The following is a 53,000-nucleotide window of genomic DNA, read 5'->3' as shown; positions in this document are numbered from 1 at the left end:
CTCCCGCCCGGCCCCCGGATCGGCACGGCGATGCCGGTCGCCCGCTCGTCGATGAACCCGGGGCAGAACGCGACCCCGCTCCGGCGCAACTCCGCGACCAGGGCGCGCAGCCGTTGCGGTTCCACCACGGTGCCGGCCGTGTAGGCGATGAGGTCACCGGACAGGACGTCCTCCAGCAGTTTGGGCGAGGCATGGGCGAGCATGACGAGCCCGCTGGACGAGGCGTGCAGCGGCAGCCGCCCCGCGATCCGCGTCACGTTGATCACGGAGTTCGGCATCGAGAGCCGCTCGACGAACAGCACCTCCCGCCCGTCCAGGACGCCGAGCTGCGTGTGGTGGCCGATGACCGCGTGCAGGTCCTCCATGAACGGCATCGCCGCCTCGCGCAACCCGAGCGTCGGTGCGGCCCGCGACGCCAGCTCCCATAGGCGCATCCCGACCCGCACCCGCCGCTGCTCGTCCCGCGCGAGCAGCCCGTGCTCCACGAGCTCTCCGACCAGCCGCGACACGGTGGCCACGTGCAAGCCGGTCCGCCGCGCGATCTCCGAGACCGACAGCACCGGATGATCCGGTTCGAACGCCGCAAGGATCAGCACGGCCCGCGTCAGAACGGACTCACGCCCCATCCGCCCAGTATCACGCCGGCCGTCCCCTCTACGCCGTGAAGAACTCGCCGAGGGCCTGTGCGATCTGGCGAGGAGCGGCCTCCGTGGGGATGTGGTCCGCGCCCGGGACGCGTATGAGCGTGGTTCGCGGGATCTCCGAGGCGAACTTCTCGGCGTACTCCACCTTTTCGAAGCCGTCGTCCTCGCCCCAGATCAGCAGCTTGGGCACCGTGGACCGGCGCAGCGCGGGAACGAGATCAAGGGTGTGGCGATTGTCGGCCGCGCCCGCCATGGCCAGCCAGGAGCGCCGGACCCGCGGATCACGCCACGGATCGGTGTAGTCGGAGACCAGTTGCTCGGTGGCGGCGCCGGCCAGCGCCGCCGTCACAGCCTGCTGGCGGGCGGCGAGAAGTTCGTCCGCGGCCTCCGGGTCCCGGAAGCGGGCCACGTGAGGCGCGGGCCAGGAGTCGTAGAGGACCGAGTTGACCAGGGCCAGCCGGGGCACCTCCAGCGGGCCGCGGGCGAGGAGATGCTGGGCGACGGCGCCGCCGATGTCATGACCTGCCACGGCGATCGGCCCGGAGATCTTCAGCGCGGCCGCGAACCGCGCCACCCAGTCGGCGAGGGCCGGGACCGTGGCCGTCTCCAGAGTGAGTTCGCCTCCCGAGCGTCCCAGCCCGGGGAGATCGACCGCGATCGGCCGCAGCCCCGCGTCCGCGAGCCGGCCCAGCACCGGAAGCCACACCCGGCTCCAGTACGTTCCGTGCAGCAGCAGCACGGCCGGGCCGTCCTGCTCCACGGTCAGGTAACTGGCCTTCTCCCCGTCGACCTCGACTTCGGTCCTCAGCGTTCCAGCGGTCTCACTCATGGGTCCACTGTGACCGCGCTCCACATCTCCGGCGGAGAGTCCAGAAAGACATCCTTAGGTATATTCGTGCCATGGACCGTCATCGAGTGGTGGCCCTGCTCAACCCGCCCCAGTCGCCCTTCGAACTCGCCTGTGCCGCCGAGGTCTTCGGCACCGGCCGGCAGGACGTGCCCGGCCGCTACACCTTCCGGATCTGTGCCGAGAGCACCGGCCCTCTGGCGACCACCGCGGGCTACGCGATGCACGTCGACGCGGGGCTGGCGGTCCTGCAAGAGGCGGACACCGTGGTCATCCCCGGCTGGCAGCCCGCCGGGGCGCCGGCGCCGCCGGCCGTCATCGAGGCGCTGCGGGACGCCCACCGGCGCGGGGCGAGGATCGCCGCCATCTGCACGGGGGCGTTCGTCCTCGCTCAGGCCGGGTTGCTCGACGGCCGCCGCGCCACCACCCACTGGCGCCACGCCGCCATGCTCGCCGCCGCCTTCCCCGAGGTGCGGGTGGACCCGGACGTGCTCTACATGGATCACGGCGACGTGGCGACCAGCGCCGGAACCGGTGCGGGCATCGACCTCTGCCTGCACCTGGTCCGTTCCGATCACGGCGCCGCCTACGCGGCCGAGATCGCCCGCAACATGGTGCTGCCGCCGCACCGGGAGGGCAGCCAGCTCCAGTACGCGACCCGGCCGTCCCCCACCTGGGCAGACGAGTCGCTGGCGCCGACGCTGGATTGGGCCGCCTCCAGGCTCGGCACCCGGCTGACCATCGCCCGGCTCGCCGAGCGCGCCGGCCTGTCGACCAGAACTCTGGCCCGGCGGTTCAACGAGCAACTCGGCACGAGCCCGGGACAGTGGCTGCTCGGCCGGCGCCTCGACGAGGCGCGGGTCCTGCTGGAGCAGACCGACCTTCCGGTGGAGAGCATCGCCGCCCGGGTCGGACTCGCCTCCGCGGTCAACCTGCGACGACACTTCCGGGCGCATCTCGGCACTACGCCCGGCACCTACCGGCGGGTCTTCGGCGAGACCCGGTAGGCGGGAACCGTCAGGGGAGGAGGTGTTTCTCGTAGGCGGTGGCGACCGCCGCGGCTCGGTCTTTGACGTCGAGTTTCGCGTAGATGTGGGTGAGGTGGGTCTTGACCGTCGCCTCGCTGATGAAGAGCTCGGTGGCGATCTCGCGGTTGCTCGTGCCGCGGGCCACCAGGCGCAGGACCTCCAGTTCGCGGGTGCTCAGCGAGTCGCCGCGGGGCTCGCGCACGCGGGACACGAGGCGTGAGGCGATGGCCGGGGACAGGACGGTGCGGCCTTCGGCGGCGGCGCGGACGGCGTCGAAGAGGTCGTCGCGGGGGGCGTCCTTGAGGAGGTAGCCGGTGGCGCCGGCCTCGATCGCCGGGATCGTGTCGGTGTCGGTGTCGTAGGTGGTGAGGACGAGGACCTTGCAGGGGAGGCCGCGGCGGGCGAGTTCGGTGATGGCCTCCACGCCGCCTCCGCCGGGCATCCGCAGGTCCATGAGGACGACGTCGGGGCGGAGCTCGGCGGCGAGCGCGACGGCTTCGCGGCCGTCGGCCGCCTCGGCCAGGACCTCGAACCCGCTGGTCGCGGCGAACATGCCGCGCAGGCCGTCCCGGACGACGGGGTGGTCGTCGACGATGAGCAGCGTGATGTCGGCGGTGCCGTCAGCGGTGCCGTCAGGCATGGCGGATCAACGGTACGCGGGCGGAGACGGCCGTGCCCCGGCCGGGTTCGGACTCGATGGTCAGGGTGCCGGCGACGCGCTCGGCGCGCTCGCGCATGGCGGTCAGCCCGAAGCCGCCGGTGGATCCGGTGAAGCCGCGGCCGTCGTCGCGGACGTCGAGGGTCACCTCGTCGTCCATGTAGGAGAGGGTCACGCCGACCCGGTCGGCGTGCGCGTGTCGGGCCGCGTTGGCGAGGGCTTCCTGCGCGATGCGCAGCAGCGCGGCCTCCAGTTCGTCGTGCAGGGGTTCCGCCGTCCCGGTGACGGTGAGGCGGGCCCGGCCTTCGGTGATCTTCTTGAGGGCTTCGGGGAGCGCGTCGTGCTCCAGGTGGGTGGGCGCGAGGTCCCGTACGGAGCGGCGGGCCTCGCGCAGGCTCGTCCGGGCGAGGGCGGTGGCGCGGCGGACGTGCTCGCTGTCCTGCGCGGCCTGGAGCTGGGTGATGATGCCCGCCAGGCCCTGGGCGATGGTGTCGTGGATCTCGGCGGCCAGGCGGCGGCGCTCGTCGCTGACCCCGGCCTCCCGGGCCTGGACGAGGAGCTGGGCCTGGAGGCCCGCGTTCTCGGCCATGGCCTGCTCCAGCCGGGCGTTGGCCCGTTCGAGCTCGGCGATGGTCTCGGCCTGGACGCGGGTCCGCTCGGCCTCCCTGTCGGTGAGCCGGCCGAAGATGGCGATGAGCCCGGCGTTCAGGGCGAGGAGGCCGGCGAACACGGCCGCCTGGGCGAGGCCGTCCGGCGGCAGCCCGCCCGACTGGGCGCCCGCCATGGTGACCGCCGTGATGAAGGCTCCGGCCAGGGCCCAGCGGCGGGTCAGGTAGTGCGCGGCGTCGAAATACCCGAGGACGGCGTAGACGCAGAAGAACGGGTTCAGCCAGGAGAGGACGAAGGAGAGGACCGTCCGGGGCCAGAAGTAGACGGGCCCCGGGATCTTCCCGCCGGCGTGCACGATCTGGAGGGCCAGCGCCGTGACCAGGAGGGGCGCGGCGGCCCGCTGCTCCGCCGCCGACATGACCTGCTCCCGGATGGGCAGGGCGAGCAGGGTCGCGAGGGCGAGCAGGCCGAACGGCCCCCAGCGGTAGAACCGCTCCCACTGCTCCTGGATCGTCGCCATCGAGACGGTTTCTCCTACTCCCACCGGAACCAGCGTACGGCGGCGGCGACCAGGACGGCCGCCCAGGCCGCGGTGACGCCGAGGTAGGTCCAGTCGGGCCAGTTTCCGCCGGCCGCCTGGTTGAGGGCCTGGGACGCGGCGCCGAAAGGAAAGTACTCGACGATGTGCCGCAGCAGGCCCGGCATGGACTGGACGGGGGCCCAGACTCCAGCGACGAACATCATCGGGAAGAAGACGATCGAGCCGACCACGGTGGTGGCCTTGGTGGTGGGCGTGACCGCGGAGACCACGGCACCCAGGGCGAGCGCGCTGAGGGCGCCGAGGAGCAGTGCCAGCAGGTAGCCCGGAAGGTCGCCGGGCAGCGCCACGTCGAAGGCGAGCCTGCCGACGGCGATGACCAGCAGCGCCGACCCCAGGGCGGCCGCGAAGTGCAGGACGATCTGCGCGGCCAGCAGCGAGCCGGGCCGCACGGGGGTGGTCGACATGCGGCGCAGGATGCCGCGCTCCCGGTAGCCGGACAGGACGGGCGGCAGCGCCTGGATCCCCGCCATGATCATGGCGAGCAGCACGGTGACCGGGACGTACAGGTCGATGACCCGGTCGCCGCCGAGCCCGGGGTCGGGGTCCCGGAACGACGGGATCAGGCCGAGGATCGTCAGCAGGATGGTCGGGAAGGCGATGATCCAGAACAGGGTGAACGGCTCCCGGAGGAAGAGCCGGAGCTCGGCCTTGAGGACGGCGGTGGACGCGGGCACGTCAGTTCTCCTGCTCTGCGGTGAGTTCGAGGAAGGCGTCGTCCAGCGTGGAGTCGGTGATCCGCAGCTGGTGGGCGGTGACCCGGTGGCGGGCGAGCAGCGAGATGACCGCGTTGACGGTCGCGTCGGTGCCGTGGATGGTGAGCCGGCCGTCCCTGCGCTCGAAGGTCGTGGCCTCGGGCAGGCCGGTCAGGTCGCCGTCGTCGAGGGGCCGGGACGGGGTGAAGGCGAGCACGGTGCCGCCGGCGCTGCGGCGGATCAGGCCGGCGGGGGAGTCGAGGGCGGCGACGCGGCCCTGCTTGAACACCGCGATCCGGTCGCAGAGCTGCTGGGCCTCCTCCATGAAGTGGGTGACGAGCAGGACGGTGACGCCGGAGTCGCGGACCTCCTCGATCAGCTTCCAGGTGTCGCGGCGGGCGCGGGGGTCCAGGCCGGTGGTCAGCTCGTCCAGGACGACGACCCGGGGGCGGCCGATGAGGGCGAGGGCGATGAACAGGCGCTGCTTCTGCCCGCCGGACAGCCTGCCGAAGCGGGTGGTGAGCTTGCCGGTGATGCCGAGGCGCTCGGCGAGTTCGCGCCAGTCCGCCGGCCTCGGGTAGAAGGCGCTGTAGAGCTCCAGGGCCTCCCGCACGGTCAGCTTCTCCTGGAGTTCGCTCTCCTGGAGCTGGACGCCGAGGATCGCGGTCAGCTCGCCGCGGTCGGCACGCGGGTCGAGCCCGGCGACGCGGACGACTCCCGCGTCGGGCGCGCGCAGGCCCTCCACGCACTCGACCGTCGTGGTCTTGCCCGCGCCGTTCGGGCCGAGGATCCCGAAGATCTCCCCCTCGTCGACGGCGAACCCGATGCCGTCCACCGCGGGACGGCCGCCATAGGCCTTGCGCAGGCCGTTGACCTCAATGATCGACATGCTTCGAGGATCGCCGCGGGCGGTGCCCGCCCGCATCGCCCGAGCCGCTCGTCCGGGCATCAGCCGATCGGTTGAGGCCGCCCTACGACCCCGGGCCCCTAGCGGGCCAGGTGGCGGGAGATGACCAGGCGCTGGATCTGGTTGGTGCCTTCGAAGATCTGCATGACCTTGGCCTCGCGCATGAAGCGTTCCGCGGGGAAGTCGCGGGTGTAGCCGGCGCCGCCCAGGACCTGGACGGCGTCGGTGGTGACCTTCATGGCGCCGTCGGTGGCGATGAGCTTGGCGATGGACGCCTCGCGGCCGTACGGGCGGCCGGCGTCCCTCAGCCGGGCGGCGGAGAGGTAGGTGGCGCGGGACGACTCGACGGCGGCGGCCATGTCGGCCAGGACGAAGGCCAGGCCCTGGTGGTCGATGATCGGCTTGCCGAAGGCCTCGCGGTCCTTGGCGTAGGCGACCGCCGTGTCGAGGGCGCCCTGGGCGAGGCCGGTGGCCACGGCGGCGATGCCGAGGCGGCCGGAGTCCAGGCCGGCGAGGGCGATGGACAGGCCCTGGCCCTCGGAGCCGATCAGGTTGGCGGCGGGGACGCGGGCGTCGACCAGGCGGACCGTCGCCGTGGTCGAGCCCATCAGGCCCATCTTGTCCTCGGGCTCGTCGAACTCCAGGCCCGGGGTGCCGGCGGGGACGTGGAAGCAGGAGATGCCGCGGGTCTTCTCGCCGGAGGTGCGGGCCATCACCGTGTAGAAGTCGGCCTTGCCGCCGTGGGTCGTCCAGGCCTTGGCGCCGTTGAGGACGTAGGAGCCGCCGTCGCGGACGGCCTTGGCGCGCATCGCGGCCGGGTCGGAGCCCGCGTGCGCCTCGGAGAGGCAGTAGGCGCCGAGCTTCTCGCCGGACAGCATGCCGGGAAGCCACTCGGCGCGCTGCTCGTCGCTGCCGTAGGCGAAGAGCGGGAAGCAGGAGAGGGCGTGCACGCTGACGCCGACGCCGACGCTCGCCCAGGCGGCGCCGATCTCCTCCAGGACCTGGAGGTAGATCTCGTAGGGCTGGCCGCCGCCGCCGAACTCCTCCGGATAGGGGAGCGTCAGGAGCCCCGCCCGCCCGAGGGTGGCGAACACCTCGCGCGGGAACGTGCCGGTGCGCTCGGCGTCGGTGACGTGCGGCGCCAGTTCCTTGGACGCGATCTCGCGGGTGAGCGCGATCAGGTCCTCGGACTCGGGGTTCGGAAGGTGCCGGGTGGCGGGCATGGCGGGCTCCTTTCGGCCCGCTCAGAGTACCAAAGGCAGTACTGAAGAACTTATTTTGGTACTGTCGCCACCATGACCTCGGTGGACGAGCGGGCCACGCGGGCCTCACGGCGGCGGGAGGTCCTCGTCGACCGGCTCATGGGCGTCTTCCTGGAGCGCGGCTTCGCCGAGCTGGGCGTCGCGGATCTGGCCGCCGTGCTGCGCTGCTCGAAGAGCACCCTGTACTCGGTGGCGGCGAGCCGGGAGCAGATCATCGTCGCGGTGGTGCGGGCGTTCTTCCGCCGCGCCACCGAGCGCGTCGAGGCCGTCCTCGACGGGAGCGCCGATCCGCGGGAGCGGGTCGGCGCCTATCTGCGCGCCATCTCCGGCGAGCTGGCGCCCGCGTCGGCCGCTTTCTTCGCCGACCTGGACGCGTTCGCTCCCGCACGCGAGATCTACAAGCGGAACACGCGGTTCGCGGTCCGGCGGGTGCAGGGGCTCGTTCGGGAGGCGTCCTCCGGCGCCGGCACCGACGCCGCGTTCGTCGGTGCCGTCGCCGGGCAGGTGATGGAGTCCATCCACCGCGGCGAGATCAAGGCGCAGACCGGCCTGGACGACTCGGCCGCCTACGCCGCGCTCGCCTCCCTCATCGTCGCCCGGATGGCCGGCTAGCGAGCCCCGGCGGCCGCCGCGCGGCTCAGTGCCGGGCCGTGCGGAGTCACTGCCGGGCCGTGTGGAGGGCGTGCTCGACGAGCGCGACCAGCACGCCCCGCGCCACCTCCCGGCTCCGCACGTCGCACATCATCACCGGGACGTCCGGGTCGACGTCGAGGGCGTCGCGGATCTCCCTGGCGGTGTAGCGGCGGGCGCCGTCGAACTGGTTCGCGGCGATGACGAACGGGATCTCCCGCTGCTCGAAGAAGTCGATGGACGCGAAACTCGTCGTGAGCCGCCGCGTGTCGACCAGCACGATCGCGCCGACGGCGCCGTAGGCGATCTGGTCCCACATGAACCAGAAGCGCTCCTGGCCCGGCGTCCCGAACAGGTAGAGCCGGACGCCGCCGGAGAACGTCAGCCGGCCGAAGTCCATCGCCACGGTCGTGGTGGACTTGCCCTCGACGCCGCCGAGGTCGTCCACTCCCACCGACGCGTCGGTGAGGGTCTCCTCGGTGCGCAGCGGGCGGATCTCGCTCACCGCGCCGACCAGGGTCGTCTTGCCGACGCCGAAGCCGCCGGCCACCAGCACCTTCAGCGTGTGCAGGGGGACGTCCTCGTCCTGCCGGTGCGAGGCCGGCGGGTAGGACGCGGACTGCTCAGAGGCGGCGAAGTTCATCGAGCACTCTCATCAGGATGCGGGGGTCGGGACGGTCGGTCGGTTCGGCTGCCTGCGGGACCTCCTCGATCAGGCCGTACTGGTGCAGGTCCTCCAGCAGGATCTGCACCACCCGGAACGGGAGGTCGGTCTCCGAGGCGAGGTCGGCGGGCGTCGACGGACGCCGGCACAGTTCGAGCAGCCGGCGCTGCTCGCGGGACAGCCACACGCGGTCGCCCGGGGTGCGGCCGGTCGTGACGAGGATCGTCACGAGGTCGACGACGAGCCCGCGGGGGCGGGTGCGCCCGCGGGTCATCGCGTACGGCCGCACGACCGGGCCGGCGTCCCGCCCGATCCAGCGCTCTCTCGGAGTCTCCACGGCCGCTCAGCCCGACGCACCCGGCCGCAGCGACGCGTCCTCGGACCCGGTGCGCGGGGACGCCGCCAGCGCCCGCCGCACCCGCTTGATCAGCATGGTCGTCTCGTAGGCGACGAGTCCGGCGTTGCCGCCGGCGTCGCTCAGCACCGACAGGCAGCTTCCGTTGCCGGCCGGCATGACGAAGAAGAGCGTGTCGTCCAGCTCCACGACGGTCTGCCGGACCTGCTTGGCCGAGAAGTGCTCGCGGGCGCCGTTGGCCAGGCTGTGGAAGCCCGACGACAGGGCGGCGAGGAACTCCGCGTCCTTGCGGGTGACGTCCCCCGAAGCGCCCATGACCAGTCCGTCCCTGGACAGCAGGACGGCCTGGCGGACCTCGCCCACCCGTTGCACCAGATCGTCGAGCAGCCAGTCGAGCTCGCCGGTGGCGTGGCCCTGCCGCGTCATATGTCCCCCCGTTCGTCGCGTGGATCCAGATCGCCTTGCTCGTCGTCGGCGACCCTGCCGCGCAGCCATCCTGACTGTAGCGAGGCCATCAGGTCGCGGCTGAGCTCCGGACTCGGCTCCTCGAAGTCGTCGTCCGCCGGCTCGGCCGGTTCCGGGTGCCTGGCCACCGGGCGCCTGCGCAGCTGAGGAGCCAGGTTGCGCTGCCGCACCCGGCGCGGGAGCCGGCCGGTGACCTCGCTGTCCTGCGCCTCGGCCGGTTCCGGCTCTTCGGCCGCCGGCCGGGCCCGGCCGTTGGTGCGGCCGGGCGTGTTGAAGGAGACCGGCGGATCGGCCGCGGCGGGCGGGACCGGTATGTCCGGCGGGCCCGCCTGCGCCGGCCCGGCCGGACCTGGCAGTGCGGGACGGGCCGGGCGGCCGAGCCGCGCCGCGCCGCCGCCGTTGGCCCCGGCGGTGACCGCCTGCGCGGCCCCGGCGCCGGGTGTCCGCAACTGGTCGTCCGGGACCACCAGGGCGTGCGGGACGAGGACGATCGCGGTCGTGCCCCCGTACGGGGAGGGCTGCAGGGAGACCATGATCTCGTGCCGGGCGGCGAGCCGCGCGACGACGAACAGGCCGAGCCGCTCGGTGTCGACCAGGTCGAACTCGCCGGCGTGGGCGAGGCGCCGGTTCAGCGCGTGCAGCTCGTCGGGCTGGAGGCCGATGCCGCGGTCGATGACCTCGACCGCGAGGCCGTTGGCGACGCTCTCGATCTTGACGGTGACCTCGGTGGTCGGCGGGGAGTAGGCGGTGGCGTTCTCGATCAGCTCGGCGAGCAGGTGGATGACGTCGGCGACCACGTCCCCGGTGACGGCGGCCGCCGACGCGCCGGTCACCTCGATCCGGGTGTAGTCCTCGATCTCGGCGACCGCGGCGCGCACGACGTCCTCGGCGGCGACCGGGTGGTCCCAGGCCCGCACGGTCGGCGAGCCGGACAGGATGACCAGACCCTCGGCGTGCCGCCGCATGCGGGTGGTCAGGTGGTCGAGGCGGAACAGGTCGTCCAGCTCCTCGGGGCTGGAGGCGCGCCGCTCCATCTGGTCCAGCAGCCGCAGCTGCCGGTGCAGCAGGGACTGGCTGCGCCACGACAGGTTGACGAAGACCCGGTTGATGCTCGCGCGCAGCTCCGCCTCGCCGATCGCGGTGCTGATGGCCGTCCGCTGGACCGTCTCGAACGCCTCGCCGACCAGGGCCACCTCGCGGGTCCGGCCGCCCGGCGGGCGGGGCGTCTCGGCGTCCAGGTCGACCCGGTCGCCGCGCCGCAGCCGGGCGACGACGCGGGGCAGCCGCTCGTTCGCCAGCTCCTGCGCCGACCGCTGGAGCCGCCGGAGCTCGCCGGCATGCCGGCGGGCGAACAGCAGGGACAGCACGATGGAGGCGATCACGGCGGCCAGCCCGACGCCGCCCGCCAGGTAGACCCGCAGCATGATCCGCTGGCCGGCGGGGTCCACCTCGTCGTGCTGGAGCAGCTCGCCGGCCTTGAAGGTGGTGCCGAGCCACACCTGGCCCGCCGCCTTGGTGGCGGCCTGCCACCGCTGCGGGTCGGGGGCCCGGCCCTGCTGCACGACGGCTTCCTCAAGGGCGACGTAGTCGGCATAGGCGGGCGAGTCCACCAGCCCGCTCATGGTCTGCGCGATCTGGCCGTCCAGGCCGATCTGCCCGAGGCCGAGCAGCTCCGCGCGGGCGCCCGCCCAGCGGGCGAACGCGGCCCGCGCGCCGGCCTTCAGCCGGTGCCCGCGCAGGCTGGTCAGCAGCAGGTCCTCGCGCAGCATGAAGTCGCGCGCCCAGTACATGTACAGGACGCCGTTGGTCTGCTGGTAGACCCCGATGTCGTTGATGGTCACCAGCGTGGTGAGCAGCCGGACCGTGTTGTCGAAGACCTGGCTGTAGGCGTTGACGGCCTCCAGTACGCCGACGTTCCGCGCGGTGATCTGCGACCGGACGCTGGCCAGCTGGTCGAACTGGTTGGCGACGTTGCGGGTGCGCTGCAGCACGTCGTCGGGCATCTGGTCGGTGGCCGCGGGGGAGAGCGCCGCCTTGCGGAAGACGTCCACCGCGCGGTCGGTCTTGCCGATCAGGTCCTTGAACCGCTGCATGTTCGCGGTGGTCGGCGACGTCAGCGCGGTGATGCCGGCGTCGCGCTCCTCCTGCACCGCCTGCATGGCGAGGTTGGACGGCTGGCCGACCCGGTCGTGGTTGTCGGCGTAGCGGAAGCGCGTGAGGGCGTCGTCCACCGCCGGAACGGCCGAGAACGCCCACAGGGCCACGAGCGAGACCAGCGGGATCGCCAGCAGCAGGACGATCCTCCGCCCGATCGGATGTGTTCGCGGACGCCCGTGCGATCCGTGCACCTGTTCGGGACTCGACAACGGCCCACTCCTGATCGTCGGCGGCCACCTGCGAAAGTTCCCGCAGCATACTCACGCCGTTTTGTCCGCGGCCAGTGGCCTCACCTGCTGGAACACGCGAACGGCGGAAATGTGCCGCCCGTGGTGAGGCGCGGGCCCGCGGAGACCGTGGTTTCCCGGACCTTTCCCCCGTACTCGCAGGTCACGATGTGCGCGAAGGCGGCCATTCCGGCCCTGACCTTGGAATCGACTTCCGTCATGAGTGCCGTGAGCGATACCAACGGTGGAGGCGGCGGAGACGGACGGTAATCGTGGGGCAGGACGTCGATCTTGTTGGCCGGGTTCGGCGATAGGCCAATATTGGCCGTTCTGATGCAGAGTCGTGTCTTGTTGCACGAAATGACGCATGTCAGGCTCTGGGGTACTTTGTCCCCCCCATCAAACGGAGACCGAGTCATGCGCAGAGCCGCGCTAGCCGTTCTCGCCGGGCTGTCGCTCACCGCCGCCACCGCGGCCGCGACGCCCGCCCAGGCCGCCGGGCCGGCCCAGTCGAAACTGGCCGGGCTCGTCACGCTGAAGAACGTCCGCCACCACCAGCTGAACCTGCAGAAGATCGCGGACGCCAACGGCGGGAACCGGGCCGCCGGGCTCCCCGGCAACAAGATCACCATCAAGTACATCGCGGACCAGCTCAAGCGGGCCGGATACAGCCCCACGATCCAGGACTTCGAGTTCGACTTCTGGCAGGAGCTGTCCGAGCCGGTCTTCGCCCAGACCGCGCCCGAGTCCAAGACGTTCGCGCCGCACACCGACTACGAGACGCTGCAGTACTCCGGTACGGGCGACGTCACCGCTCCCGCCAGCCCCGTCGACCCGGGCGCCACCGGCACCGGCAGCGGCTGCGAGGCCGCCGACTTCACCGGCTTCCCCAAGGGCCACATCGCGCTGATCCAGCGCGGCGGCTGCTTCTTCTCCGTGAAGGCCGACAACGCCATCGCCGCCGGCGCGACCGCCGTCGTCATCTACCAGCTCCCCACCGAGCCCGGACCGGTCGGCGGGACGCTGACCACGCCGTACGACATCCCGGTGGTCGGCCCGACGAACGCGGTCGGCGCGGCCCTCGTCCAGCAGGCGCAGAACGGCGGCGTGACGCTGCGGGTGAAGACCGACACCCTCAACGACAAGCGCACGGCGACCAACGTCATCGCCGACACCCCGCGCGGCAGGGCCGACAACGTCGTGGTCGTCGGCGCCCACAACGACAGCGTCACCGCCGGGCCCGGCATCAACGACGACGGCTCGGGCACCGCGACGCTGCTGGAGATGGCCAAGCAGATCCACAAGCTCGGCGGCAAGGTGCGCAACCAGGTCCGGTTCGCGTTCTGGGGCGCCGAGGAGGAGGGCCTGCTCGGCTCGCAGCACTACGTCGACAGCCTCCCGCAGGCCGAGCGCGACAAGATCGCGCTGATGCTCGACTTCGACATGCTCGCCTCGCCCAACTACGTGAACTTCGTCTACGACGGGGATGACAGCGCCGGCGAGAACAACGTCGAGCCGCCCGCCGGGTCCGGTGCGATCGAGAAGGCGTTCAACGACTACTTCGCGAAGCGGAAGCTGGCCACCGACCCGACGCCGTTCAACGGACGATCGGACTACAACGCCTTCATCACCGCGGGCATCCCCGCCGGCGGCATCTTCACCGGCGCCGAGGGCATCAAGACCCCCGAGCAGGCGAAGGTCTACGGCGGCGAGGCCGGGGTGGCCTACGACCCCTGCTACCACGCGGTCTGCGACCGCTACGACAACGTCGACCTCAAGGGCTTCGACCACATGATCGACGCCACGGCCGCGGTCACGCAGCTGTTCGCGCACAGCACCCTGACGGTCAACGGCAACGAACTCGCCCGCAAGCAGGCGCAGGCTCGGCCGAACGAGCGCACGGTGCCGGACGAGATCGGCCTGTACGCGACCCGGTAACGACCCGCTCTCCGAGGGACGCGCCCCGCGCCGGGCGCGTCCCTCGCCATGCCGGCCGGTCTAGCGCAGCGCCTCGGCGACCGCCCGCAGGCCGGGGCGCGGGTCGGCGTCCCGCTCGGTCAGCACCTGGACGGCCACGTGGTCGGCGCCCGCGTCCAGATGCGCGGACACCCGCGCCGCCACCGCCGCCGCGTCGCCGTGCGCGATCAGCGCGTCCACGAGGGCGTCGCTTCCGCCGCCCGCGACGTCGTCGGTGAAGCCCAGCCGCTTGAAGCTGGCGACGTAGTTGCCGAGCGCGAGGTAGCGGCCGAGCATGTCCCGTCCCAGCGCGCGGGCCCGGCCGGGATCGGGGTCGAGCACGAACTTCTGCTCCGGGGCGAGGAGCGGGCCGTCGCCCAGCGCCTCCCGCGCCTGCCGGGTGTGCTCGGGCGTGGTCAGGTACGGATGGGCGCCGGCGGTGCGCTCCGCGGCCAGCCGCAGCACCTTCGGGCCGAGGGCGGCCAGCGCCCGCCCGCCGGCCGGGACCTTCGCCGCGTCCAGGTCGTCGAGGTACCGGACGATCGTCTCGTAGGGGCTGCGGTACTCCTGCGTCGCCTCCGGATGGCCGATGCCGACGCCGAGCAGGAACCGCCCGCCGTGCGCCTCGTTGAGCCGGTGGTAGGACGCGGCGACCTCCGCGGCCGGCGTGTTCCACATGTTCACGATGCCGGTCGCGATCACGATGCGGTCGGTGGCGGCGAGGAGGCGGTCGGCGATGCCGAGGTCGCCGGTGGGCGAGCCGCCGATCCAGACCGCCCCGTAGCCGAGGTCCTCGACGTCCTTCGCCAGCCCCGGGTCGAGCAGGCTCCACGGCCGCCATATCCCCAGCCGGCCCACGTTGATCTTCGTCATGTTCGCTCCCAACAGATCGTCCGCCCGTTTCATGCCCCGTTCCCGGGTGCCAGGATGTGACGCATGACCGACCGGCCCCGCCTGCTGCTGCTCGACGGCCACTCGCTGGCCTACCGGGCGTTCTACGCGCTGCCGGTCGAGAACTTCAGCACCACGTCCGGGCAGCCGACGAACGTCGTGTACGGGTTCGCGAACATGCTGGCCAACGTGCTGCGGGACGAGCGCCCGACGCACGCGGCCGTGGCGTTCGACGTGTCGCGGCAGACGTTCCGCGCCGAGGCGTTCCCGGACTACAAGGCCACCCGGTCGAGGTCGCCGGAGGAGTTCGGCAGCCAGCTGCCGGTCCTGGACCGGCTGCTCGCCGCGATGAGCCTCCCGGCGCTGCGGGCGCCCGGCTACGAGGCCGACGACATCATCGCCACCCTCACGACCGCCGCCGAGGCCGACGGCATGGACGTGCTGATCGTCACCGGCGACCGGGACGTGCTCCAGCTCGTCAGCGACGGCGTCACCGTCCTGTACTTCTACCGGACGGCCTCGGAGATGGTCCGCTACACGCCCGCCGCGGTCCAGGAGAAGTACGGCCTGACCCCGGCGCAGTACCCGGACTTCGCGGCGCTGCGCGGCGACCCGTCCGACAACCTGCCGAGCATCCCCGGCATCGGCGAGAAGACGGCCGCGAAGTGGGTCCGCGAGTTCGGCTCCCTGGACGCCCTGCTGGACCGGGCGGACGAGGTCAAGGGCAAGGCGGGGGAGAAGCTGCGCGCCGCGCTCGGCTCGGTGCGGCTGAACCGGCGGCTGACCGAGCTCGTCCGCGACCTGGACCTGCGGGTGACGCCGGACGACCTGCGGCGGCGCCCCTACGACCTGGCGGCCTTCACGACGCTGCTGGACGAGCTGGAGTTCCGCAACGCGAGCCTCCGCCAGCGCCTCTTCGCCGCCGAACCGGGCGGCGGCCGTCCTGCGGAGGCGGCCCGGCGGGAGCCCATGGAGGGACGCGAGCTGGGCCCGGACGAGCTGGCCGGCTGGCTCCGGTCCCGCGCGACCGGCCTGACCGGGCTGGCCGCCGACCACACCTGGGTGCGCGGCGCCGGCGACATCGCCCGCATCGCGCTCGCGACCGGCGACGACCACGCGGCGTCGTTCGAGCCGGCCGGCCTCACCGAGACGGACGAGCGGGCCTTCGCCGGCTGGCTGGCCGACCCCGAACGGCCCAAGGCGCTGCACGACGTGAAGTCGCTGATGCGCGTCTTCGGCGAGCGCGGCTGGCGCCTCGACGGCATCGCCACCGACACCGCGCTGGCCGCCTACCTGCTGCTGCCCGGCCTCGCCGCCTACGGGATCGCCGATCTCGCGGGCCGCCACCTCGGGCGGCGCCCGTCCGCCGAGGGTGCGGCGGGGCTGATGCTGCACGCCCGCGCCGTCCTCGACCTGGCCGGCAGGTTCGCCGCCGACCTGGCGTCCACGGGCATGGACGAGATCCTCCGGGACGTCGAGCTGCCGCTGTCGCATCTGCTCGCCCGTGCCGAATGCACCGGCGTCCACGTCGACGCCGGCCTCCTCCGCGAGCTGGAGGCCCACTTCGCGGACGCGATGGAACGCGCCGCCGACGACGCCGCCGGCATCGCCGGGCGCCGCTTCAACCCGGGCTCCACGAAGCAGCTCCAGGAGGTCCTGTTCGGCGACCTCGACCTGCCCAGGACCAAGAAGATCAAGTCCGGCCACTCCACCGACCTGGACGCGCTGACCTGGCTCGCCACGCAGACCGACAACGGCCTGCCGGAGGTCCTGCTGCACCACCGCGACCAGGCCCGGCTGCGCACCACGGTCGCCGGGCTGATCCGGGAGATCGGCGCGGACGGCCGCATCCACACCACCTTCCAGCAGACGGTCGCCGCGACCGGGCGGCTCACGTCCACGGAACCGAACCTTCAGGTCATCCCCGTCCGCACCGAGGAGGGGCGGCGGATCCGCCGCGCGTTCCTGCCGGGCGGCGGCTACGAGTCGCTGCTGACGGCCGACTACGGCCAGCTCGAACTGCGCGTCATGGCGCACCTCTCCGAGGACCCGACGCTGCTGGCCGCGTTCGCGTCCGGCGAGGACCTGCACGCGACGATGGCCGCGCGGGTCTTCCAGGTCGCGCCGGACGCCGTCACCCCCGACATGCGCCGCAAGATCAAGGCGATGTCGTACGGGCTCGCCTACGGGCTGTCGGCGTTCGGCCTGGCCAGGCAGCTCGGCATCCCGATGGCGGAGGCGCGCCCGCTGATGGACGCCTACTTCGAGCGGCTCGGCGGCGTCCGCGACTACCTCGGCGAGGTCGTCGCCGAGGCCCGCGCCACCGGCTACACCCGCACGATCCTCGGCCGCCGCCGCTACCTGCCGCACCTGACCAGCGACAACCGGCAGCGCCGCGAGACCGCCGAGCGGATGGCGCTGAACGCCCCGATCCAGGGCTCCGCCGCCGACATCGTCAAGATCGCGATGCTGCGGGTGGACGGGGCGCTCACCGCGGCCGGGCTCGCCAGCCGCCTGCTCCTCCAGGTGCACGACGAGATCGTCCTGGAGGTCGCACCGGGCGAGCGGGACGCGGTGGAGCAGATCGTCCGCACCGGCATGACGACCGCCTACCCCCTCATGGTCGGCCTGGAGGTCGCCGTCGGCACCGGCGCCGACTGGAACGACGCGGCCCACTGAGCTACGCGGCCGCGTCCCGTAGCCGCGTCAGCCGCTCGTGGTCGGCCGTGCCGGGCGCGGCCTGGTACACGGTCAGCCGCCGCCCGGAGGTGTCGAGGCGCAGCACCTCGTATCCCAGCGTGAGGTCGCCGGCCACCGGATGGTGGAACGCCTTCCGCTCGCTGCGCCGGTGCCGGACGTCATAGCGCGGCCACAGCTCGGCGAACTCGGCGCTCCCCGCGGTCAGCTCGTCCACCAGGCCGCTCAGCCCGGGCGACCGCGGGTCGTCGGCGAGGACGCCGCGCAGGCTGGCGACGCAGCCGACCGCCGAACGATCCCAGTCCGCTAGGAGGCTCCGCGCCGCCGGATGCAGGAACACGTACCGGATGGTGTTGCGGCGCTCCTCGGGCCATCCGTCCATCCCGGCGTAGAGCGCGAGGGCCTCGGGATTGGCCGCGAGGACGTCGCTGATCGGGCTGAGCAGGTACGCCGGACAGGGCCGGAGGTTCTCCAGCAGCAGCCGCATTCCGGGACGCACCGTCCGGTCGGGGCTGTGCCGGGCCGGCAGCGTCCGGCGCGACGCGTGGTTCGCGAGGGCGTACAGGTGCGCGTGCTCGTCCCCGCCCAGCCGCAGCGCCTTGGCCAGGGCGTCCAGGACGGAGCTGCTCGGGTTGAGCTCCTTGCCCTGTTCGAGCCGGATGTAGTAGTCGATGCTGACCCCGGAGAGCGCGGCCAGCTCCTCGCGGCGCAGGCCGGGGGTGCGGCGCAGCCCGGTGCCCGCCGGGAGGCCCGCGTCGGACGGCAGCACGCGGGCGCGGCGGGCCCGCAGGAAGTCGCCCAGCTCGTTCGACGTGACCACCGGCCAAGTCTCCCAGCCCGGCCGCGGGCGTGCCTAGCCGTGTCACTGCCAGGAACGCGGCGGCCTCGCGGCCGTGTCCGGGCGGGGGCAGCATGGGTCCCGGCAGAACCCGGAAGGAGAACGACATGGCATTCGACGCGACCTCGACGGCGGCCGAGGTGGTCTCCGGTCACGACCTGACCGGGAAGGAGGCGATGGTCACCGGCGGCGCGTCCGGCCTCGGGCTGGAGACCGCGCGGGCGCTGGCCGGCGCGGGCGCGCGGGTCGTCGTGGCCGGGCGGGACGCGGCCAAGGGCGAGGCGGCCGCCGCCCGGCTGCGCGCGGAGACCGGCAGCGACCTGGTCGTCTTCCGCTCCCTGGACCTCGGCTCGCTGAAGTCGATCGAGAACTGGACGCACGGCCACGTCGCCGCCGGCAGGCCGCTGCACATCCTGGTCGCCAACGCCGGGGTGATGGCGCCGCCGCTGACCCGGACGGCCGACGGTTTCGAGTCGCAGTTCGGCACCAACCACCTCGGCCACTTCGCGCTCGCGACCGGCCTGCTGCCGTCGCTCCGCGCGGCGGACGGCGCCCGCGTGGTGTCGCTGTCGTCCCGTGCGCACCGGCGCGGCGACGTCGACTTCGACGACCCCAACTACCTGCGCAGCCCGTACGACCCGTGGGAGGCGTACGGCCGGTCCAAGACGGCAAACGCGCTGTTCGCCGTGGCCCTGACCGATCGATTCGCCGATGACGGCATCACCTGCAACGCGGTCATGCCGGGCGCGATCAGGACCGGCCTGCAGCGCCATATCGGCCCCGAGCGGCTCCGGGAGATGGGCTGGGCGGACGCGGACGGCGGCCTCGCGGACCTGCCCGGCTGGAAGACGCCCGCGCAGGGCGCGGCCACCTCGGTCTGGGCGGCCGTCGCGCGCGAACTGGACGGCGTCGGCGGCAAGTACCTGGACGACTGCGCGATCGCCGAGCCCTGGACGAAGGACGATGACCCGCCCACCGGCCACTATCTGCCGTACGCGCTGGACCCCGTCCACGCCGCGCGGCTCTGGGATCTTTCGGAGGGACTCGTGTCGCGGCCGGGTCGTGGGTAGTCCTTCCCTGGGAGGGATTCATGGAGATCGACATGATCGTCGAGATCCCCCGGGGATCGCGCAACAAGTACGAGATGGACCACCGGCTCGGCCGCATCCGGCTCGACCGGATGCTGTTCACCTCGACCCAGTATCCGCTGGACTACGGGTACATCCCGGAGACCTGCGCGGAGGACGGCGACCCGCTGGACGCCATGGTGCTGCTGGAGGAGCCCACGTTCCCCGGCTGCCTGGTGGCCGTCCGCAGCGTCGGGGTGTTCTGGATGCACGACGAGGGCGGACCGGACGCCAAGGTCCTCACCGTGCCGGCCCGGGACGTCCGCTACCAGGGGATCCGCGACCTGCGGGACGTCCATGAGCATCTTCTCGACGAGATCGCGCACTTCTTCGACATCTACAAGAGCCTGGAGCCCGGCAAGTCCACGGACGTGCGCGGCTGGCAGGACCGCCAGGTCGCCGACCGGACGATCGAGCAGGCCGCCGCCGCGCACAAGCGGGACAAGGCGGGTCACCCGGCCTGAGCCCGTCAGCGGCGCGCGGAGTACGTCAGCCGGTACGCGCCGACCAGGGCGCCCAGGCCGGCGACGACCGCGAGCACGCTGGACGCGGGCGGCAGCAGCAGCGCGGCGGCGGTCAGGGCCGTGCACACGGCACCGGCGATAAAGGCGGGCAGGTGGCGCTGCACGCCCGTGGCCGCGTCCACCACCAGCAGGAACGCGAGAAGGAGTAGCCCCGCCGCCGCGGCGGCGGGGACGCCGGGGTCCCAGAAGGCGCACAGGACGACCATCGCGGTCGCGGCGGCCGTCACGGCGGCGGACCGGAGCCGGGCGCTCATGAATGCCTCCCCGGCACCGGCCGCCTGAAGGCCGCGGCGACCGCGTCCAGCGAGCCGTCGGGCGCCCAGGCCACGACGGGGATGCCGAGGTCGGCGAGCCCGGCGAGCAGCGCCCGCCGGTCCAGCCGCCACAGCCGCAGCGACAGGGCGGCGGCGGCCGGACGCCCCCCGGGCGGCGGCTCCCGGTCGAGGGTGTCGATCACGACGACGGGCCGGCCGCGCCGGCGCAGGTCCTGGACGGTCCGCACCGCCCGGTCGTCCAGCAGCGGCGAGAACACGATCACCAGCGCACCGGGCGGCAGCGCCGTGCGCAGGACGCGGCCGATGCCGGTACCGGTGCCCTGCAGGCTCCGGGCGTCCATGACGGCCTCGGCGAGCCGGTGGAAGTGGTGGCCGCCCTGCCCCGGCGCCAGCCACCGGGTGGTGCCGCCGAACGCGACGATGCCGACCCGGTCGCCGCCGCGCAGGTAGGCGGTGGCGAGGGCGGCCGCCCCGCGCATCGCGCGGTCGAGGCCGCTGTCACCCGGCCCGCCGAGGTCGGTGCAGGCGTCCACCGCGAGGACGATCTCCGCCTGCCGCTGGTCGGCGCGCGTCGTCACGTGCAGGCGGCCGCGCAGCCCGCTGGCCTTCCAGTTCACGTCCCGCGCCCGGTCGCCGGGCTGGTAGGGGCGGATCCCGGCGAACTCCACCCCGGAGCCGGCGGCGCGGGCGGCGTGCTCGCCGAGCCGGCGCGGCAGGTCCAGCGGCACGATCCGGGGCCGGACGGGCGGCCCGGCGGGGAACACGCTGATCTCGCCGAGCGGCAGCGCCACCCGGGCCCTGCCCGTCCGGTACCGGCTCCGGCAGTCGACGACCAGGTGCGGCAGGGGGCGGCGGCCCCAGCGTCCCGGCCGGACGACGAACGTGGCCTCCGCCTTCCCGGCCGCCGGGTCCTCGGCGTACGAGGCGATCTCGACGCCGAACCCCCGCACCGGGGCCAGCGAGAGCGCGATCCCGTCCAGCGGCCCGCCGGCGTCGGCGGTGACGGTGATCTCGACGGGCTCGCCCTCGAAGCAGCGCCGGGGACGCTCGGTGGCCAGCACCGCGACCGCGTCCGGGCGCCGCGCGGCGAGCCCGGCGGCCAGCACCCCGACCGGCGGCGCGGCGACGAGCAGCAGGTTCGGGCGGGACAGCAGCAGCGCGGCGGCCCCCGCCAGGACGGCGACCGTGGCCAGCCGGTGCGCGAGCGGAGCCGGCCGCCAGCCGAGCCGGTGCCCGCTCACGTGGCCCGGCCCGCCGCCGTGCTCCCGTTCGCCGCCGTGCTCCCGTTCGCCGCCGTGCTCCCGTTCGCCGCCGTGCTCCCGTTCGGCGCCGCGATCCCGCGCGGCACCGGCACCTCGTCCAGGACCTCGGCGACCAGGTCCTCGCCGGTGACCTGCCGCACCCACATCTCCGGCTGCAGGACGAGCCGGTGCGCGAGCGCCGGGACCGCGACGGCCTTCACGTCCTCGGGCAGTACGTAGTCGCGGTCGGCGAGCAGCGCGCGCGCCCGCGCGAGCTGGACGACGCCGAGCGTCGCCCGCGAACTGGCCCCGACCGTGATCTTCGCGTGCGCGCGGGTCGCCGCGGAGACCGCCACCGCGTACCGCACGATCCCCTCGTCCACGTGGACCTTCTCCACGCAGTCGCGCATCGCCAGGACCTCGCGGGGGCCGGCCAGGGCGCGCAGCTCCGGCGGCGCGGCGCCCCGGGACAGCCGCCGGCCGATCATCTCGCCCTCCAGTTCGGCGCTGAGGTAGCCGAGCCGCATCCGCAGTGCGAACCGGTCGAGCTGCGCCTCCGGCAGCGGGTAGGTGCCCTCGTACTCGATCGGGTTGTCGGTGGCCAGGACGATGAAGGGGCGCGGCAGCGGGCGGCTCTCCCCGTCCGCGCTGACCTGCTGCTCCTCCATGGCCTCCAGCAGCGCGGCCTGCGTCTTCGGCGGCGTCCGGTTGATCTCGTCGGCGAGCAGCAGCTGGGTGAACACCGGGCCGGGCCGGAACACCACCTCCGAGGTTCGCGGGTCGTAGACGGCGGCGCCGGTCAGGTCGGCGGGCAGCATGTCCGGGGTGAACTGGACGCGGGCGAAGTCCAGGCCGAGGACGGCGGCGAACGTCCGCGCCAGAAGCGTCTTGCCCAGGCCGGGGAGGTCTTCGAGCAGCACGTGCCCGGACGCGAGGATGCCCGTCAGCACCAGTTCGAGCGCCTCGCGCTTGCCGACCACGGCCTTCCCGGCCTCGTCCAGGACGTCCCGGCACAGTGCCGCCGCGTCGGCGGGCGTCTCGATGTTCAGTGGCGCGGCCACAGTTCCTCCAGTCGGGTCACGACGGCGTGCAGGTCGGCGAGGGGCGGCCCCGGGGCGAAGGTGTCGGCGGAGCCGGGCCGGCCGGGGTCGAGCAGCGGCCACAGGTCCTCGCCGACCAGGGCCCTGGCCCGGTCCGGCTCCCGGGCGAGGTCGATGCCGTGCCCGTCGGCCAGGGCGGCGGCGAGGAGCCGGACGAGCATCGGCCGTGTCACCGAGTCGTAGTGCCGGGCGGACGCCTGCGACCACGACATGGCGTCGCCGATCCGCCGGTAGGACGGGAACTGGTGAAGGTCGTCCGGCTCGTCCGGCCTCGGTGTTCTCCCCGGGAGGGGCAGCGCGGCCGGGATCGCGGCGCGGGCGGCGAGCAAGCCCAGGACGGCCAGGCCCGCCGCCAGCACGAGCACGGCGGGCGTGCCCGCGGCGAGGTAGGCGGCGGCCAGCGCGCATCCGGCGGCCAGGACCAGTGCGGCGGCCCTCATACCCGGCTCCCGGCGCGCAGCGATTCGAGTGCGGCCAGGGCCTCCGCCCGGTGCCGCTCGGTGACCGGGTGGGCGCTGTAGCGCGCTTCCCGGAACAGCCGGGTGAGCGTGGCCGCCGCGTCCAGCCCTTCGAGCCCGGCGCCGGACGCGCGGGCCAGCACCTCGGCGGGCGTGTCGCTGCGCCGCGGCCCGGCGCCCGCCTCCGTCAGGACGTCCTCCATCGCCGTGTAGCAGGCGATCACGGCTCCGCGCGGGTCACCGGTGGTGCGCAACGCGCGGCCGCCCGCTTCCGCCGCCTCCTGGAAGCCGGCCGGCGGGGGCGGGACCGGGACGTCGGGTCCGGGCGGGCCCGCCCACGGGCGGCGCCGCACGACCAGCCAGGCCGCCACCGCGGCGACCAGCAGGAGGAGGACGAGCGGAATCAGCGTCCAGGTGTCCGAACCGGGCGATTCGTCGTGCCAGGGCGGAGGGGGGAGGGACGGCAGCATGGTCGGGTCCGTCTCGGACGGCGGCGCCCCCGACGGGCCCGATGACGGCGTCGGCAGGGGCGCCGATTCCGCGCTTCCCGCCACCTTGACGGCCGCGACCAGCAGCATCGCGAGCGGCGACCCGAGCACGAGGACCACGAACCCGGCGGCCAGGGGCCTCGTCCACCGTCCGAACCTGCGCGGGCCGGCCCGGCGGCGCCGCAGGGCCGCGACGGCCAGCCCGAGCGCGACCGCCTCCAGCACCGCGAACGCGGCCAGCGACGCGCCCGGCGGCCGGTCGGCGGACGGCGACGTCCAGAGCCCGGCGAGCGCCCGCACCCCGGCCGCACCGCCGGCGAGCAGCAGGGCGGCGGCGCACACCCTGCCGAGTTCCCGCGCGGTGGGGGAGGGGCCTCGGGACATGCGGGCATTGTGCCCATGCCCGCGTCTCATCTTGATCAACAGTGGCCGCCCCTGGCCACCGCGCGCTTTACGCGGGGCGGCCGAGCGGCGCACCATCGCAAGGGTGAGCCCTGTGACGGACACCGAACCGGTCGTCATCGTCGGCGCCGGGCCGGTCGGCCTGGTCACGGCGCTGCTACTGGCGCGGCACGGCGTGCCGAGCGTGGTGCTGGAGGCCGCCGCCGCGCGCGACCCGTCCGGGTCCCGGGCCATCTGCTTCCAGCGGGACGTCCTCGACGTGCTCGACCGGGTCGGGTGCGCCGCGCCCATGATCGCCCGCGGCGTGACCTGGACGACCGGCCGCACCTACTACCGCGGTGACGAGCTGTTCTCCGTCACGTTCCCGGACGCCGGGTGCGGCGGCGTCCCGCCCTGGATCAACATCTCCCAGGCGGAGGTCGAGGCGCGGCTCCGGGATCTGGCCGCCGCCGAACCGCTGGTGGACGTCCGGTACGGGCATCCCGTCAGCGGCCTCCGGCAGGACGCGGCCGGGATCGAGGCCGACGCCGGGGAGACCGTGCGCGGCAGCCATCTGGTCGGCGCGGACGGCGGGCACAGCGCCGTCCGGGACCTGCTCGGCATCGGCTTCCCCGGACGCACCTTCGCCGACAAGTTCCTCATCTGCGACATCCGGGCCGACCTGCCGTTCCCGAACGAGCGCCGGTTCTTCTTCGACCCCGAGTGGAACCCGGGGCGGCAGGTCCTCGTCCACCAGTGCCCGGACGGGACGTGGCGCATCGACTGGCAGGTCCCCGCCGACCACGACCTCGACGGGGAGCGGAGGTCGGGCGCGCTCGACGCCCGCATCCGCGAGATCGCCGGGGACGTCCCGTACGAGATCGTGTGGGCCACCGTGTACCGGTTCCACGAGCGGTGCGCGGCGGTGTTCGCGTCCGGCCGCGCCTTCCTGGCCGGGGACGCCGCCCACCTGTACGCGCCGTTCGGTGCCCGCGGGCTGAACTCCGGCCTCCAGGACGCGGAGAACCTCGCCTGGAAGCTCGCCTACGTCCGCCGCGGCCGGGCCTCGCCGCGCCTGCTCGGCAGCTACGACATCGAGCGGCGGGCCGCCGCCGAGGAGAACCTGCGCGTCACCACGCGCACGATGGAGTTCCTCGTCCCGCAGACGCCGGAGCAGCGGGCGCGCCGCGTCGCGTCCCTGGAGCGGGCCCGGACGCATCCGGACGCCCGCGCGATCATCGACTCCGGCCGGCTCGCCGAGCCGTTCTGGTACCTGGAGTCGCCGCTGACCACGCCGTCCGGGCCGGTGGACGGCTTCCCGCTCGAACCCGGTGCCGTCCGCCCGCCGCTGCCGGGCGTCATCTGCCCGGACGCTCCGTGCGTCGTCGGCGGTGCACCGACGCGGCTGCGCAGCCTGTTCGGCACGCGGTTCGTCGTCCTCACGCAGGACGAGCGCGGGGCCGATCTGGCGACCGACGTCCCGTACGACGTCCACGCCCTGGCCGACATCGACGCGGACGGTGTGCTCCGGACGGCTCTGCACGCCGGCCCGGACACCGTCCACATCGTCCGCCCGGACGGTCATTTGGCCGCCGTCCTGCCGTCCTACGACCCCGAAGGAGTGGTCGCCGCCCTGCACAGGGCCTGCGGACGCGCCTAACCGGCGTCCAGGACGGCGCGGGCCGCGTTGTGCCCCGGAATCCCGCTGACGCCTCCGCCCCGCCGGGCGCCCGCCCCGCACAGCAGCACGCGCGGATGCTCGGTCTCGACGCCCCAGCGTCCGCGTTCGCCGGGCGACTCGGCGAACGGCCACGACAGGTCGCGATGGAAGATGTGGCCGCCGGGAAGCCCCACCTCGTTCTCCAGGTCGACGGGCGTCTTGACCTCAAGGCACAGAGAGCCGTCCGGGCCGCGCAGCAGGCAGTCCTCGATCGGCTCGGCCAATACCGAGTCGAAGGACGCCAAGGTCGCCCGCAATGCCCCGGCCCGCGAACCCTCGGGATCGGAACGGAACAGCCGTGCGGGCATATGCAGTCCGAACAGCGTCAGAGTGTGCGCCCCGGACGCCCGCAATTCCGCTCCGAGAATGGACGGATCGGTCAGCGAATGGCAGTACACCTCGGCGGGGGGCAATGACGGAATACAGCCGCCGGCGGCCTCCCGATAGGCCTTGTCGAGTTGCTCCCGGCTCTCGTTGATATGGAAGGTCCCGGCGAACGCCTCTTCCGGCCGGACGGACGCGTCCCGCAATCGCGGCAGCCGTGAAAGCACCATGTTCACCTTCAGTTGCGCCCCCTCGGCGGACGTGTCGCCGGGCATGTTGACCAGTACCCACCGGCCCGAAACGGTGTGCTCGGCGCCTCCGGCTTCCCGGAACGTCACCTCCCCGGACGGGTCGACGTGCAGCACCTCCGTCCCCGTCCGCAGTTCGGCCCCGGCGGCTCGCGCGGCATCGGCCAGCGGCTCGGTCACGGCGCCCATTCCGCCGACGGGCACGTTCCAGTCGCCGGTCCCGTCGCCGACGACGTGGTAGAGGAGGCACCGGTTGGCCAGGAGCGCCGGGCCGGACGTGTCCGCGAACGTCCCGATCAGCGAATCGGTGAGGACGACGCCGCGCACGACGTCGTCGGTGAACCGCTCGTTCACCACGTCGCCGATGGGCCGCTCGAACAGGTCGCGCCACGCCTCCTCGTCGTCCACCGCCTGCCGCAGTCCGGCTCGGTCGCGCAGTGGCTCCAGCAGCGTTGGCGCGACACGTTCCGCGACCCGTCCCGCCATCGCGTAGAACCGCCGCCACGCCTCCGCGTCACCGCGCAGGGACGTCGCCGTCCGGGCCGGGTCCTCGTTGTCGATCAGCAGTCCGCCGTCGCCCGCCGGCGTGTACGAGGCGAACCGCCGTCCGCGCAGATCCAGGTCCAGCCCCAGGTCGCGGACGATCTTCGAGGGCAGCAGGCTCACCAGGTAGGAGTACCGCGAGACCCGCGCGTCCACCCCGGGGAACACTCGCGCCGACACCGCGAGCCCACCGAGGTGATCGAGCCGCTCCAGCACCAGCACCCGGCGTCCGGCACGGGCCAGATAGGCGGCGGCGACCAGGCCGTTATGCCCGCCCCCGGCGATGACCACGTCATACATCCCCCCAGAAAACCACACATGCCCGACCTCATCGGGCGCCGCACATGCGCTTTGTGTAACGTCGGCGGCGTTTCGACCCACCTTTCCCGTGGAGGCGGTCCGTGGCGCACATCGAACTGGACGACACCGTTCCCGGCCTTCCGTCGCTGCTCCGGTTCCGGCCGGAGACGGCGGGGCCGCTCACCGCGCTGGCGGAGGCGCTGCTGCGCGGCCCGAGCCCGCTGGAGCGCGGTGAACGCGAGCTGATCGCGGCCTACGTGTCGGAGCTGAACGGCTGCCGGTTCTGTGCCTCGTCGCACGGCGCATGCGCCGCCGTGCAGCTGCCCGGCGGCATGTCGCTCGTCGAGGCGGTCCACGCGGACCTCGCCGCGGCGCCGGTCTCCGGCAGGCTCAGGACGCTCCTCGGCATCGCCGCCGCCGTCCAGCGCGGTGGCCGCGAGGTCGGCGACCCGCACATCGCCGCGGCGCGCGGCGCCGGCGCCACCGACGTGGAGATCCACGACACCGTGCTCATCGCCGCCGCGTTCTGCATGTACAACCGGTACGTGGACGGGCTCGCCACCGGCGTCCCGTCCGACCCGGCCGCGTACGCGCGGATGGCCGAGCGGATCACCGCGCACGGCTACGGCGCCGCTCGCTGAAACCCGTTGGCCGCGGCGGGCGCGGCGAGGATGATGGGCGGGGTGAAGATCCGGCTCGCTCATGGTGTGGTGGCTTCCGGACGTGCCGCGTGGACCGCCCGGCCGTCGGGCCCGGTCCGGCTGCGCGACGAGTCGGACGCGCACCCTGGGACGGCCGTCGCACTCGGGCCGGAGGACGCGTCCGCGGACGACGTCGCGGAGGCCGTCCGGGCACTGTCCCTCCTCGTCGCGGACGGGGGAGCCGTCGCGGCGGGCGCGGGCGTCGACCTCGGCGCCGGCTTCCGGTCCGCGCGCCTGGACGGGGCGCGCGGTGACCAGCGCGACGCCGCCCTGGCCGCGCTCCGCGCGGTCGGGCCCGGGGGCGCGCACCGGCTGGGGGAGCGGGCCGGGTTCCTGGTCGCGCTGTTCGGGCCGGCGGTCACCAGGCGGGTGGGCGCCGCCGCCGGCCGCGCCGCGCAGGACGGACGGTGGGCGGCGCTGCACCTGGCGTCCGCGGCCAGCGACGTGCTCGGCCCCGAGCAGCTCGAACAGGTCCTCGCCCTGGAGGCGCCCGAGGACGTCGACCTCACCCCCGGCGGCCCGCCCTCGGTGCTCGCGCAGTACTTCCGGCAGGTGTTCGACCAGGTGCCCGGGCCCCGCAGGCTCGCCCTGGTGCTGGACCTGTGGGCGCGGGTCCTGGAGCACCGCGCCGGCCTCGCCCGCCGGGAGCGCCGCCTCGCCACGCAGAGCCGCCGCGACCGGGTCGCCGACCTTCGCAAACGCCGCCTCCACGACGAGGACGAACGGATCCTGTGGCGGTTGCGGAGGGACCTGGCGCCCGAGGAGCCCTCGCTCGCGGACGCCGCGCGCTGGATTCCCGACGATGCGTACTGGCGCGAACGGCTCGACCGCGCCTTCCAGGACGCGCTCGCCGTCACCGCCCTGCTCCGCGCCGCCGTCGCCGTCTCCGACCACGGCCTGGAAGACGGACTGAAGCGGGCGATCCCGGTCCTGACCGCTGCGCAGGCCCAGGTGCCCACCTGGCAGGCCACCCGGACGGCGCGGCGCGTGCCGGGGCTGACCGGCCTCCCGGTGCGGCCCGGCACCTACGTGCGCGACCTCGTGCGCAAGATGGCGAGCGACAGGCCGCGGGACGCCAAGTTCGCCGGCTACGTCAGGCCGCGCCTCGCCTGCGCCCGCGACTTCGCCCTCGTGGTCATCGACGACATCGGGCGGGTGGTTCGCGAGGCGCTCGTGGACAACACCGACCTCGTACGCGGCTGGGCGGCGTCCGGCCTGGCGGGCTGGCGCGAGGGGGCCGGGTACGGCCGTCCGCCCGCAGAGTGGGCCGGCATCCCGCCGTGGACCGGGCCGATGCTGGGGGACACCGAGCCGCTCCGCGTCCGGCTCCCGCCGTCGCAGGACCCGGCGTCCGTGGAGACCGCCGGGGACCTGCTCTGGTACGCGGACCTGATCGACGCCCTGGCCCGGCTGTACGGGCACGAGCGGGCGCAGCCGACCCCGGGCACCGGCGATCCGTGGTTCGACCACGACCCGCCCCCGGCCGCCGAACCGCTGGCCCCGCGCCTCGACTCGATCATGGTGGCGGTCTCCGGCGCGGCGCAGCTCGCCGCGCTCGGCGGCGTCCCGCCCCGCGCGCCCCGCGGCTGGACGGCCCTCACCGGCGGCCTGATGTCGGGCGCCGCGATCACCGAGGCGCTCACCGGCGACTTCGCCGTCCCGGCGCCGCTCGCCGCGCTGGACGGTGCGGCCGTGCCCGGCGCCGCCGTCCGCTTCCAGGTCGCGCACAGCGCCCGGGACGTCGCCGGCTGGGCGGACTACATGGGCAACTGCATCGCGGGCCCGGCCTACGTCGAGGACGCCAGGAAGGGCCGCAGCGCCCTCGCGGGCCTCTACGACAAGCACGGCGTGCTGGTCGTCAACGCCGAGCTGCTCCCGCTGCGGCCCGCGTCCCGCGGCTGGCGGGTCAGCGAGATCGCGGCCCGGTTCAACGACACACCGGACGAGAGACTGGAGCAGCGCTTCCGCGACTGGGTCGCCACGATCTCCCCGGCCGTCAAGGAGGAGGCCGCCCCGGTGCCGGACGAGCTGCCGCCCGTCCGGGCGGCACGCCGGCGCCCGGCGCCGCGCCTGGTCGAGGACGTGGGCCCGGCACTGGGAGCGCTCGTCCGCCGCGACGCCGATCCGGCGGTCCTCGGCGCCTTCGCCGCGGTGGCGACGACCGCGCCGGACGCCGCCCTCGCCCGGCTGCGCCGCCTCGGCGGCGCCCAGCTGGCCGGGGCCGTCCGCCGGGCCCTGGACGACGGCGCGATCGACCTCGTCCGGCTGTGGACGGCCACCGCGCACCGCCCCCTCGCCGCCGCGCTCGACGCCCTCGACCCCGGCCTGCGGGACCGGTTCGACCGGCTCCCGCTGCTTCTCGGCGAGCCGCCGCTGCCGAAGACGCTGCGCAGGCTCGTCAAGCCGCCCGCCATCGCCGACGCCTATTCCGTCGACCTGATCGCGCGCCGCCTCCGCCGCGCGATCGGACGGCTCACCGTCCAGGACGATCCCGCCATCGCCGCCGCCCTCGCCAAGCCCACGACCGAGCCGCTGCTCTGCGCGCTCGCCGTCACGGCGGCGTGCGGTGCCTCCGAGACCGGCCTCGCCGCGGTGACGCGGCCGCGCTCGACCACCGTCCCCGGCTACCCGGTCACCACGCTGGAGGACGAGGAAGGCCCCTGGCAGCGCGCCCTGCCCGTCGCCCGCGAACTGGGCGCCGATACGGCGCGGTTCTGGGACGAGATCGCCGAACACGGCCTGCGCGTCCCCGCGTCCTGGCTCGCCCACGGCGGCTGGGCGGCGCTGTGGTCGCGCGCCCACACCCACCGGCGCTGACCGGGCAACCATTGCGGGGGCCCAGGCAGTAGTACCGGGCAGGGTGTCCGACGGGAGGTCGAATGCGGGAGCGACCGGACTACGCGGTCTACGTGACGGAGCGGTCACCGAGGCTGCTGCGGACGGCCTACCTGCTCTGCCGCGACTGGGGCCAGGCGGAGGACCTCCTCCAGACGGCGCTGGTCAAGGCATGGCGCGCCTGGCGGCGGGTGGGCGACGACCCCGACCCGTACGTCTACCGGATCCTGGTCAACACGCATCTGTCCTGGGCCAAACGGCGCTGGCGCGGCGAGCGCCCGACCGGCACGCCGCCGGACCGGTGCGACCCGGCGGACGCGATCGGGGCCGCCGAGGACAAGGCGGTCCTGTGGGCCGCGCTCGGCAGGCTCCCGCACCGCCAGCGCGCCACCCTCGTCCTCCGCTACTTCGAGGACCTCACCGAACCGCAGGTCGCGGCGATCCTCGGCTGCTCGGTCGGGACGGTGAAGAGCCAGACCAGCAAGGCCCTGGCCAAGCTCCGGGTCGACCCGGGCATCCTCGCGGGCTCGGCGCAGGGAGGCGAGTGACCGATGCCGTACTCGCTGGAAGACCTCACCGAGGTCATGGAGGACCGCAGCGCCGCCGGCTCCCCGCCCCCGGACATGCTGGCGCAGGTCCGGCGCCGGGTCGCGCGGGGTCGCCGGCGCCGCGCCGCCGTCGCCGGCTCGGCGCTCGCGGTCGCGGCGTCGTTCTTCGCGGTCCGGCAGGTGGCGCAGCCGCCCGCCGACTCGGCTCCGCAGGTGATGACGGGCGCGGTCAACGACGCCTTCGCGACGTCGCCGCCGAAGGAGGGCCTGGATCCGGTGCGCGAGGTCTCCTACTCGGCGGTCGGCCGGAAGGCCCACGTCCGGTTCACGCCGACCGGGCCGTCCAGCATGATCACCTACTGGTGCTCGGCCCGGTTGAGGGTCTTCCACGTCCGGAACGGGCTGCTGTCCTCCGCCGGCTGCGGCAAGGACGGCGGCGGGGCGAGCTACCTCGACACCACGCCCGGCGTGCCGGTGGCGTTCGACGTGGTCGCGCTGCCCGCCGCCGCGGCGCGGGAGCCCATGTCGGTGGTCGGGCTCGACCGGTACGTGACGTCGCACGACCCCGTCGCGGGGACGTGGCGGCTGCAGATCTACAGCGGCCAGTGCCCGCTGCAGAAGTGCTACCGGCCCGGGTCCGTCGGCCCGAGCGACCTGCCGCGGCCGGCCGCCGGCGAACGCCTCACGCAGAGGGCCGGCACCGCGGACGGCCGACTCCGCAGGGTCGCCTTCACCCCGTCGGGTGCGGGCGTCCGCCTCCACTTGACCTGCGCGGACGGCGCGGCGTCGGCTTTGCTGCGGCTGTCCGGGCGCCTGAAGATCCTGGGCTGCCGGGCGGCCGGGTCCCGCGGCGTCCTGCTGGACGAGCAGGTCGAGCCGGGCAGGCGGACCGAACTGCGGATGAGCGTCGTCCCGGGGTCGGCCGTCCCGTTGGACAGCGCTGACACCTCGCTCGACGGGGACATCAAGGGCATCGAGCCCGCCGGGACCTGGGCACTGGAGGTCTACGACCTCTGAGCGGGGCGGCGGTAGATGGTGAGGGAGTGGCCTACCTCGTCTATCGGCTTGCTGGTGCTGGTCAGCGGGGTCAGGCGCGGGTCGTGCTTGGCTGTCCAGCTGTCGGACACCACCAGCAGGCCGCGGACCTGGTCCGGGGGGACGGTGAGCGGGTCGCCTGCTCGGATGCCGTAGTAGGACGGGACGCCGGCGCCCTTGTAGGCGAGCCAGACCTGTTCGCCCGGGTAGCGGTCGCGGAGGTGGTCGGCGAGCCGTCCGAGGTCCTGGCCCCAGTCGACGTTGGAGTCGTGCAGGCGCAGGTGGGTCTTGGACGGGCCGCCGAACGCCTCGTTGGAGTAGGGCAGGTAGTAGGGGAAGGTGCGCAGCGAACTGACCGCGACGAACAGCAGCAGCGCGGCTGTTGCGGCTTTGCTCCACCGCCACCGGACGAGGGTCGCTCCGGCGACCGCCACGGCCAGGAACATCGGGACGAAGATGGCGTACCGGACGCCGAGGTCGCGCGCCCCTGTCATCGCCACCGCCAGCAGCACGGCCGTGGGCGCGAGGACGTACGGCGCGGCCGGACGCAGCCGGGGGAGTGCCGCCATCGCCGCGATGCCCGCCGCCCAAAGCGCGAGCATCCCCAGCGGCGTCTTCACCAGGAGTGCGGCCGGAAGGTAGTACCAGCGTGAGCCCTGGTAGACGTGGCCGAACAGGAAGCCCGTCCAGCGCTGGTCCTCGAAGCCGAACTGGACGCGCATCCCGTCCTGGAAAGGCCGCGGGAAGGGCATCCAGCGGGCGGCGAGCCCGCGGAGACCGTCGATGTCCGGAATGTCGGCGGGCGTCGTCCAGCGGAGGTGCGGATCGACCGCGAGGTAGCTCGCCCACACCACCGCGATGGCCAGGACGCCGACCCCGGCCGCCGACAGCACGCCGGTCATGAGGCGGCGCCGGGACGGGTGGGACGTCCATACCGACACGATCACCAGTGCCAGCAGCACGGGGACGGCGGGCAGCGCGCTCATCTTGGTGGCCATGGCCGCGCCGAGTGCGACCCCGGCGAGCGGCAGATGGAGCCGCGGCCGGTGCCTCGCCCGCCACAGCAGCCACACCGACGTCAGCAGGAAGCCTGCCATGGGCACGTCCAGCGTGGCCAGCGACCCGTGCGCGATGACGTCGGGGGAGAAGGCGTACAGGGCGAGGGCCGCCAGCCCGCCGCCGGGGCCGGTCAGGTCGCGGGCGAACGCGAACACGACCAGCCCGAACAGCAGGGTCAGGGCGATCACGGGCAGGCGCGCGGCGAGCAGCACCCGCTGCGCGTCGTTGCCGGACTCGTACAGGAAGTGCCGTCCGACGTCCTGCTGGGTGCCGGTGAAGGAGGCGTCCAGCCGGGGGCCGGTGAGCACCGCCCCGGCGCCGATGACCAGCTTGCCGAGCGGCGGGTGCTCGGGGTTGTAGCGGAGGTCGTGCTCGCGCAGGTAGACGACGCCCGTGCCGATGTAGACGGGCTCGTCGATGGTCGGGGTCTGCTGCACGGCGGTGGAGACCATCGCGACCGCCATCTGGGTCAGCAGCGCCAGCACCACCGCGGTGAGCACCCATCGCCGCCGCAGCACCCCGAACCGGTCCCGCGGCGCCTCGGCGGGAGGTGCCGCGGGCCGTCCGGGTCCGGCGGACAGCGATGTCACTACCCGATCAGCCTCCGAAGGCGGTGAGGAAACGGTCACGGAAGGCGCTCATCGGCCACACCGGCGTGTTCTTGGCGGGACGCAGGCCGTCCTGCCAGCCCCAGCCGGAGACCTTGTCCAGCACCGCCTTGTCCTTCGCGACGATCGTGATGGGCACGTCCCGGCTCGCGCCCGCGCCGGTGATGAGCGGCGCGGGCTGGTGGTCGCCGAGGAAGACCAGCACCGTGTCGTCGTCGCCGTAGGTCTCCACGTACGAGACGAGCGTGTTCAGCGTGTACTCGATCGACTTGCGGTACTCGGTGCGGATCTGGCCGGGCGCCGGCCAGGGCGCGTCGTAGCCCTTGCCCATCCCGTTGAAGACCGAGCCGTCCCCGACCTGGTTCCACGGGACGAGCCGGGGGATGGACGCCCACGGCGCGTGGCTCGACACCAGCGCCGTCTCCGCCATCACCGGCGAGCGGTCCTTCTTCGCCAGCTCGGTGCGCTGGAGCGTCGACAGGGTGTACTGGTCGGGCATCGTGGCGAAGCTGAAGCGCGGCCCGCGGTAGCCGAGGTTGCGGTCGTCGTAGACCTGGTCGTAGCCGTAGAACTTGCCCTCCGGCCAGGCCCGGGTGATCGCGGGCATGAGCGCGACCGTCCGCGCGTCCGCCTTGTGGAAGGCCCCGTTCAGCGTCAGCCGGTCGCTGTGCACGAGGGACTGGTACCGCTGCTGGTTGTTGATCCACAGGCCAGACAGCAGGGTGGCGTGCGCCAGCCAGCTGCCACCGCCGGCCGTGGACGAGGTGAGCCAGCCGCTCCGCGCCCCGAACCCGGCTTTGCCCAGCCGCTGTGTCCCCTGGTCCAGGACGGCGTCGACCTGCGGCGCGTACTGCGGGCTCTCCACGGCCGACCGCCCGTAGCTCTCCACGAACGCGAGCAGGACGTCCTTGCCGCGCAGCCCGGTCAGCAGCTTGGCGTCGGGCGTGTCGCGGAACTTGTCCACGGCGGCGGCCTTCGCGAACTCCTTCCTGTCGTTCAGGCTGGTCCGCACCGCCCGCGCGTGGTCGTAGGCGAGCACGGCCGCGCTCCTGGACGCCACCGGCACGCCGTGGACGAACTGCGCGCCCAGCACGGCGCAGGCGACCCAGGCCGTCCCCAGCACCCCGGCGCCCCAGGCCGCCGGCCCGGTGTGCCGGGCGGCCACCCGGCTCAGCCGCAGCACCGAGAGCGCCATCAGCGCGACCACGCCGACCGCGAGGACGACCACCAGCACCACGGCGCCGATCGCCCCGGCCTGCCCGGCCGACTCCTTGACGAACTCCACGCCCGGCCCGAGCATCGGCCAGTCCAGCACCAGGTCGAACGGCCGGACGAGCACCGCGTCGAACCCGATGTCGGTCACCTTCAGGACGAACAGCAGCCCGAGGACCGCCCCCGCGGTCAGCGCCGCCCACCGCCTCGCCCGCGCCGGGACGACGAGGACCAGCGCGACGCCGAGCACGCCCTCCACCGGAATGCGCGCGAACGCCCCCGGCGTGAGGCGGGCGAACTCGGCCGGCGCGACCAGCGCGGCCAGCACGAACAGGAACGCCGCCACGGTCACCGCACGCGCCGCGATCCGCCGCCATCTCGGTCGCCCGACCGCCTCGGGGGCACCGGCCGGGGCTTCCTCTGTGTCCCGCTCCACGCGGCTATCGGTGTCCAGCTCGTCCTCCCAGGTTCGGTCCCCCCGCCGCGACCGCGACACCCACTGCACGGGCGTCCCGCGCCCACCGGTTCAAACGCTTCCATCTTTCTCCCCCAGGGATGTCGAGGATGTGCGGGCGGCTCCGACATTCTGGTGAGAGGCGCCGCGAGGGCGCCCGGCAGGGAGGCACCGGCATGAGCAAGGTCACCTGTGACATCACCGTTTCCGTGGACGGATACGCCGCGGGCCCGAACCAGCGCCCGGACGAGCCGCTCGGGGACGGCGGCGAGCGGCTGCACCGCTGGATGTTCGAGGAGCGGGACGCCAACGCCGAGGCGGTCGAGAAGATCACGTCGGCCGGGGCCTACATCATGGGCCGCAACATGTTCGCGTCCGGCCGCGGCGAGTGGGACCTGGACTGGAACGGCTGGTGGGGCGAGGAGCCGCCCTACCACGCGCCCGTGTTCGTCCTGACCCACTACCCGCGCGAGAAGGTCGCGATGAAGGGCGGTACGACGTTCACCTTCGTCACCGACGGGATCGAGTCCGCGCTCGCCCAGGCGCGCCAGGCCGCCGGCGACCGGGACGTCGCGATCGCCGGCGGCGCCCAGACCGTGAACCGGTACCTCGCGGCGGGGCTGATCGACGAGCTCCGGCTGCACGTCGCCCCGATCGTCCTCGGCGCGGGCGAGCGGCTGTTCGAGGACGTCGGCGACATCGCCCTCGAACCGGTCGAAACCGCTCGGACCACGCTGGTCACGCACGTGACCTACCGCGTCAGCCGTCCGCGCGGATGACCTTCAGCAGGCGCGCGACCTCGGCGGCGACCGCGTCCCGGCCCGCCGCGACGTAGCGGCGCGGGTCCACCAGGGCGGGGTCGGCGCCGAGCCGGTCGCGGACCGCGGCGGTGAACACCTTGTTCAGCTGCGTCGCGACGTTGATCTTCGTCATGCCGTGCTCGACCGCGGCCGTAAGGGCGTCGTCGGGCACGCCGGACGAGCCGTGCAGCACCAGCGGGACGGGCACGGCGGCGCGCAACCGGGCGATCAGCGGCAGATCGAGCACGGTGTCGCGGGTCAGCATCGCGTGGGACGTTCCAACGGCGACGGCCAGCGCGTCCACGCCGGTGGCGGCCACGTAGCCCGCGGCCTCCTCGGGGTCGGTGCGGGCGTGCGGGGCGTGCACGCCGTCCTTGCCGCCGATCTCGCCGAGCTCGGCCTCGACCCAGACGCCGTCGGCGTGGCAGCGGGCGGCGACCTCGGCGGTGCCCGCCACGTTCGCGTCATGGGGGAGCGCGGACGCGTCGAACATGACCGACCCGAACCCGAGCCCGACCGCCGCACGGACGAGGTCGGCCGAGGTGGCGTGGTCCAGGTGGACGACGACCGGGACGGCGGCGGCCCGCCCGACCGCCAGGACCGCCTGCCCGATCGGCGCGAGCGCGCCGTGGTAGGCGACGCAGTTCTCGCTGACCTGGAGCACCACGGGCGTTCCGGCCCGTTCCGCGCCGGTGACGATCGCCTCGGCGTGCTCCAGCTGGATCACGTTGAACGCCCCCAGGCCGCGTCCGGGCGCGCCGACGGCTTCACTCATGGGGACGAGCGGCATGGTTCTCCTCGGTTCGGAGGGTGACATGGGGGAGGAACGAGGGGACCGCGGACGCGTCGATCTCGCCGGCGACGGGGGAGCGGACCGCGCCGGCGGCCAGCGCGACGGCGCGCCGGAGCCGGTCCGGCCAGGGCAGGCCGTCCGCGATGCCCGCCGCCAGCCCGGCGACGAGCGCGTCGCCCGCGCCCGTCGGGTTGCCCGGGACCGGGCGGTCGAGGGCGGCGCGCAGCAGCCCGTCCGGCGTCGCGGCGACGACCCCGTCCGCGCCGAGCGACGCGACGACGGCCGCCGCGCCCGCCGCGCGGAGCGCGCGGATCCCGGCGGCCGTGTCGCCGATGCCGGTGACCCGGGCCAGCTCGCCGGCGTTCGGCTTCACGACGTCCGGGCGCCCGGCGAGGCCGAGCCGCAACGCGTCCCCGTCGGCGTCCAGGATCACCGGGCCGGGGGCCAGCCGGGTGAGCCGCGCGTAGGCGTCCGGGGGGACGCCCGGCGGGAGGCTCCCCGCCAGGACGACGACGCCGGCGTCCCGGGCGAGGGTCTCGAAGCCGTCCTGGAAGGCGGCCCACTCGGCGGCGGTCACGGCCGGGCCCGGCTCGCAGAACATCGTCACCTCGGGCCCGACGATCGTGACCGTCCGGCGCGACTCCCCGGCCACCGGCGTGAACGAGGCGGGCACGCCGAGCGAACCGAGCCCCTCCTCGATCTGCCGCCCGGCGGCGCCGCCGGCCAGCCCGGCGGCGACGACGTCGTGCCCGAGGCCGTGCAGCACCCGGGCCACGTTGACGCCCTTGCCGCCGGGCCGCCGGTGCACCGCGGCCACCCGGTTGACCTCGCCGGTCCGCGCGTCCGGCACCTCGTAGGTGTCGTCGACCGCCGCGTTGAGGGTGACCGTGAGGATCATGCGCCCGGGCCTTCGGCGGCCCCGTCCAGGATGACCGACCGGGTGAGGTGGCGGGGGCGCTCGGGGTCCAGGCCCGCCGCCTCCGCCCGCGCGACCGCGAGCCGCTGCACCCGGATCAGGTCGGCGAGCGGGTCCCCGCCGGCCGCGCGCAGCAGCCCCCCGGTCGCGGCGACCTGGCCGGCGAGGCCGTCCGGCAGCTCGCCGAACATCCACACCGCCCGGCCGGGGCCGGTGATGCTGATCGGCCCGTGCCGGTACTCCATCGCCGGGTACGCCTCCGTCCAGAAGCACGCGGCCTCGCGCATCTTCAGGGCGGCCTCCTGCGCGATCCCGACCGTCCAGCCGCGGCCGAGGAACGTGACCTGCTCGACGCCGAGCAGCTCCGGCGGGAGCGGGTCGGCCACGGCGGCCTCGGCGTCGGCGATCGCGGCGGTCAGGTCCTCGCCGAGGTGGGCGCGCAGCAGCGCCAGTTGGGTGGTGGCGAACCGGGTCTGGACGACCGACTCCTCGTCCGCGAACTCCAGCGCGACCACCCGGTCGGCCCGCTTGGACACCGGGGTGTCCGGGTCGGCGGTGATCGCGGTCGTCGGCGTGCCGCCGCCGAGCCGGTCCAGGACGTCGAGGACCTCGGTCGTCGTCCCGGACCGGGTCAGCGCCAGCACCCGGTCGTAGCGGCGGGCGAGCGGCACCTCCGAGGCGGCGAACGCGTCGGTCTCGCCGTGCCCGGCGGACTCGCGCAGCGCCGCGTACGCCTGCGCCATGAACAGCGAGGTGCCGCATCCGACGACCGCGACCCGCTCCCCGCGGGACGGCAGCGCGTCCCGGACCCGCCCCGCCAGCCCGGCGGCCCGCCGCCAGCACTCCGGCTGCGCGGCGATCTCGGTCATGATGCGGTTGTCGGCCATGGATTCTCCTGACTTGTCGTGACTGCTTCGATCATGCGCAATGGACGCCGGGTCGTCATCGGGGGCGTCAGCCCTTCAGGCCGCTGAACGACATCGTGGCGATGAAGTGACGTTGCGCCAGCAGGAAGGCGATCAGCAGCGGCGCGGTGGCGAGCGTGTTGCCCGCCATCAGCGACGACCACTCGGTGTGCCGCGTCCCGGAGAACGTCGACAGGCCCATCTGGAGCGTGAACGTGTCCTCGGAGTTGATCGCGATCAGCGGCCAGATGAGGTCGTTCCACGAGCCGAGCAGCGTGAAGACGACCAGCGTGGCGACCGCCGGGCGGGCCATCGGCAGGACGATCCGGAAGAACACCCCGAGCCGCCCGCAGCCGTCGATCCGCGCGGCCTCCTCCAGCTCCGGCGGCACCGACAGGAAGAACTGCCGCATCAGGAAGATGCCGAACGCGCTGGCCAGCCACGGCACGAACGCGGCGCCGAGCGTGTCGATGAGCCCCAGCATCCGGAACATCAGGAACGTCGGGATCATCAGCAGCTGCACCGGGATCATGATGGTGACCATCACGGCGAGGAACCCGGCCCGGCTCCCCGCGAACCGCAGCCGCGCGAAGCCGTAGCCGGCGAGCGAGCACAGCACCACGTGCGACAGCACCGCCACCGCCGACACGATCAGCGTGTTGAGGAACCAGCGCGGGTAGTCGTTCTCGGTGAGGACCTTGCGGTAGCCGTCCAGCGTGACGTGGTCCGGCAGCAGCCGGGGCGGCAGCCGGTTCAGGTCGGCGTCCGGCATCAGCGACGTCAGCACCATCCACACCAGCGGAGCCGCGAACAGCACCGCCACGGGGACGAGGACGACGTGCAGCATCCACCGCCGGTCGCGCCGGCGCCCCGCCGCCATGAACCCGCTCATGACCGTGCTCCCTGTGGGGGGACGACCCCCCACCACCCCCCGGTTCGCTCCGCTCATGACCGTGCTCCCGCCGCGCCGCCGGCTGACCGGCGCAGCATCAGGGCCGACACCACCAGGGTGACCACGAACAGCGCGTACGCCACGGCCGCTCCGTATCCGGCGTTGAACTGCTTGAACGCCTGCTCGTAGAGGTAGTAGACGATCACCGAGGTGGAGTCGAGCGGCTGCCCCTTGGTCGTCGTGTAGACCAGGTCGAACAGCTGCAGCGCGGTGATCATCTGCCAGATGACGACGAAGGTGGTCGCGGGGCGCAGCTGCGGCAGCGTCACGTTGCGGAACGCCTGCCACGGGTTCGCGCCGTCCACCAGCGCCGCCTCCTGGAGCTCGCGCGGGACGTCCTGCAGCGCCGCGAGGTACACCACCACCGGCAGCCCGACCGACCACCACAGCGACACCGCGACCAGCGTGTAGAGCGCCTGGTCGGGGTCCTGGAGGAAGCCCGCCCGGGACAGGCCGAGCGCCTTCACCCCGCCGTTGACGATGCCGAACTCGGGGTCGAGCACGAAGTTGGACAGGATGCCGACGGCCGCCGCCGACGTCACGTACGGGACGAAGACGCACGTCCGGTAGATGCCGATCCCGCGGATGCGCTGGTTCAGCGCCACCGCGAGCGGCAGCCCGATCAGCACCGAGCCCGGCACGTACAGGACGGTGTAGACGACCGTGTGCCAGGCCGCGTCCCGCAGCGCCGGGTCGTGCACCATCTCGCGGTAGTTGTCGAGCCCGACGAACTCGCCGCTGGAGATCAGGTCGCTGTCGTGCAGCGACAGCCACAGCGCCCAGATCGCGGGGAACAGCGCAAGCCCGACGACCACCAGCGTCGCCGGCGCCACGAAACCCCAGCCGACCAGGTGCGGCATGAGCCGCCGCCGCGCCGGTCCCTTCCGCTTCGCCGTGCGCGCGGTCCGCGCGAGGCGGGGCGGAGCGGTGCCCACCGTCATGTCACTTTTCCTTGGCGAGCAGGTCGTCGGTCTTCTTGGCCGCGTCGCCCAGCGTCTGGCTCGCGGGGTCCCCGGCGATCAGCGATTTGGTGATCGCGTTCCCGACCGCCTCGGAGAACTTGGCGTAGGCGGCGCTGCTCGGCCGCGCCTTCTTGGCGTTGTCGAGGTTGGCGACGAACTCCGCCGCGCCGGGGAAGTCGTCGACGTACTTCTTGTACTCGGGAAGCTGCGTGGTGGCCTTGCGCAGCGGCAGATTGCCGACGGCGAGCGACCAGCGGGCGTCCTGCTCGGGCTTGGACAGCCAGGCGGCGAACTCCTTGGCCGCCTTCGCGCGCCGCGACCCGTTGTCGAACAGCACCCAGAAGTCCGGGCCCGAGATCGTCTCGTGGTTCCCGTTGTAGCCCGGCAGCGGGACGGCGCCGTAGTCGATGCCGTGCTCCTTGAAGTCCAGCAGCGCGAACGGGCCGGTCACCACCATCGCGACCTTCCCGGACTGGAACAGCGGCAGGAACTTCTCGCCGTTCTGGTCGAGGTACACCGACTTGTCGTCGCGGGCCATGCCGCGCCACAGGTCGAGGGCCGCGGCGGCCTGCGGGGTGTTGAACGCGGCCTTCTTGTTGTCGGGGGTCAGGATGCCGCCGCCCTGCTGCCACAGCATCGGCCACAGCCGCCAGACGGTGTCCTCGCCGCCGCTCACCGGGTAGGCGGTGCCGTACACGCTCTTGCCCGGGTCGGTCAACTTCTTGGCCGCGGCGCGGAAGTCGTCCCACGTCCAGTCGGGCTTGGGGTAGGCGACGTGCGCGGCGTCGAACAGCTTCTTGTTGTAGACGACGCCGAGGTTGTCGACCACCGCGGGGACGCCCACGACCTTGCCGTCCACGGTGGCGGCGGCGCGCTCGGACTCCCAGAAGTCGCTCCACCCGAACGACGGGTCCTTGACCGTGTCCGTCATGTCGACGACCTTGCGGTTCTCGGCGAGGGACGCCGTCCACGACCCGTACATGTACGCGATGTCGGGGGCGTCGCCGCCGGCGAGCGCCGCGGTGACCTTCTGCAGCATGTCGTCGACGTTGCTGGTGCCGAGCTGGGGCTCGATCCGGACGCCCGGATGCGCCTTGGAGTACTCGGCCGCGAGCTTCTTGATCGGCGCGTCGTACGGCGCCGCCTGCCCGTGCCACCAGGTGATCTTCACCGTGCCGCCGTCCGCGTCGCCGTCGCCGCAGCCGGCCGCCGTCACGGCGAGCAGCGCCGCCGCCGCGAGCGCCACCGCGCCGCGCAGTCTGTGGGCCATCGGACCTCCCGAGGGTTGAGGTGGTTTGAGACTCTATGCTTGCTTGTGCTCGAAATAGAAGAGAACAGAGCAGAAAACATCATGAGCGGGCGGGGACACATGACCGAAACCGGCGAGCTGCGACTGTCGGACTACGCGCCGCGCCCGAGCGTGCACCTTCCGGGCAGCCGGGTCGCGCGCCCGCGCTTCCGCTGCGTCGACGCGCACAACCACCTGGGGCGCTGGCTCACCGAGGACGGCGGATGGATGGCGCCTGACGTGGGCCGGCTCCTCGCGCTGATGGACGAGCACGACGTGGACGCGATCGTGAACCTGGACGGCATGTGGGGCGCGGAGCTGTCGGCGAACCTCGACCGCTACGACCGCGCCCACCCAGGGCGGTTCCTCACCTTCTGCCAGCTCGACTGGAATCTGCTGCGCGAACGCGACGGGATCGGCCGCCTGGTGAGCAGCCTTGAGAACTCGCGGACGCTCGGTGCTCGCGGCCTGAAGGTGTGGAAGACCCTCGGCCTGCACTACGCCGGACCGGACGGGCGCCTCGTCCTGCCGGACGACCCCGTGCTGGCGCCCGTCTTCGAGGCGGCGGGCGGGCTGGGCCTGCCCGTGCTGATCCACACGGCGGACCCCGTGGCGTTCTTCGCTCCCGCCGACCGGCACAACGAGCGGCTGGAGGAACTCCTCGCCCATCCCGAATGGCACTTCGGGCGTCCGGGCCTGCCGACCTTCCAGCGGCTCATGGACGCCCTGGAGCGGCTCGTCGCGTCCCACCCGCGCACCACGTTCATCGGCGCGCACGTCGGCTGCTACGCCGAGGACCTCCGGTGGGTCTCACGGATGCTGGACGAGCACCCCAACTTCCACGTCGACATCGCCGGCCGGCTCGCCGAGCTGGGCCGCCGCCCGCGCGCGGCCCGCGCGCTCATGGTGCGTCACCCCGGCCGTGTCCTGTTCGGCACCGACGCGTTCCCGCTGTCGGCCTCGTCCTACCCGACGCATTTCCGGTTCCTGGAGACCGGCGACGAACACTTCCCCTATGCGCCGGACGAGGAGGTGCCGCCGCAGGGCCGCTGGGCGATCTCCGCCCTCGACCTGCCGGACGACGTGCTGGAGAAGGTGTACGCGGCCAACGCGAAGCACCTTCTCCAGCAGTGACCTAACGCTTGCCGGGCCGCACCACCCGGACGAAGCGGACGTCCAGGTCGTCGCCCCGGCCGGTGGCGATCCGGAAGTCGGTGCCGCCGTTCAGGTGGTCCGCGAAGGTGGGCCGGGGGAGGCGGAACGTCGCCGTCTTCGTGTAGCCGCAGTCGGTCAACTACCAGCATGTAGGCGGGTTTGCAGCTCGTGACTGCCCCTAACCGAGGGACGGTGACACTGCTGCATGAGGCGTGTTGACGAACGCCCACACCGTGCGCGCCCGAGTGCGGACGTTCACGGCGGCGATGTAGTCGGCTGGGCCAGCGAGCCCGCAGACCACACAGGTGAAGTCGTCCCGCGTGGGACGGTTCTTGCGTGAGACGTGCCTGCAGCGTGGACACCTCTGGGGGTGTAGGCCGCATCCACCACAAGCACCGGTACGCCGACGCGCTGGGCCTTGTAGGCGATGAACTCACCCAGTTGGTGGAACGGCCAGGATGACAAGGTGGCCCGCTGGTGCTGCTTGAGCCGTACCCGGTCGCGGATGCCCTGGAGATCCTCCAGGGCGATGCCGCGTTCGGTGCGTTGGGCATCGGCCACCACTGTCTTGGCGATCTTATGGTTCACGTGCGCGGTGTGCCGGGCCTCCCGGCGCGCCCGTTTCTTGAGCTTACGTTTTGCCGACTTAGTACCCTTGGACTGCAATTGAGTTCGGACCCGGGTCATACGTCGCCGGTAGCGCTCGAGGCCTCGCCCTTGGTGATTGTCGCCGTCCGATGTTGTGGCCAAATTGGCAATACCGCGGTCTACCCCGATCCAGTCGCGCGGGTGGCTGTTCAGCGGATTTTCTGGAACCTCGCAGGTGGCGATGAGGAACCACTTGCCGCCCCGGTAGACGAGATCACTTTCGCCTTGACGAAACTCGGCCAGTGTTTTCAGCTGAGATGGCTCGCCGGTGAAGGCCAGGTTCTGCATACGGCCGTGCGTGGTCCAGATCGACACCATGCGCGCGTCTATCTGCCACGACAAGCACCGATCGTCGAATGGATGCGCCGCTTGCGGACGGAAGGCGATCGGCTTGCCTTCGGCCTGCGAGCGCCGTGCCGAGCATTTACCGCCGAGCAATCCGGCTCGGATTTGTCCTCGCAGGGCAGTGTACGCGTCGGCGACCTTGCGAATCACGTGCAACGTAGGCTGCGCCGACAACCCTCTCGCTCTAACCTCAGCGTAAAGAAGCTTTTGTAACCCGGTTCGGGAGAACACTGCGCGTTCATGTGCTACCCGTGACACCCACGCGGCGGCGGAGTTGCAGGCGTGCAAGGTCTCGGCAAGTGCCGTCGCCTGTTCAGGCGTCGGCAGGAGTTTGACCTGCACTACGAGCTTCACGATATGCGACTGTATCATTACTTTAAGTGGTCATGGTGTCGAGCTTGAGACTTCGAGCATCTTCCCTCGGAGAAGAAACCGGGAGTTCGCTGAAGGCCGGACCCAGTCCGGCAGGCTCCAGTTGTCCCCCGTGCGCACCTTCACACTGTCGCTCACCGCGTTCGCGGGCCCGCCCCGGCCATCGTGCAGAGAATCGTCAGCCCCGGCGCGGCTGCCGCGGCGCGCTTCACGACAGGCCCGTGCGGCGGAGCGGCTCGGGCAGCAGGTCGCCGTGTGCCTTGACCATCTCGTCGCACAGTGTCCAGATCTCCTCCAGCGTGAGCGTAGCCGCCGTGTTCGGGTCGGCCATCACCGCGTGCCGGATGTGGTCGGGACGCCCCTCCATCGCCGCCCGCACGGTCAGCTCACCGACGCTGACGAACGACCGGTTGAGCGCCGCGCACTGCGGCGGGAGGTCGCCGACGGCGGTGGGCTGCACGCCCTGGCCGTCCACCAGGCACGGCACCTCGACCGCGCACCCTTCGGGCAGATTCCCGATCAGGCCACGGTTCACGACGTTGCCGTAGACGACCCGGGGGCGGCCGGTGACCATGCTGTGGATGATCTGCGGTGCGTACTCCATGCTGCCCTCGACCGGGATCGGCTCGCCCGCCGCGAGCGCCGCCCGCGTCGAGGCGTACTCGCCCAGGTTCTCCTCGCTGACCCGGACGTAGTCGTCCACCGGGATGCGCAGCCGCTCGACCTCCGCGTCGCTGCGCATGAACCACGGGACGTACTCCGCCGAATGCTCGCTGGTCTCGGTCGGGTAGTAGCCGAGCCGCCGGTACATCTCGACCCGGACCCGCCGCCGCAGCTGCGGATCGCGCCCGATCGCCTCGTCCAGCCGCGGGTAGAGGTCCTCGCCGTTCCGCTGGAGCTTCAGCACCCACGCCTGGTGGTTGACGCCCGCCGCCAGGTAGGACACCTCCTCGTACGGGACGTCGACGAGCTCGGCGAGGCCGCGGGTCGTCCAGTACACCGAGTGGCAGAGCCCGACGGCGTTGCGGATTGGCGTCGCGGCGGCCAGGTACCAGACGTTCATCGCCATCGGGTTGGTGTAGTTCAGCAGCCAGGCGTCCGGGCAGCAGGCCGCCATGTCCGCCGCGATGCCGTCGAGCACCGGGAACGTGCGCAGCGCCCGGAAGATCCCGCCGACGCCGATGGTGTCGGCGATCGTCTGGCGGAGCCCGAAGCGGGCCGGGACCTCGAAGTCGGTGACCGTCGCATCGTGCCCGCCCACCTGGATCATGTTGATCACGAAGTCGGCGCCGTCGAAGGCCGCCCGCCGCTCCCGGTGCGCCGTGATCACCGGCCGCGCGCCCCGCGCCTCGGCGATCCTCCGCGCCGCCGCCTCGGCCGTCTCCAGCCGCTCGGCGTCGATGTCGTGCAGCGCGATGTGGGCGTCCGCCAGCTCGGGGAACCCCAGCAGGTCGGCGAGCAGGGCCTGGGTGAACACCACGCTCCCCGCGCCCACGAAAACGATCTTGGTCATCGGACGTTCCTCTCGGCGGGACGGGTCGCGGCGATGGCCTGCCCGCACCTTCGATTGCGCGTTTCCGCTCAAAACTCTCGCTAATCATCCACAAACAAGCATCACCGCACAAGGCCGGATCGAAGGTCGGACCCGGCTGCGAGACTGGGGGCATGCCTGGGGAGGTGGCCGTGTGACACCGGAGGAGCGGTTCGAGGACCTGGTCGACGCGATGACGGGGCGGCCGGGCGTGTCGCCGCCGGGGTCCACCGGGCGCGGCGGGTTCGGCTCGCACGCGCTGCGGATCGAGGCCAGGATGTTCGCGATGCTGGTGCGGGGGCGGCTCGTCCTGAAACTGCCGGAGACGCGGGTGGACGAGCTGGTCGCGGCCGGCGAGGGCATCCGGTTCGACGCGAACAAGGGCACCCCGATGCGCGAATGGCTGGCCCTCGACCCGGAGGCGGAGACCGGCTGGGTCCCGCTGGCCGAGGAGGCGATGGAGTTCGTGCGCCCGGGTCCGGGAACCCGGAGATGACGGCGGCCCCGCCGGCTCGCGGTGGAGCCGGCGGGGCCGATCAGCGGGGATCAGAGGATCAGGGCCAGCCCTGGAGGCCGGCGCCGTAGGGGTAGAGGGGGTCGCCGTAGTCGGTGGGGGGCGGCTGGCCCGCGTCGATGCGGGCTCGGATGTCGGCGCGTTCGGCGGCCGTCGCCCCGAGGTCGTAGGGGATGTTCCAGTTCTCGACGGCGTCCTCGGGCCGGTCGATGCCGCCCGGCTTGAGGATCTGGTCGACGCTGCGCGGAAGCTGCCAGGGCAGCCGCCCGCGCGGCTCGTAGTCGCCGAAGAGCAGGCTCGCCGTGGCCGGGCCGACCTCCTCGCCGCCCCGGTAGGTCATCACGATGGCGTCGGCCAGGCCGTTCCACTCGCTGATCACCGTCGGGCGCGGCAGGTCCATCACCACGACCACCGGAACGCCCTGGTCGTGGAACTGCTTGATGAGGGCGAGCTGGTCGGGCGGCAGGTAAGGCTGCTCGTTCACCCAGGCGGTCGCGTGGGTGTACGAGGGTTCGCCGACCGCGACGATGGCGAGATCGGGTGCGGGCGCGCTGTCCTGGTGGACGGTCACGCCCGCCTTCGCGGCCCGCGTCTTGATCGCGTCCAGCAGGGTGAGCGAGCCGTAGTTCTGGTGGAAGTAGCTCGTCCAGATGCAGCAGGCGCCGCCGTCGGTCGCGCGCGGACCGGCCACGACGATGTCGTCTCCCTCCTTCAGCTTGACCGGCAGGGCGCCGCCGTTCTTCAGCACGGTGATCGACTCCCGCGCCGCCTGGTTCGCGAGCGCCGCGTACGACGGCTGGTGGAACCGGTACGGGCCGTTCACCGGGTCGCCGTACGGGTGGTCGAAGACGCCGAGCTTGAACTTCAGCCGCAGGACGCGCTTGACGGCGTCGTCGATCCGGGCGGCCGGCACCTGGCCGGTGAAGTCGGCCATCGAGAACCCGGACGCGCCCGGGTCCGCGCCGCCCATCACGTCCGACCCGGCGTTGGCCGCGCTGATCCACGCGCCGGAGGGCAGCCAGTCGGTCGTGATCAGCCCGGTGTAGCCGAGGTTGTCGCGCAGGTAGCGCAGGATCGGCGCGCTGTTCCCGGCGCCCGGTCCACCCGGATCGAGGTACGAGCTGCCCGCGTACCCCGGCATGATGTTCACGGCGCCCGCGTCGATCGCGGCCCGCCACGGGATCATGTGGTACTTGATCGTCACCGCGTCGTAGGTGATGCCCGCCTCGCCGCCGGCGCCCTCGCCCGGCCAGTGCTTGACGGTCGCGAGGACGGATCCGGGGTTCAGCTCCGGGCCGCCCTGCAGCCCGGCGACCAGCGCCCGCACCTGCGCGGCGGCGACCTCGGCGTTCTCGCCGTTGCCCTCCTGGATGCGCGGATACAGCACCTTGGTGCCGACCTCGGCGAGCGGCCCGAGGACGCCGCGCGCCCCCACCTCCAGTTCCTCCCGGCGCTGCATGTCGCCGAGCTTGTAGTCGAGCGGGTAGTCCTTCCCCGCCGCCAGGGCGCTCTGCAGCGGGTACGTCGTCTCGTAGCCGGCGATCGTGTCGCCCGCCGACACCGGCGGGATGCCGAGCCGGGTGCCGGCCGCGCCGCGCAGCACGTTGTGCAGGTCGTTCGGCTGCGCCGGGCCGAAATGCCAGCCGGACGCGGCGTACGTCTGCGCGTTGTAGAACATCTGGTACGCCTTCTCCTCGGTGGTCATCCTGCCGAGAAGGTCGTTGACGCGGTCCTCCACCGGGCGCCGCCAGTCCTCGTACGGCTCGATCGAGCCGTTCTTGTCGAGGTCGCGGGCGCCGTTGACGACGTTGACTCCGTCGTCGACGGTCTCGATGTCTGGGAGATAGACGCTGAACGTGCGGATGTCGGACGTGGTCCGCGCGCCGGAACCGCCGACCGCGACGACGTACCACCGGTACGTCCAGCGGTCACCGATGTCCCAGGACGGGGTGTAACCGGTCCCGGGCGTCTCGGCGACCTTGGTGTAGAGGTCCAGCAGCGAGCCGGACGCGGTGAAGTCGTAGTCGGTCCGGCTGATGTTGATCCACACCTCGTAGCGGGCGGTGCCGGACACACCCGACCAGGACAGGGGCGGGCGCCGGGTGTTCGTCACCATCGCGTGGTCGGCGGGCGCCGACAGCCCGAACTGGCCGGTCGTCCCCGGTGCCTTGGTGGGCGGGGACAGCAGCGGCGGCGTGGCGGACGAGGAGTCGACGCTGCCGAAGACCTGGAACTCCCAGAGCGAGTACCCGTAGCCGGTCGCGCGGGCCGTCCCGGTGAACCGGATGTAGCGGCCCTTGCCGGTGACGTCGAGTCTCTCGGTTCCTCCCTTACCGGTGGTCGTGGAGTAGACGGTCGTCCAGGACGTCCCGTTGCCGGACACCTCCAGGCGGTAGCCGGTCGCGTAGGCCGACTCCCAGTCGAGCGTCACGCCGGTGATCGTCGCGCTGCCGCCGAGGTCGACGCGGAGCCACTGGTCGTCGCTGAACTTGCTGGACCAGCGGGTGGTGGTGCGGCCGTCCAGCGCTGCCGCCGGGGCGTTGCCGCCCTCGTGGGAGGACGCCGACACCTGCTTGTACGCCGAGATCGGCGCCGTCCCGGACGGCGGCGGCTCGGTTCCCGCGTCGCCGTACACCGAGAACTCCCAGAGGGAGTATCCGTAGCCGGTGGCGCGGGCCGTCCCGTACATCCGGACGTAGCGGCCGTCACCGGAGACGTTGAGCGTCTGGTTTCCGCCGGTCGCATTGCCGGTGGAGTAGACGGTCGACCAGTCGGAGCCGTTGCCGGACACCTGGATCTGGAAGGCGGTCGCGTACGCCGCCTCCCAGTTCAGGACGACCTGGCTGATGCTCCTGCTCTCGCCCAGATCGATCCGCACCCACTGCGGGTCGCTGAACGCGCTGGACCAGCGGGTGCCAGCGTCGCCGTCCACGACGGCGGAGGCGGAGTAGGCGTCGCCCTCGGCGGACGACGCCGTCGCGGGCTTGTTCAGGGAGAGCAGCGTCGCCGCGTGCGCGACGTGCGCGGGGACGGCCAGGAGCGCGGCGAGCACCGTTAACACCGCGAAAGCACTTGTGAGCCGCTGGACTGCGGTCATCGGTTCCTCCCTCTGCTACCAGCCGACGGCGACGAGGAGCCACTGCGGGTCGCCGTGCGAGATGAAGGACGAGCGGCCCGCGTAGTCGTCGTACGGGAAGCCGTAGGCGAGGTGGCCGATCGCGTGGTCGTGCCAGAACTTCGCGTAGTAGTTCGCGGGCGCGGCCTTGTAGAACAGCGACGGGTCCGACCACTGCGACTGCGGCAGCTGCGCCACGTGCCGGTTGATCGCCGAGCACCTCCCGGCGTCGTTCGCGAGCGGCCCCGCGCATCCGGTGACCTGCTGGGTCGTGGCCGAGACGCCGACGGACGCGGCGTAGGAGGTGAAGTAGTCCGCGTGCGCGCCGCCGGGCTGGAACACGGGCGCGTTGCCGGGCGCCGGGATCCGGTACGGGGCCTCGACGGTCGCCAGCGAGTCGAACTCGGACGGCACCTCGTTCTGGAACCGCTGGAAGGTGGCCGACCGGTCCTCGGCGAAGGTCGCCTGGTCCTCGCCGACGGACACGTCGTAGCCGTCGTGCGCGTGCAGCCGCAGGGCCAGCTTGAGGCCGAAGCCGTCGACCCGGGTCGTGTTGCCGTTGAAGACGTCGCTGCCGACCGTGAACTCGATGAAGTCCTGGTAGCGGCCGTTCGGCGAGCCGAGGTAGAAGTACATGCGGCCGGCGGAGTTGACCGGCATGTCCAGGTACGGCTGCTCGGCGATCGAATGGGTCTGCCCGTTGAAGCTCCAGTACACCTGGCTGTCGGGGTACTGGCCGTTGGTCCGGTTGAGGACCTTGACCATGACGACGTTCTGGGCGGGCGGGATCGACGCCGTGTCGCCCCAGAAGTCGTCGACGGGCGGGTTCGTCGACTCGCCCGTGTGGACGTCGAACGACCACAGCGAGTAGCCGTACTGGGTGCCGCGCGCGGTCCCGTACATCCGGATGTAGCGGCCCTTGCCGCTGACGTTGAGGGTCTGGTTTCCGCCGGTCGCGTTGCCGGTGGAGTAGATGGACGTCCAGTTGGCGGCGTTGTCGGAGACCTGGATCTGGAACGCCTTGCCGTAGGCGGCCTCCCAGTTGAGGACGACCTGGCAGATGTCCTGGCTGGAGCCGAGGTCGACCTGGAGCCATTGCGGGTCGCCGAACGCGCTGGACCAGCGCGTTCCCGAGTTGCCGTCGACGGCGGCGGACGCCGGGAAGGCGCCGCTCTCGGTGGAGGAGGCGGTGGCGGGACGGTTCAGTGCGGCGTCCGACGTCCCGCACGCGGCGGCGTTCGCGGGCGCCGTCAGCGCGAGGTAACCGGGAAGAAGGAGGGCCAAGGCGGTCATTGCCGAGCGGAGCTTCATGGAGCATCTCCGATGCGAGGGGTGGGGGAGGAGATGAGGGCGTGCAGTCCCTGCGGGCCCGCTCGATCGCGGGCCCGCAGGAGAACCTCACAGGTGAATCAGGGGTAACTGACCACGTTGGCCGGGACGGTGTCGCTGCCGGACGCCTCAGGCCCGGTGTCGTTGACGACGTGCCGGATGACTCCGTTGCCGCCCAGCGACACCGTCAGCAGATCGTGGAACCGCACACCGGACCGGTTCGGCGCCTCGAATCCGCGCGCGGCCGCGATCGACGGGTTGACGTTGAAGTAGCAGTAACTGCCGAGGCCCCAGCCCTCGTGCGTGGTGACCGAGTCGGCCACCTTGTACGCGGCGTAGCCGTCCGGGGAGTCGCTCCGCCAGGCCGACTGGTCCGGCGGGTCGTAGGGCATCTCGTTCTGGAAGAAGATCGTCTTGCCGCCGTTGCCGTTCCAGACCAGCTGGTACTTCTGGTAGTGCTCGACGAACAGCCCGTACGCGGTGACGTCGTCGCCGTTGACGATCACCCCGTTGTCGGCGGTGTTGACCGTCCAGCCGACGCCGCTCCCGTGGTCGGCGCGCCACGCCCAGATGTGGTCGAGCAGCGCGTCGTCGCTGTTCACGACCAGGCTCTTGGACGCCTTGCCGGGCCCGGCGCCGCCGATCCGGAAGAAGACGTCCTGCACCGAGGTGGGGTCGCCTGCGTGGTCGGCGCCCGCGTTGTCAGGCCCCAGCTGCAGCAGCACCGGCGAGTTGACCGGCCCGGCGTCGAAGAGCATCCCGGCCAGCTTGACGCCGTTGACGTCGGCCACGTTCATGGCCGGCACGCCGTTGTCGGGGATGAGGGTCGGGTAGCCGATGCCGAGCACCACCGTGTCCGGCCGCGTCACGTTGATCGTCTGGTTCAGGTGGTAGACGCCGGGCGTGAACAGCAGGTTCAGGCCCTGGCCCAGCGCGGTGTTGATGGTGGCCGCCGAGTCGCCCGGCTTGGCGATGTAGAACTGCGACAGCGGGATCGACGACCCGGGCGTCGAGCCGCCCGACCAGGTCGTCCCGCGCGAGTTGTGCCGCAGCGACGGGGCGAACACGTTGTACGCGCCGGAGGAGTCGACGTACAGGTACGGCTTCTCCCTGGTCACCGGGCTGGTGTCCAGCGTCGTGTAGGGCGGGTTCGGGAAGCCCTGCGCGGGCGCGCCCTCGACACCGGAGAACACCATGTTCCAGACGCCGTTGAGGTTGCCGCCGATCTGGCTGTCGCGGGTGAGCCACTGCTGCTGGGAGTAGGGCTGCACCTGCCCGTCCACCTTCGAGTCGGCGATGTAGCCGCCGCTGGCCCAGCCGTAGCCGGTGGGCGCGAGGTTCAGGTTGCCGCGCACGTGGATGCGCCGGAACGGCGCCGCCTGCGACACCGCCCACTGGTTCGTCCCGCCGGGCGGGCTGATCGACAGGTTCTCGGCGGACCGCCAGAAGTTCTGCGTGGCGTTGCCGCCGAACCAGCCGGCGTCCACGGTGACCCCGTTGAGCGTGACGTCGTCGGGGTTGCGGCCGAGGCCGGCGATCGAGGTGTAGAAGCCGATGTTCGCGTTGACGTTGTAGCTGCCGGGCTTGAACAGCAGCGCGTACCGGGCCGACCCGAACTGGTTGCTCTCCTGCTCGCGGAACACCGAGTCGAGCCTGCCCTGGACGTCGGACGCGCTCATCGACGGGTCGAACACGATCACGTTGGGCCCGAGGTCGCCGCCGCCGGGCAGCGTGCTCCCGCCGGACCCGGTGTGCACGGCCAGCCCGAACAGCGAGTAGCCGTACTGGGTGCCGCGCGCCGTCCCGTACATCCGGACGTAGCGGCCCTTCCCGGTGACGTTGAGCGTCTGGGTGCCGCCCGTCCCCGACGAGGTGGAGTAGACGGACGTCCAGTTGGAGGCGTTGTCGGAGACCTGGATCTGGAACGCCTTGCCGTAGGCGGCCTCCCAGTTGAGGACGACCTGGCAGATGTCCTGGCTGGAGCCGAGGTCGACCTGGAGCCATTGCGGGTCGCCGAACGCGCTGGACCAGCGCGTTCCCGAGTTGCCGTCGACGGCGGCGGACGC

47 protein-coding genes are annotated in these 53,000 nt (G+C 72.9%); 14 read left to right on the top strand and 33 right to left on the bottom strand.

The annotated features are described in order from the left end of the window. Together E1293_RS10045 and E1293_RS10040 are read right to left on the bottom strand one after the other, a co-directional pair. Positions 1 to 626, bottom strand: a 626-nt coding sequence (locus tag E1293_RS10045; protein ID WP_132196214.1) for an IclR family transcriptional regulator, incomplete at its 3' end; no start/stop codon positions are given. A 28-nt stretch (positions 627 to 654) separates the two neighbouring features. After that, positions 655 to 1,473, bottom strand: a complete 819-nt coding sequence (locus tag E1293_RS10040) for an alpha/beta fold hydrolase (protein ID WP_132196212.1) — start codon at positions 1,471 to 1,473, stop codon at positions 655 to 657. A gap of 71 nt (positions 1,474 to 1,544) precedes the next feature. Between E1293_RS10040 and E1293_RS10035 the strand changes: the two genes are divergently transcribed. Further along, positions 1,545 to 2,498 (top strand): helix-turn-helix domain-containing protein, encoded by a 954-nt coding sequence (locus E1293_RS10035; RefSeq protein WP_132196210.1) that lies wholly within the window; start codon positions 1,545 to 1,547, stop codon positions 2,496 to 2,498. Positions 2,499 to 2,508: 10 nt separating this feature from the next. Here the strand turns inward: E1293_RS10035 and E1293_RS10030 are convergent, their stop codons facing one another. The 5 genes from E1293_RS10030 to E1293_RS10010 form a co-directional block, all read right to left on the bottom strand. Then, positions 2,509 to 3,159 (bottom strand): response regulator, encoded by a 651-nt coding sequence (locus tag E1293_RS10030; protein WP_132196208.1) that lies wholly within the window; start codon positions 3,157 to 3,159, stop codon positions 2,509 to 2,511. Next, a complete protein-coding gene (locus E1293_RS10025; protein ID WP_243716138.1) occupies positions 3,152 to 4,330 on the bottom strand; it encodes a sensor histidine kinase in 1,179 nt (392 codons plus the stop codon). The genes E1293_RS10030 and E1293_RS10025 overlap by 8 nt, the downstream gene beginning before the upstream one ends. Further along, positions 4,321 to 5,061 carry an ABC transporter permease gene (locus E1293_RS10020; protein WP_132196206.1) on the bottom strand — a complete coding sequence of 247 codons (741 nt, stop codon included), beginning with the start codon at positions 5,059 to 5,061 and terminating at the stop codon, positions 4,321 to 4,323. The genes E1293_RS10025 and E1293_RS10020 overlap by 10 nt, the downstream gene beginning before the upstream one ends. Before the next feature lies 1 nt (position 5,062). After that, positions 5,063 to 5,968, bottom strand: a complete 906-nt coding sequence (locus E1293_RS10015; RefSeq protein ID WP_132196204.1) for an ABC transporter ATP-binding protein — start codon at positions 5,966 to 5,968, stop codon at positions 5,063 to 5,065. Positions 5,969 to 6,066: 98 nt separating this feature from the next. After that, complete coding sequence (locus E1293_RS10010) at positions 6,067 to 7,209, bottom strand: acyl-CoA dehydrogenase family protein (RefSeq protein ID WP_132196202.1); 1,143 nt, start codon at positions 7,207 to 7,209, stop codon at positions 6,067 to 6,069. A 72-nt stretch (positions 7,210 to 7,281) separates the two neighbouring features. Here E1293_RS10010 and E1293_RS10005 point away from each other — a divergent pair, with 72 nt between their 5' ends. Next, complete coding sequence (locus E1293_RS10005) at positions 7,282 to 7,860, top strand: TetR/AcrR family transcriptional regulator (RefSeq protein WP_132196200.1); 579 nt, start codon at positions 7,282 to 7,284, stop codon at positions 7,858 to 7,860. A gap of 46 nt (positions 7,861 to 7,906) precedes the next feature. Here E1293_RS10005 and E1293_RS10000 read toward each other — a convergent pair whose 3' ends face one another. Genes E1293_RS10000 through E1293_RS09985 form a run of 4 tightly spaced genes read right to left on the bottom strand, consistent with a single transcriptional unit; the run spans position 7,907 to position 11,728 of the window. Then, positions 7,907 to 8,521 carry a GTP-binding protein gene (locus tag E1293_RS10000; RefSeq protein ID WP_132196198.1) on the bottom strand — a complete coding sequence of 205 codons (615 nt, stop codon included), beginning with the start codon at positions 8,519 to 8,521 and terminating at the stop codon, positions 7,907 to 7,909. After that, the gene (locus E1293_RS09995; protein ID WP_132196196.1) at positions 8,502 to 8,879 is read right to left on the bottom strand and encodes a DUF742 domain-containing protein; all 378 of its coding nucleotides are present in this window, start codon (positions 8,877 to 8,879) and stop codon (positions 8,502 to 8,504) included. Before E1293_RS09995 ends, E1293_RS10000 begins: the two co-directional genes overlap by 20 nt. Before the next feature lie 6 nt (positions 8,880 to 8,885). Further along, on the bottom strand, positions 8,886 to 9,323 hold the full coding sequence (locus tag E1293_RS09990; protein ID WP_132196194.1) for a roadblock/LC7 domain-containing protein: 438 nt from the start codon (positions 9,321 to 9,323) through the stop codon (positions 8,886 to 8,888). Further along, on the bottom strand, positions 9,320 to 11,728 hold the full coding sequence (locus E1293_RS09985) for a sensor histidine kinase (protein WP_132196192.1): 2,409 nt from the start codon (positions 11,726 to 11,728) through the stop codon (positions 9,320 to 9,322). Before E1293_RS09985 ends, E1293_RS09990 begins: the two co-directional genes overlap by 4 nt. A 435-nt stretch (positions 11,729 to 12,163) precedes the next feature. On the opposite strand from E1293_RS09985, the gene E1293_RS09980 reads away from it, so the two are divergent. Then, positions 12,164 to 13,684 (top strand): M20/M25/M40 family metallo-hydrolase, encoded by a 1,521-nt coding sequence (locus E1293_RS09980; protein WP_132196190.1) that lies wholly within the window; start codon positions 12,164 to 12,166, stop codon positions 13,682 to 13,684. Positions 13,685 to 13,744: 60 nt separating this feature from the next. Here the strand turns inward: E1293_RS09980 and E1293_RS09975 are convergent, their stop codons facing one another. Beyond that, positions 13,745 to 14,575: an LLM class F420-dependent oxidoreductase gene (locus E1293_RS09975; protein WP_132196188.1), complete on the bottom strand. Its 831-nt coding sequence runs from the start codon at positions 14,573 to 14,575 to the stop codon at positions 13,745 to 13,747. 63 nt (positions 14,576 to 14,638) lie between these two features. On the opposite strand from E1293_RS09975, the gene polA reads away from it, so the two are divergent. Beyond that, positions 14,639 to 17,272: a DNA polymerase I gene (gene polA, locus E1293_RS09970; RefSeq protein ID WP_132196186.1), complete on the top strand. Its 2,634-nt coding sequence runs from the start codon at positions 14,639 to 14,641 to the stop codon at positions 17,270 to 17,272. 1 nt (position 17,273) lies between these two features. Here the strand turns inward: polA and E1293_RS09965 are convergent, their stop codons facing one another. Beyond that, on the bottom strand, positions 17,274 to 18,110 hold the full coding sequence (locus tag E1293_RS09965; protein WP_132196184.1) for a helix-turn-helix domain-containing protein: 837 nt from the start codon (positions 18,108 to 18,110) through the stop codon (positions 17,274 to 17,276). A gap of 125 nt (positions 18,111 to 18,235) precedes the next feature. Here E1293_RS09965 and E1293_RS09960 point away from each other — a divergent pair, with 125 nt between their 5' ends. Both E1293_RS09960 and E1293_RS09955 read left to right on the top strand, forming a co-directional pair. Next, positions 18,236 to 19,198: an SDR family NAD(P)-dependent oxidoreductase gene (locus E1293_RS09960; protein ID WP_132196182.1), complete on the top strand. Its 963-nt coding sequence runs from the start codon at positions 18,236 to 18,238 to the stop codon at positions 19,196 to 19,198. Positions 19,199 to 19,218: 20 nt separating this feature from the next. Beyond that, a complete protein-coding gene (locus E1293_RS09955) occupies positions 19,219 to 19,719 on the top strand; it encodes an inorganic diphosphatase (RefSeq protein ID WP_132196180.1) in 501 nt (166 codons plus the stop codon). Between the two features lie 5 nt (positions 19,720 to 19,724). Here the strand turns inward: E1293_RS09955 and E1293_RS09950 are convergent, their stop codons facing one another. Genes E1293_RS09950 through E1293_RS09935 form a run of 5 tightly spaced genes read right to left on the bottom strand, consistent with a single transcriptional unit; the run spans position 19,725 to position 23,725 of the window. Then, entirely contained in the window at positions 19,725 to 20,033 is a 309-nt protein-coding gene (locus tag E1293_RS09950; RefSeq protein WP_132196178.1) for a hypothetical protein, read from the bottom strand. Next, positions 20,030 to 21,295 carry a DUF58 domain-containing protein gene (locus tag E1293_RS09945; protein WP_165978160.1) on the bottom strand — a complete coding sequence of 422 codons (1,266 nt, stop codon included), beginning with the start codon at positions 21,293 to 21,295 and terminating at the stop codon, positions 20,030 to 20,032. Before E1293_RS09945 ends, E1293_RS09950 begins: the two co-directional genes overlap by 4 nt. Beyond that, positions 21,292 to 22,356 carry an AAA family ATPase gene (locus tag E1293_RS09940; RefSeq protein ID WP_243716137.1) on the bottom strand — a complete coding sequence of 355 codons (1,065 nt, stop codon included), beginning with the start codon at positions 22,354 to 22,356 and terminating at the stop codon, positions 21,292 to 21,294. The genes E1293_RS09945 and E1293_RS09940 overlap by 4 nt, the downstream gene beginning before the upstream one ends. Beyond that, positions 22,341 to 22,835: a hypothetical protein gene (locus E1293_RS49355; protein WP_243716136.1), complete on the bottom strand. Its 495-nt coding sequence runs from the start codon at positions 22,833 to 22,835 to the stop codon at positions 22,341 to 22,343. The genes E1293_RS09940 and E1293_RS49355 overlap by 16 nt, the downstream gene beginning before the upstream one ends. Beyond that, a complete protein-coding gene (locus tag E1293_RS09935; RefSeq protein WP_132196172.1) occupies positions 22,832 to 23,725 on the bottom strand; it encodes a DUF4129 domain-containing protein in 894 nt (297 codons plus the stop codon). Before E1293_RS09935 ends, E1293_RS49355 begins: the two co-directional genes overlap by 4 nt. Positions 23,726 to 23,828: 103 nt before the next feature. Here E1293_RS09935 and E1293_RS09930 point away from each other — a divergent pair, with 103 nt between their 5' ends. Then, on the top strand, positions 23,829 to 25,382 hold the full coding sequence (locus tag E1293_RS09930; RefSeq protein WP_243716135.1) for an FAD-dependent monooxygenase: 1,554 nt from the start codon (positions 23,829 to 23,831) through the stop codon (positions 25,380 to 25,382). On the opposite strand, the gene E1293_RS09925 is transcribed toward E1293_RS09930, so the two are convergent. Beyond that, a complete protein-coding gene (locus E1293_RS09925) occupies positions 25,379 to 26,857 on the bottom strand; it encodes a phytoene desaturase family protein (RefSeq protein WP_132196168.1) in 1,479 nt (492 codons plus the stop codon). The two genes, E1293_RS09930 and E1293_RS09925, sit on opposite strands and share 4 nt — an antisense overlap. Positions 26,858 to 26,958: 101 nt before the next feature. Here E1293_RS09925 and E1293_RS09920 point away from each other — a divergent pair, with 101 nt between their 5' ends. The 4 genes from E1293_RS09920 (at position 26,959) to E1293_RS09905 (ending at position 31,958) form a co-directional block, all read left to right on the top strand. Further along, on the top strand, positions 26,959 to 27,498 hold the full coding sequence (locus E1293_RS09920; RefSeq protein ID WP_132196166.1) for a carboxymuconolactone decarboxylase family protein: 540 nt from the start codon (positions 26,959 to 26,961) through the stop codon (positions 27,496 to 27,498). A gap of 69 nt (positions 27,499 to 27,567) precedes the next feature. After that, positions 27,568 to 30,375 (top strand): hypothetical protein, encoded by a 2,808-nt coding sequence (locus E1293_RS50150; protein WP_132196164.1) that lies wholly within the window; start codon positions 27,568 to 27,570, stop codon positions 30,373 to 30,375. 62 nt (positions 30,376 to 30,437) lie between these two features. After that, entirely contained in the window at positions 30,438 to 30,941 is a 504-nt protein-coding gene (locus E1293_RS09910) for a SigE family RNA polymerase sigma factor (RefSeq protein WP_132196162.1), read from the top strand. Between the two features lie 3 nt (positions 30,942 to 30,944). Beyond that, the gene (locus tag E1293_RS09905; RefSeq protein ID WP_132196160.1) at positions 30,945 to 31,958 is read left to right on the top strand and encodes a hypothetical protein; all 1,014 of its coding nucleotides are present in this window, start codon (positions 30,945 to 30,947) and stop codon (positions 31,956 to 31,958) included. Here the strand turns inward: E1293_RS09905 and E1293_RS09900 are convergent. After that, the gene (locus E1293_RS09900) at positions 31,946 to 33,625 is read right to left on the bottom strand and encodes a phospholipid carrier-dependent glycosyltransferase (protein WP_207938764.1); all 1,680 of its coding nucleotides are present in this window, start codon (positions 33,623 to 33,625) and stop codon (positions 31,946 to 31,948) included. The two genes, E1293_RS09905 and E1293_RS09900, sit on opposite strands and share 13 nt — an antisense overlap. A gap of 7 nt (positions 33,626 to 33,632) precedes the next feature. Beyond that, entirely contained in the window at positions 33,633 to 35,291 is a 1,659-nt protein-coding gene (locus E1293_RS09895; RefSeq protein WP_207938763.1) for an alkaline phosphatase family protein, read from the bottom strand. Positions 35,292 to 35,485: 194 nt separating this feature from the next. On the opposite strand from E1293_RS09895, the gene E1293_RS09890 reads away from it, so the two are divergent. Then, complete coding sequence (locus E1293_RS09890; protein ID WP_132196158.1) at positions 35,486 to 36,088, top strand: dihydrofolate reductase family protein; 603 nt, start codon at positions 35,486 to 35,488, stop codon at positions 36,086 to 36,088. On the opposite strand, the gene E1293_RS09885 is transcribed toward E1293_RS09890, so the two are convergent. From E1293_RS09885 to E1293_RS09860, 6 genes are all read right to left on the bottom strand, one after another. Continuing rightward, the gene (locus E1293_RS09885; protein WP_243716134.1) at positions 36,069 to 36,884 is read right to left on the bottom strand and encodes a class II fructose-bisphosphate aldolase; all 816 of its coding nucleotides are present in this window, start codon (positions 36,882 to 36,884) and stop codon (positions 36,069 to 36,071) included. The two genes, E1293_RS09890 and E1293_RS09885, sit on opposite strands and share 20 nt — an antisense overlap. Further along, positions 36,877 to 37,800, bottom strand: coding sequence for a 1-phosphofructokinase family hexose kinase (locus E1293_RS09880; protein ID WP_132196154.1), 924 nt, complete (start codon positions 37,798 to 37,800; stop codon positions 36,877 to 36,879). Before E1293_RS09880 ends, E1293_RS09885 begins: the two co-directional genes overlap by 8 nt. Further along, positions 37,797 to 38,705 (bottom strand): SIS domain-containing protein, encoded by a 909-nt coding sequence (locus E1293_RS09875; protein WP_207938762.1) that lies wholly within the window; start codon positions 38,703 to 38,705, stop codon positions 37,797 to 37,799. Before E1293_RS09875 ends, E1293_RS09880 begins: the two co-directional genes overlap by 4 nt. 67 nt (positions 38,706 to 38,772) lie before the next feature. Continuing rightward, on the bottom strand, positions 38,773 to 39,615 hold the full coding sequence (locus E1293_RS09870; RefSeq protein WP_207938761.1) for a carbohydrate ABC transporter permease: 843 nt from the start codon (positions 39,613 to 39,615) through the stop codon (positions 38,773 to 38,775). A 53-nt stretch (positions 39,616 to 39,668) separates the two neighbouring features. Further along, positions 39,669 to 40,616 carry a carbohydrate ABC transporter permease gene (locus E1293_RS09865; protein ID WP_132196152.1) on the bottom strand — a complete coding sequence of 316 codons (948 nt, stop codon included), beginning with the start codon at positions 40,614 to 40,616 and terminating at the stop codon, positions 39,669 to 39,671. A gap of 1 nt (position 40,617) precedes the next feature. After that, on the bottom strand, positions 40,618 to 41,907 hold the full coding sequence (locus E1293_RS09860) for an ABC transporter substrate-binding protein (protein ID WP_132196150.1): 1,290 nt from the start codon (positions 41,905 to 41,907) through the stop codon (positions 40,618 to 40,620). A 99-nt stretch (positions 41,908 to 42,006) separates the two neighbouring features. Between E1293_RS09860 and E1293_RS09855 the strand changes: the two genes are divergently transcribed. Further along, positions 42,007 to 43,059 (top strand): amidohydrolase family protein, encoded by a 1,053-nt coding sequence (locus tag E1293_RS09855; RefSeq protein ID WP_132196216.1) that lies wholly within the window; start codon positions 42,007 to 42,009, stop codon positions 43,057 to 43,059. A 1-nt stretch (position 43,060) separates the two neighbouring features. Here E1293_RS09855 and E1293_RS47340 read toward each other — a convergent pair whose 3' ends face one another. From E1293_RS47340 to melA, 3 genes are all read right to left on the bottom strand, one after another. Continuing rightward, on the bottom strand, positions 43,061 to 43,219 hold the full coding sequence (locus E1293_RS47340) for a hypothetical protein (RefSeq protein ID WP_165978159.1): 159 nt from the start codon (positions 43,217 to 43,219) through the stop codon (positions 43,061 to 43,063). Between the two features lie 116 nt (positions 43,220 to 43,335). Next, the gene (locus E1293_RS09850; protein WP_424923616.1) at positions 43,336 to 44,427 is read right to left on the bottom strand and encodes an RNA-guided endonuclease InsQ/TnpB family protein; all 1,092 of its coding nucleotides are present in this window, start codon (positions 44,425 to 44,427) and stop codon (positions 43,336 to 43,338) included. A gap of 226 nt (positions 44,428 to 44,653) precedes the next feature. Next, complete coding sequence (gene melA, locus E1293_RS09845) at positions 44,654 to 45,958, bottom strand: alpha-glucosidase/alpha-galactosidase (RefSeq protein WP_132196148.1); 1,305 nt, start codon at positions 45,956 to 45,958, stop codon at positions 44,654 to 44,656. Positions 45,959 to 46,130: 172 nt separating this feature from the next. Here melA and E1293_RS09840 point away from each other — a divergent pair, with 172 nt between their 5' ends. Continuing rightward, positions 46,131 to 46,472: a TfoX/Sxy family protein gene (locus tag E1293_RS09840; protein ID WP_132196146.1), complete on the top strand. Its 342-nt coding sequence runs from the start codon at positions 46,131 to 46,133 to the stop codon at positions 46,470 to 46,472. A 58-nt stretch (positions 46,473 to 46,530) separates the two neighbouring features. Here the strand turns inward: E1293_RS09840 and E1293_RS09835 are convergent, their stop codons facing one another. The 3 genes from E1293_RS09835 to E1293_RS09825 form a co-directional block, all read right to left on the bottom strand. Continuing rightward, the gene (locus tag E1293_RS09835) at positions 46,531 to 49,587 is read right to left on the bottom strand and encodes a discoidin domain-containing protein (RefSeq protein ID WP_132196144.1); all 3,057 of its coding nucleotides are present in this window, start codon (positions 49,585 to 49,587) and stop codon (positions 46,531 to 46,533) included. Between the two features lie 15 nt (positions 49,588 to 49,602). Further along, positions 49,603 to 50,916, bottom strand: coding sequence for a discoidin domain-containing protein (locus tag E1293_RS09830; protein ID WP_132196142.1), 1,314 nt, complete (start codon positions 50,914 to 50,916; stop codon positions 49,603 to 49,605). 98 nt (positions 50,917 to 51,014) lie between these two features. Continuing rightward, the coding region (locus tag E1293_RS09825) for a discoidin domain-containing protein (RefSeq protein ID WP_132196140.1) at positions 51,015 to 53,000 on the bottom strand (1,986 nt) is incomplete at its 5' end.

This window comes from Actinomadura darangshiensis (assembly GCF_004349235.1).
Taxonomy (GTDB): Bacteria; Actinomycetota; Actinomycetes; order Streptosporangiales; family Streptosporangiaceae; genus Spirillospora; species Spirillospora darangshiensis.
Note: the sequence above shows the minus strand (reverse complement) of the source record. Positions and strands in the feature narration are given on the sequence as shown.

Excerpts from the sequence above, each read along its gene's own strand:
- E1293_RS09880 (WP_132196154.1), bottom strand. The coding sequence starts at position 37,800 with ATGATCCTCACGGTCACCCTCAACGCGGCGGTCGACGACACCTACGAG.
- E1293_RS10010 (WP_132196202.1), bottom strand. The coding sequence starts at position 7,209 with ATGCCCGCCACCCGGCACCTTCCGAACCCCGAGTCCGAGGACCTGATC.
- melA (WP_132196148.1), bottom strand. The coding sequence starts at position 45,958 with ATGACCAAGATCGTTTTCGTGGGCGCGGGGAGCGTGGTGTTCACCCAG.
- E1293_RS09990 (WP_132196194.1), bottom strand. The coding sequence starts at position 9,323 with ATGACGCGGCAGGGCCACGCCACCGGCGAGCTCGACTGGCTGCTCGAC.
- E1293_RS09925 (WP_132196168.1), bottom strand. The coding sequence starts at position 26,857 with ATGTATGACGTGGTCATCGCCGGGGGCGGGCATAACGGCCTGGTCGCC.
- E1293_RS09935 (WP_132196172.1), bottom strand. The coding sequence starts at position 23,725 with ATGTCCCGAGGCCCCTCCCCCACCGCGCGGGAACTCGGCAGGGTGTGC.
- E1293_RS09865 (WP_132196152.1), bottom strand. The coding sequence starts at position 40,616 with ATGACGGTGGGCACCGCTCCGCCCCGCCTCGCGCGGACCGCGCGCACG.
- E1293_RS09875 (WP_207938762.1), bottom strand. The coding sequence starts at position 38,705 with ATGGCCGACAACCGCATCATGACCGAGATCGCCGCGCAGCCGGAGTGC.
- E1293_RS09855 (WP_132196216.1), top strand. The coding sequence starts at position 42,007 with ATGACCGAAACCGGCGAGCTGCGACTGTCGGACTACGCGCCGCGCCCG.
- E1293_RS09835 (WP_132196144.1), bottom strand. The coding sequence starts at position 49,587 with ATGACCGCAGTCCAGCGGCTCACAAGTGCTTTCGCGGTGTTAACGGTG.
- E1293_RS09980 (WP_132196190.1), top strand. The coding sequence starts at position 12,164 with ATGCGCAGAGCCGCGCTAGCCGTTCTCGCCGGGCTGTCGCTCACCGCC.
- E1293_RS09890 (WP_132196158.1), top strand. The coding sequence starts at position 35,486 with ATGAGCAAGGTCACCTGTGACATCACCGTTTCCGTGGACGGATACGCC.
- E1293_RS09830 (WP_132196142.1), bottom strand. The coding sequence starts at position 50,916 with ATGAAGCTCCGCTCGGCAATGACCGCCTTGGCCCTCCTTCTTCCCGGT.
- E1293_RS09885 (WP_243716134.1), bottom strand. The coding sequence starts at position 36,884 with ATGAGTGAAGCCGTCGGCGCGCCCGGACGCGGCCTGGGGGCGTTCAAC.
- polA (WP_132196186.1), top strand. The coding sequence starts at position 14,639 with ATGACCGACCGGCCCCGCCTGCTGCTGCTCGACGGCCACTCGCTGGCC.
- E1293_RS10040 (WP_132196212.1), bottom strand. The coding sequence starts at position 1,473 with ATGAGTGAGACCGCTGGAACGCTGAGGACCGAAGTCGAGGTCGACGGG.
- E1293_RS10015 (WP_132196204.1), bottom strand. The coding sequence starts at position 5,968 with ATGTCGATCATTGAGGTCAACGGCCTGCGCAAGGCCTATGGCGGCCGT.
- E1293_RS09910 (WP_132196162.1), top strand. The coding sequence starts at position 30,438 with ATGCGGGAGCGACCGGACTACGCGGTCTACGTGACGGAGCGGTCACCG.
- E1293_RS49355 (WP_243716136.1), bottom strand. The coding sequence starts at position 22,835 with ATGAGGGCCGCCGCACTGGTCCTGGCCGCCGGATGCGCGCTGGCCGCC.
- E1293_RS10000 (WP_132196198.1), bottom strand. The coding sequence starts at position 8,521 with ATGAACTTCGCCGCCTCTGAGCAGTCCGCGTCCTACCCGCCGGCCTCG.
- E1293_RS09870 (WP_207938761.1), bottom strand. The coding sequence starts at position 39,615 with ATGAGCGGGTTCATGGCGGCGGGGCGCCGGCGCGACCGGCGGTGGATG.
- E1293_RS10005 (WP_132196200.1), top strand. The coding sequence starts at position 7,282 with ATGACCTCGGTGGACGAGCGGGCCACGCGGGCCTCACGGCGGCGGGAG.
- E1293_RS09960 (WP_132196182.1), top strand. The coding sequence starts at position 18,236 with ATGGCATTCGACGCGACCTCGACGGCGGCCGAGGTGGTCTCCGGTCAC.
- E1293_RS09975 (WP_132196188.1), bottom strand. The coding sequence starts at position 14,575 with ATGACGAAGATCAACGTGGGCCGGCTGGGGATATGGCGGCCGTGGAGC.
- E1293_RS10035 (WP_132196210.1), top strand. The coding sequence starts at position 1,545 with ATGGACCGTCATCGAGTGGTGGCCCTGCTCAACCCGCCCCAGTCGCCC.
- E1293_RS09950 (WP_132196178.1), bottom strand. The coding sequence starts at position 20,033 with ATGAGCGCCCGGCTCCGGTCCGCCGCCGTGACGGCCGCCGCGACCGCG.
- E1293_RS09955 (WP_132196180.1), top strand. The coding sequence starts at position 19,219 with ATGGAGATCGACATGATCGTCGAGATCCCCCGGGGATCGCGCAACAAG.
- E1293_RS09860 (WP_132196150.1), bottom strand. The coding sequence starts at position 41,907 with ATGGCCCACAGACTGCGCGGCGCGGTGGCGCTCGCGGCGGCGGCGCTG.
- E1293_RS09905 (WP_132196160.1), top strand. The coding sequence starts at position 30,945 with ATGCCGTACTCGCTGGAAGACCTCACCGAGGTCATGGAGGACCGCAGC.
- E1293_RS10030 (WP_132196208.1), bottom strand. The coding sequence starts at position 3,159 with ATGCCTGACGGCACCGCTGACGGCACCGCCGACATCACGCTGCTCATC.